Raw genomic sequence first — 45,691 nt, forward strand, 5'->3', positions numbered from 1 at the left:
TGACCACCCAGCGATCGTTTTCGACAGCGAGAGTTCGAATGGCGTTATTCAATTCCTCCAGCGATTCGGCGCGTCGTGCATGAGGCAACGCAACGTTCCATCGTCGCTCCAGTTCTTCAGAGGTTGCACGTGAATTGGCCCGTCGAACGGCCATAGCGGACGGTATCTCGGCATGCCAGCCGAAACGAGTCACGAGTCGCCTCGTGTCCTCCGACCAACCCCATGGCACACACTGAACGTCACGCGGCACATCGGCAAACGCGACGACCGGTTGAGCCGCAGGAAGCCCCGCGCGCGTCGCGTCGTTCCAGAATTCCGGGTCGATTGGCAGCGGCGTCCAGATCCAGTCGCCGTCTTCGGCAACAGATAGCCAGGCCGTGGCCAACTGGGCGTAAAACGACTTCAGTTTGGCGGATGGATCCCGTTTCGTCGGTTCCGCCAATTGATGCTCAAAGTCGAAGTTCCCGATCAGCAAGCGGGGTGGCACGCCGTCATCTCCCTTCCATCGTTTGCAGACGTTGCAGTGCACTCAGGCTGTGCGTACGGGATCGGTTTCGTGATGGCTGGCAGTGGCGGGCAACCCGGGAAATTCTTGGCCGAGTCGTGCGGCGAGTGCTTCCATCGCGAATCGCTCAGTCGCGTAGTGACCCGGCAGGATCAGGGCAATACCCAGTTCGGTCGCTTCCAAACATCCGTGAAAACGGACTTCGCCCGTCAGAAACGCCTGGCATCCTGCTCGGTGCGCGTCGTGCAAGAACTCGCCCGCTGCACCACAGGCAATTCCCAATCTCTTGATCGTTTGGGATGGATCACCCACGAATTGAAGATTTGGCTGTCGAAGCTTCTCGGCCACAATCCGGTTCAACTGTGCCAGCGTCATCGGAGTGGACAGAGTTCCCATGCGACCTGATCCGGCACCATCACCCAGCGATCTTGCAGAGAACAGATCGACTGCGGGTTCTTCGTATGGATGGCCCTCGCGCAGGGCATTCAGCACGCGATCGAGCTGCTGAGGGGCGCAAACTATCTCCAGTCGCACTTCGTCGATTTGCTCGAACTGCCCAGCCCGTCCGACCGCGGGCTGTGTCGTTTCAGAACCCTGAAACGAACCTGTTCCGCGTGTTGTAAAGCTGCACTTCTCATAATTCCCAATCACACCCGCCCCGGCGTTCCACATCGCCGACCTGAGTGCTTCGAGTTGCGGTTCGGGAACGAACGTGACGATCTTAATGTGTTCTTCCGCCTTGTGTGGGCGCAGCGGTCGAATGTCGTGCAGCTCCAGTCGTTCCGCGAGTTGCTGATTGATTCCGCAGTCCGAGTTATCCCACGCGGTGTGTGGGCTGTAGACCGAAATTTCGTGCCGGATCAAGGTCAGCAGTATTCGCCCTTCTGGGGTGTTCGCGGTAATGCTTTTGACAGGCTTAAACAGGATCGGGTGATGCGTGATAATCAATCCGGCCCGGGATTGAACCGCTTCGTCGGCCACGTCACTTGTCAGCGTCAGACAGGTCAGAATGCGTTCAATTTCACGGTTTTCGTCACCGACGATCAGTCCAACATTGTCCCAGTCTTCCGCCAAACGAAGCGGGGCGATTGTTTTCAGTCGGTCGCAGACGTCGCGAACGGTGGTCATGAAAAACATCCTCATCGTAGGTGGGCGCGGCGTGATGATCGTGGCAAGGCTGCCACTGCGACGGTTTCCCGCTTATAATGACCGCACAGGCCAATTCGGGGCGCGAGCTGGCTCTGTTTTTCGGGGAATATGGAACGCCATTCCGAAAACAGCAAGCGCATTTGCGTCGTGATCTGCCGTTTGAATTCCGATTGTCACGAAGTCATTGAGTGGAAAAGTTGTCATGCCAAGTTGTGTGCTCGCGTATTCGGGCGGACTGGATACCTCGGTTATTCTCGGGTGGTTGCAGGACGAAGGTTACGACGTTCATTGCGTTTACGTCGATCTCGGCCAGCCGGGAGAAGATCGCGAAGCCGTGCTGAAGAAGGCGTATGCTTGCGGCGCCAAGTCGGCTCGAATTGTCGACGTTCAGGAAGAGCTTTGTCGTGACTTCGCGTTCCCCGTCATGCAGTGGCAGGCTCGATACGAAGGCGTCTACCTGCTGGGGACCTCGATCGCCCGTCCGTTGATCTCCAAGATCTGTTTGCAGGTGGCCCGAGAAGTCGGGGCCGATGCCTACGCCCACGGAGCGACCGGCAAGGGCAACGATCAGTGCCGATTTCAGCTCGCGGCCGAAGCGCTTGATCCCGGCGTGAAAATCATCGCTCCGTGGCGAATCGAAAAATACCGCAACAAGTTCCCCGGCCGCACCGAAATGATTGCGTTCTGCCAAGAGAAGGGAATACCGGTCAAGGCCTCGGTCGCCAAGCCGTATAGTTCTGACGAAAACTGCCTGCATATCAGCTATGAAGCGGGTGTGCTGGAAGATCCCCAAGTCACCGGTGTCGATATTCCCGACTATGGGATGACCGTGTCGCCTCAGGAAGCCCCCGACAAGCCGGAAGAGGTGACGATCGGCTTTGAACAGGGTGTCCCTGTGACGCTGAATGGCAAGAAGGTTAGCGCTCTGACCATGGTCAAGGAACTGAACACCATCGGCGGTCGAAATGGTGTCGGTCGGCTCGACATGATCGAGAACCGCTTCGTGGGAATGAAAAGTCGCGGCGTCTACGAAGCTCCTGGCATGACGCTGTTGTACGAAGCCCATCGCTACGTCGAACAATTGACGCTCGATCGTGACCTGCTGCATCTGCGGGATCGCCTCTCGCCGGAAATTGCCGAGATGGTCTACTACGGTTTCTGGTACACGGCGAAGATGGACGCCCTGATGGCGTTTAACAAACAAACGCAATCGGTCGTGACCGGTGAAATCAAGCTGCGTCTGTACAAGGGCAACATCACCGTATGCAGCCGCACCAGCCCGAACAGCCTGTACGATGACAAAATTGCGAGTATGGAAGCCGGCGGTTCCTACAATCAGACCGATGCGGAAGGGTTCCTGCGGTTGATGGGATTGCCCGCACGCGTGCAAGGTCGAGTCCGGCCACGCACGTACTAAATGGGCAGCAAAGGCGTTGACCGCAATCAACGCATCGCTTCGTTTCAATAATGGATTGGCAACGAAGGACGCGATTCGTGCAAGACGTCTTGAAAACGGCTGGACGAATTCTTCGTCTCGGACTTCCGTTTGGTTTGCTGGTGGCCGCCATGCTGGCGTACTACTCGCAAAACTTTACGGTCGTCTCAAGGCATGGTGACTTTACGCTCGCGACATCGGAACTGATGGCGGATCAGTTTCCGGCTCATGTCGCGGGCGAAGGCCTCCCCTCGAGAGTTTTCGATGCCGTGCCGCATGTCGGCGTCGCAAGCCCCGTCGCGAAGCGTTTGCGGCTCAGGCGGCAGGCGGGGTTTGCCTATGGGAATCGCGGTCATTCGGTTTCGTTCAGCTGTGACATCCCCGAGTTTCCCGAAGACTCGGCGTTCTTGAAATCCTTGAATCAGCAACTCCGCCGTGAATACGAAGCCGCAGCGGCCGAGTTCACTGTTGCGGATTGGACGACGGTCTATGAGGGCTGGAAGGAACCGCAGTCCTATTTGATGAATTGGGAAGGCTCGATTGACCTCGACATCATTCATGCGTCATCGACAGTCGTCAGCATCCTGGAATCTCGTCATGAATACACGGGTGGGGCTCATGGGAATCTCGTCCTTGTGGGACGCTGCTTTGTCGAATCACGCGGGATGGTGCGGCAATTGCAATTGGGCGATCTCTTTGAAGGTGGCAGCCCCTGGGCTCGGCGTCTGGTTGACTTCTGTCTGAATGATCTGCGTGAGCAGGGCGCTTCAAGCGTTCCACCGGAACCTGCCGACGATCCAGAAATGGAGTCGTTTTCGACAGAGGATTTGCGTTCATTCACACTGTCTGTGGACGGACTGACATTCTATTTCTCGCCCTACCATGTGGGCTGTTACGCGGAAGGCGTGTTTACGGTCCATGTTCCATATGCCGTCATTCGCGATTTGATTCCTGACCAAAGCCCCGCACGGCATTTCATCGACACTCAGACCAAGTAACTCTTTGGCGGAGTCTGTCTTGGGCAACCAACATGGCCCGAGTTCCGCGGGCACGCGGGGCCACGTTGTGAAAGACACTTTTTCATTGATGTGGTGTGCCACTGGCTGTGTCATTGCCAGTGCGTACTGGTGTGAGGAACACTGTGAGGTGGGAATCGAACGGCAATCGGCTTTCAGAAAGAACACTTGTTGAAAGGCCAGACGATCGCCTTCCTTGTCCTGCGACGGATCATTACGGATTGGGCACGGGCGTAGCCAGAGGCACACAAAAACCAACCAAAACATCCTCCACCGAGTTGGCCGCTGGGGCGGTCTCGGGCGGGGCATGGGGGCTACTTGATCGATTTCAAGAACATTTCGATCGCGGCGTCATCCAAAATCCCCTCTTCGCATTGGAGGACTACGACGACATCGCCTGCCTTCCCGCGGAAGTTGCCGGAGGCTTGCTGGTAGCGCGAGTTTGAAGCCAGATCTTCCCCATGGCCCACTTCAAATTGCCCGGGCCAACCCCGAATCGTCATCGTCTGGATTTCTGGTTTTTCGAGATTGATCGTTCGCAACTCCGGTGCGTACTGCCGCATCAGACGTTGTCCGGCCGTCATCCCCATGGTGGGTTGCCATTGGCCGATGACGAGCGTGCCACGCCCTTCTTTCTGCTGAAATTTGGCAATTTCAAATCGCATCAGGCCGAAGTCGACGACGATACCCAGCTTCCCCTGAAAACCTTCAGGCAACGTCCAGTCGGTAATTTTGGCCGCAATTTGGTTGGCACCATCGGGGCCTTCGAGCACTTCGGGGCGAAAGATGATTCCCAGCAGAAAACAGCAACCGGCACATGCCAGCAGAACCGAACTGGATGCGACTGCGATGATTCGTGTCAGTTTCAGTCGGCGGACTCTGACGGAGCGAACGATTGGATCTTCAGGCTCTTCTAGATCTGGCATCAGACTCTTTCGGATCAGTCGAACCGTGGCCGTCCCTGAGGACGGAAAACCTGTTCGATGGAAGTTTGGTTGACAACACGTGTCGGCAATCACACGCGGAGTCGACAAGTTAACATCTCACTGCATCGTCTTCACGTGAACGCGACGAACTCGTGACTGGATACCAAGTCGGATGACGAGTGTGGTTGTTTGGATTAGGTAATTCAGGTGAGCTTCACGCGAGCCGACAGTTCTGGTCATTGATTGATTCGCCGGACTCCGATCCTACCGAGCAACGGGACTGAATCGGGATCGAAGTTCGCTTCTGTCGCGTTGTCGATCCCTTCAAAACGTCGTCTGTTAACGCGCGTTTCATCAAAAATTGTCAAGTTTTGCGGCGATTCGCCCGAAGTGCGGATTTTCGTGATCAATTCGGCTGACAACGAATCGAATGACCTCGGCATGGGGGCATGCGAGTTCTGTTAAGCCGTTGATCTCACGCAATCAGCCGCGAGAAGAATGACTGCTATGGCCGTTCAGTTTGCTGGATCGAGCTCTACGGGAAACCGTCGTCGTCGCCGACTTGCCGCGAACGGCGATGTTGCGGGTGTTGATACGCCCCAGGTTGATGGCGAGGGAACTCAATTCGAGTCACAGTTGGTGGCATCGGAAGCTGCGTGTCCTTGGGTGCCCGTCTCGGAAGCACGGATCTGGATCTACTCCGCCGCGCTAATGGTTTTCTTGGCAGTATTGGCATTTGCTACCATTCGATCCGACCTGTTCCCCGCACAACTCAGTCCCCTGACGGCGACGCTGTTTTCGGGAGAGTCACCTGCGGCCGTCACGCAGACACAATTCGTACTGCTTGGGCTTGCGGCACAACTGGCGGCATTAATTACGTGGTATCGAGCGCGATGTATGCTCGACTTCGCGGGGCGCTATCGAGTCTGGCCGTGGGCCGTCGGCCTTTGTGCCATCGCGGCGTTCTGTCAGGCGACGGGTACGCATCGAGCGATTGGTGCGATCGTGGCGCAGGCGGCATTGATTCCGTGGCGCGGGCACACGGTGGCCTGGCTATTGCCACTGTGTGTGATTTCCCTACCGCTCACTCTGTTTCTGGATCGAGATACGCGAAAGAATCCTTCGAGTGTCTGGATGCTGCGGATCTCAGAATCGCTCTGGCTACTGGAAGCATGCCTAGAACTCTATCAGCCCGAACTTCGGGGGCAGTTGTGGTACGCGAGTACCTATCTGCTGGTTCCCTTGTTCGCGAGTGCCGCCTTGTTTGTTGGCTTGTGGCAACATGCACGCCTCGTCGCCTATATCTGCCCAGACCCCCCGGTTCTGGACGAACAAAGTGCCTGGTCCTTGGGATTGTCGGTTTGTCGTTGGCTTGGCCGCCGATTCGTGCTGTGGAAGCGAACGTCGACAGGCGCGGATGCGGAAGACGACGACGAGGATAAGCCGAAGAGACGTCGGAAAAAAGCGACGACGGACGAGGCGGCCGCCACGAAGAAAAAGCGAAAGCCTGCTGCCAAACGGGCGAGCACCGCACGGACGCGCACACGGGTGAAATCGGCCGATGAAGAAGACGCTGTCGATGACGCGGGCGAAGTCGCTGAAGAACAGGACCTGACGTCGGCCGACGAAACGGAACAGGCCGCCTCGGACGAATCCACCTCGTGGGAAGAGGCCGAAGAGCAATGGGAGGAAGAGGCGGTGGAAGAGCCTCCAGAACCGCCAGCTCCGCCTTCAAAGTCCAAAGGTTCGAACCGAGTCACGCAAGTGCATCAGCCGCACTCTGCTCCTGCCCCGCACGCCCGATGGCAGGCAGAGCCCGAGGAAGAAGAGGCCCCAGTTCAAGAGGAGCCAGCGAGTTCGTCCTATTCGGATTCGAACGACGAAGAAGAGGATGATGGGCAGTCCTATCAGGGTGATACGGAATTGACCGCTGAACAGATGCGTGGTCTGAGCAAACGCCAAAAGCGAGATCTCAAGAAACAACTGCGCGATCAAGAGCGAAGTCGCAAACGGTAATGCCGCGTGTGTTCTCGATCTGCCTGTAGGCTCTGGCCGTTCACGGCGACTGGCAACGCGCGAATTTCGTTTTCAGGCATCGGTCGTTGCATGTTTTGCTGCAACGACGCGCAATACGGTATTCTTGCGTCTGCAAGCGTTCCACGTCCGGGCGTGACGGATTTCGAACGTTTGGTGGTGATCGCTCCGGTGTCTTTTCAGATTCGATTTCGACAATGTCTCGACTTCCCTACTTGCGCGTCCTCATTGATCCTGTGGCGAGTTCAGGCGCCTGGAACATGGCCGTCGATGAAGCTCTTTTGGAGTCCGCGATCACTGACAATGTCGCAACCCTGCGGTGGTACCAGTGGCGCGAGCCCACTGTTTCGTTGGGATACTTTCAGAAGTCGGCCGACCTTGTCGACAACGACTCGATCGCAGGGTTGCCAGTTGTTCGCCGACTGACCGGCGGCGGGGCGATTTTGCATGACAATGAGCTGACGTACAGTATCTGTCTGCCTGCATCACAATCGTTGTTTGCACAGCCGCACGAACTGTATGACATCGTTCATCTCGCGATCATCGGTTCGCTACGACAGTTGGATTTTCCCGTGACGTTACGAGGATCGACCTGGAAACGCCCCGACGAGCCTTTACTGTGTTTCCAGCGACAGGACGCACACGACGTGACTCTGAATGGACAGAAGATTCTGGGGAGTGCACAGCGGCGGCGGCGCGGCGCTATAATGGAGCACGGAAGTCTGATTCGGAAGTCGTCGGAGCATGCACCACAGATTCTTGGGCTGCAGGACCTAATTTCGGTGTCACTTCCTGAAAATTTGGCGACCATCCTTACGGTATCTGTTGCAGATGCGGTTGCCGAGGCTTGGTCGATTGGAAATTTAACAGAATCGGAAATCGCGTTATGTCAAAATCTTGAAAAGGTTTACTGCACAAATATGCAGGTTCGGTGATGATTTGTGGTCACTACTCCTCGTTGACAGTCAACGGGAAGAGTGGTAGCGTAGCGCCTCTTGGTTTCCATCAATTGCTGCGGCGTATCAGGGGGCCTCTCCTCGATATCTTGAATTCTTATATCTGCCAGTGGCTTGGACAAATCGCTTCATCTCGAAAATACGGATTCAGCGCGTGACCATTCGGAATCGCAAGCGAACATTTCCCCGCATTTAGTATGGATCTCTAGACCTAGGGAGTGCCTGACTTATGTTGCAGGCTGAATTGAAAATTCTTGGTGGCAAGCATCAAGGAAAACTCATCCCCCTGAACACCAAGAAGTTCCTGGTTGGTCGCGAGCAAGATTGCCATCTGCGACCAAACAGCGATCTTGTCAGTCGGCATCACTGCGTCTTCTCGATCGATGACTACACCGTTCGGTTACGAGATCTCGGCAGTACCAACGGAACAATGGTGAACGGGACACTTGTCCGGGGTGAGGTTCTGCTGAAGGCGGGCGACCACGTTACGATTGGCAAGCTGGAACTCGAAGTCGCGATTCGCCAGTCGTCCGGGAAATCAAATCCACCGTCTTCTGCGTCGAATCTTCCGACGGCCCCGGCGTCGTCTCCATCATTGTCAACGGCCGAAATTCCGACAAGTTCGGAAGATGTCGATACGAGCTACGAGCTGCCCGCATTTGCGCCGCCCCCTTCGACAATCGAAGTTGCCGTGGCGGCGCCTGCTGATACCGCGATCATCGGCGCGACTGACCCTCAGATGCAGCCACCCGGATTCGCGGGATACCCTCCTCAGGGCTATCCCCAGATGATGCCCGCCGGTTATCCGATGCCGGGCGCCTATATGCCTCCACAGTATCCTCAGTATCCACCTTCCTATGGACAGATGCCAGGCTACGGTCAACCGATGGGGTATCCCCCAATGGGTTACCCTCAGATGATGCCGATGCAGCAGGGCTATCCGAGTGCCGCAGCGGTGGCGGCTCCGGTCGCCGCACCTGTGGAGCCAGAACCAGCGCCGTCATCGTCGCAGCTTGCCGTCAGGCTTCCCAATCCGGAAGAAACTGGCGTGAAGCCTGCAGCTGCACCGGCTCCTGCCGCTCCAGGGGCCGCTCCTCCGAAAAAGGAAGAGAAGCCTTCGACGTCGGCTGCCGATATCATCAAGCAATACATGAGCCGTCGAGGTTGATGTACGTCTCTGACGCTGCAATGATAATCCTGGTAGTGTCTTGGCGCTTTCGCTTGGCCAGCTCGTGAGAGGATCTGCGTTCGCAAACCTCGTTTGTGGGTCGAATGTTCAGGTCTGCGTGGGCGCCCGGCGGCAAACGGTCAATCAGGAGTGATGATATGTCGAATCCCGATCCCTCAATTGCCGATCAGCAGCGTCGATATCGGGAGTTTCTTGATCTGATGCCGTTGACGATCGCTCTCGCCGGCCTTCCTGCCAGCGATATTGGTAAGTACTACACCGAAGAGCAGATGGAAACGCGGATCTTTGCACTCCGTCATGCCTATAAACTCGCACGCCAGTTCGCGCGCGAGCAAATCAGTCGATAAGGTCAATTGGATGACTGTTCCGCTTGAGTTGGACTGCCGGTCCATTCACAACAAATTGGTGGCTGGTGAGTCGTTTCTGTTTCTCGACTGCCGCGAAGCCAGCGAGTTTGCGACCGCGCGTATTCCTGGTACGACGTTAATTCCGATGAGCGAGTTGACGCAGCGTGTCGGTGAACTCGAGCCCTATCGCGAATCGGCAATCGTTGTCCACTGCCACCATGGCGGACGCAGTCTGCGCGTGACGAATTGGCTCAGGCAGCAAGGCTGGCCTCAGGTGACGAATATGGCTGGCGGCATCGACGAGTGGTCGCAGCAGATCGATCCATCAATCCCCCGTTATTAGTCGCTCAACGCGCGCCGTCCTGACTGGTTCGGACGCAGCGCCAACAGGCTCGGTGTTCTGCTCGTCGCGAGTTCTCCGACGAGTCCGTTCCGGCTTGGGGCGTCGCGAGTGCGGGATCGGCGAAACTCGACTTTGATCGTGATGCGACCGTCATAGCGGGCGTGGGATCGACTTCCCGTGAGGGTCAAGCGTCGGCTGATCCAGCTCGATGGCAAGTTCTTTCTGCAGCTCAGGAGAAAGAAAATGCTCGACTTCTTCCGCCGTGGCGTGCAGATGATCGCCGGGAAGGTCGAAGTGTCGAGCCATGTACGCTTCCCACAGCCGATGGGAGCGAACCAGATTTCTCGCTAAATCTCGACCGCGATCTGTCAAAGTGGCTGTGGGCGATGCGGCGGTAATCAATCTGTGTCGGAACAGATGCTTCAGGGCAAGCCAATCAAACCACGTTCCCGCTGACATCTGATCGTGGTCCACCTGAGTCGACGTCGAGTTTGTTGTCGTCAGTTCGTCGCGGCGAAACAAGCTGCCGAGTCGATCTTCGCTCGCGATTCGAATCTTCAGGCGAAGTCGATCCAGTGTGCGCCGGATCAGGCCATGTCGTGGGCTGGCCAGGATGGTCACGATGAAGAGGCACCCGGCCGCAATCGCCATCATGCCCGCGGTGCTTGCGTCGCGAACGTCTGTGTAACCAAGTCTCGAGAACAGCATGCTTGGGATGGTGATCGCGCCGGCGTGCCCCAGCAGGGCACTTAGTGCGGCGATGATAAGCGTCAGGATCAGCATCATTCCTAGGCGATCGGTCAGCAGCCGTGCGGTCGCGGCGGGGACGATCAGCATGGCGATCACCAGAATGGCGCCGACGCTTTCAAAGGCCGCCACAAGCGTCGCGGCGGTCATCGTCATGAGGCCTAACTGGATCCATTTCGCATTCACTCCGACGGCACCAGCAAGGCCGGGATCAAAGGTACTGAGTCGCAGTTCTTTGAAGAAGATCAGCACGATCAGCCCGTTCACGGCGAGGATGATTCCATTGACGGCGGCAGCCTGTGGAATGGGGATCGCATCGGAGAGCCGCATCAAGACCGATGTTTCCAGGCTACCATATAAGACGCAGCCTGGATCGACGTGAACTTTGTCCGCAAACATGCGAATCAGCAGTAGGCCGAGTGCGAACATCGAGGTAAAGACCACTCCAATCGAGGCATCGCGATCCATGCGTCCCCACCGCTGAATGAGTTCCGTGATGACAGCAGACAGGACTCCCGAAACAGCCGCCCCAAGAAACAACACGAGGTGTCTCGATCCGGCATTTGGGGTCACCCAATGATTGACTTCAAGCCGATGGAGAGCCAGATAGGCAAGCACGATTCCGGGAAGAATGGAATGGCTCAATGCGTCGCCAAGAAGGCTCTGTCGTCGAAGCAGCAGCCACGCCCCCGGAAGCGAGCACGACATGGCGGCGAGGGCGCCAATCAGGACCGTCCAGGTGTCGAGCCATCCCCAGCCACTCAGAATCGAAATCAGTTCTCGGAACATCATCAGCTCAACGTTATCCGCGGGCGTTTGGTCGATTCACGAATTGCGGCCCTGTCAAAATCCTTGGGTCCGATTGGAAAATGAGACTCAGAAGTCGCGTTATTTTCGGGGCTGTTCAGACTTCTGCGGGGCTTTGAAAATCGGGATCAATTCGATCGTGACTTTCGTTCCCACTGGGGGAATTCGCTCCGTATACGCTTCGAACATCAGGTCGTCATTCGTGGCACTGCTGGTCGCTGCGAGATCCAGCGTCGCCGTGGCAAAGTTGGCGACACAAATCAGATCACCTGATTCGGCCTGGTAATACTTTTCGCCGGTTTTCTCATCCGTCACAAAAAAGCTTCCCGCGAAAACCCAGTTGGCTTCCATCGGGCGGATCTGCGATTGCTTGAAGATGGATTTCACCGCGGCCTGAAATGATTCATCTTTGGAAAGCTTCAAGCAGGTGTCACGCTGCATGGCGGTCATGTGACCATACCACAGCAATTCGTGGTGCTTGGTGTCCCACTTCAATTCGGAATCATCGGGCAGGCGGAACGTGTCGGGAAGCTTTTCGAGCTTCTCGACAAAGTAGCGGCGTGTAGCATGTCGAATCCAGTTTTGAGCGGGAACACGATGAGCCTTCTTCTGCTCGTCCGTCCAATTGAGGAAAATCTCGATCTGTTGTCCGGTGGCTGGCTGGTACTCGGGCTGCCATCGAACGGGGCTACCCGGTTCTGCCCCCAGTGCCAAGAGCCCCGCATGCACAATCTGGGCGGGCGACTGTACCGAGAGCAATGATTCGTGTTCTTTGGTTTGCTTGAGGCACACCAGCATTTCCAGCAGGCCTTCGCGCAGCACGACCTCACTTCGAAGCAGCAGCTTCTTTCCCTTGGCGTCCAAGAGAACCGTTCCTGATTTGTTCAGAGGCTTGGGTTCATCCGGACTGGATACAGTCGATGTGGGGGGCGGATTGTCGTCTGCGCCCTGGCAATTGAGACACAGATTTGTCCAGGTTAGCAGGGCGATCAAAGCGCTTATCGAAAATCGTCGCGTCATTGGGATACTCGTGAATGAAGGACGTTTGTCATGATTCGGCCACATTTTCGGGAATCGGGAATCTGTGTCACCGTAGCAGAAATGGCCCCGATTTCGCATCGAAGAATTCACAATGCCCCTTCAATCCGCTTCTGGAAACCTGTTGCGCAACTTGAAGGGGCTTCGTTTCGCGTTTGCACCGGCAGAGGGCAAATAATTCGCCGGTTCCAACTCGCCGGTACTTTCGTCGCTTGGAAGAAGTGTCGTTCGCGTATTGTATTGTCTCTGATATGAATTGTGAGCGTTGTGTCTTATATTGCGTCGCCTTGATCGGCGTGGCAATTTCTGGATCAAGAATTTGAAGTGGTTTGATTTGGATGACGAAATTCGCGTGCTGCATTGCGTCATCCCGTTGGTTAAAGTGAAATCATGGAACTTCAGAAACGGATGGCCGGCGCTTGCGCCTTGTGACCTCAGAGAACCGTCATCAAGGGGACCCTCAGTGGCCAGCGGAAACGTTTGATTTGCTTTTTACTGACCGACCGAAAGGGTTTGATTCAGCGTCGTCCGGCGATCTTTGCCACGTCTGAAAAGGAAAATGTGTTATGCCCGCTTGGCCTGGTGGACCGTGTCCGAAATGCGGTGAAGAGATGCCGCCGAACATGATTCATTGCCGTACCTGTCGGATGTTACTGAATCCAGAGTTGGAAAAAGATAGCGTCGAAATCCCGCATTTCGTTCCTCTCCAGGAGGTCGATAGCTTGGTTGAAATTACCCCCCTTGGGCTGTTCGTTGACTGCACGAGTTGCCATCAGGAACTCAAAATCAATCGGAAGTATCTGGGGCAGCGTGTGCAATGCAAATTCTGCTCGGCCGACTTCCGGCTGGACCCACAGAGTCCGGCGGTGATCGAGGCGGACTCGTATGCGCCGTGTCCTCATTGCCAGGAAACCTTGCGGTTCGCCAAGAAGTACGTTGGTTCGAAAGTCGCCTGCCGATTTTGCCAGGGCAAGGTTCATATTCTGAGCCCTCATTAGTTCTGAGTTCTCAGTCGTTTCATCGCAAGTCTGGTATCACGTTTGAGGCGCAGGGCGATGGTGATTCGTTGGCGGTTTGCGACGAGTCATTGTCATGCGCGGCACGGATGTCGAGGCCCGTCGCGCATCGTTTCGGGAACCACGCATTCGTCCTTCGGGACGCAACCTTCGATTGCTCATGGATCGTTGCCGCCCGCGGATGCGTCCCTGTTCAAATTGGGGCTCAGCCGGTGTAATGAGCAACATTCGGGAATCGTGCCCGACAGTTGCCGACACCTTCTACGACGAGCCTTTGATGACGACATCTGAACCACTGCGAATCCTGGTCATTGGAGCCCATCCGGACGATTGCGAATTGAAAGCGGGGGGGCTAACAACGCTTTACCGCCAGGCGGGCCACCACGTCAAATTTGTCAGCGTGACGAATGGTGAGGCCGGACATCAAAGTCTTCCGCCAGCCGAACTGGTTCAGACGCGATTGGCGGAAACGAATGCCGTCGCGGCCTTGATGGGGATCGACTACGAGATCCTGTCGAATCGAGATGGCCGCTTGCTTCCCACTCTGGAAGCGAGATTCGAACTGATCGCGTTGATCCGCCGTTTTCGGCCGGACCTGATTCTGACTCATCGCCCCAACGACTATCATCCTGACCACCGTGCAACCTCGACCCTTGTCTGCGATGCGGCTTACATGGTGATCGTCCCCCATATCGTTCCCGACGTGCCTGCACTGCGAGTGAACCCGGTGATCGCCTATCTTTCGGATCACTTCCAGCGGCCCGCACCATTCCAGCCGACGATCGTTGTCGATGTCGAGCCGGTGCTTGAACGCATCGTTGACCAGATGGTTTGCCATCGCTCGCAGTTCTTCGAATGGCTTCCGTACACACTGTGCGACGAGAAGTCGTTCCCGAAGGATGCTGCGGGCGAACGAGACTATGTGAAGCAGTTCTACTGCCAGTTCAATGGGCCACTGGCTGATCGATATCGCGATCTGGTCGTGAAAACGTATGGTGAAACAGCAGGGCGTTCTATACGGTATATCGAAGCATTTGAACCATGTGAGTACGGATCGCCGATGACGGCGGAAACACGCAAGCGACTGTTTCCCATGCTTCCATGAACGTATTTGTGATCGATAAGCAAATCACGTATCGCCTGGTCGTCCTTGAATTCGCTCAAGGGTGAGGTGCCGCGACCCTGTTCTCTGTCTGCAAGATCTGAGACAGGGTTTCTCCTTTGAGGCGGACATCCTCACCAAGAAAGAATGCACCGCTGCCATTGGTCAGGTGGTTTGCTTCGATGACACAGCCTGCCGGGTATGCCGGGGTCGCCCCGCGGGTATACGTCGCGTAAATGGCAGGCGCCTTCGAGTCGGACTTGCGCCAGAAACTATTTCCTTGAATCGTCGCGGCTCGCAGTCGACCGATCGTGAGCAGTGGGAAGTCGAAGCTGCGTTGACTCATGTGATTGGATTCGATGACGGCACCAAAAACCGCCTGGCCAGGATGATTCTCGATGTTCATGGCGGTCGCGATGACCAGCGGGTGTTGGACATTCTCGAAATAGTTACCCGTGACGCGTAACGCGTGGCAGACGCCGGCCCCTTCGACATGTCCTGATTCCGGTTGATCGAGGCGAATCCCAGACGACACCACCAGCCCATAGACGCCCAGCTCAACGATATTGTTTGCAAGCTGAACATTGGCCGATTGTTCGACGTGGGCGGCACCTCCCAGATCTCCGCCGCCCAGGCGACACTGCTGAATTCGCAGGGCGTTGCATTGCTGGTAGGCCGTTACGGCAAAGCCGCCTCCGCTGCAATTGATCGTTGATTCGCGAATCGTCACGCCATAACTTTCGCGCAGCTTGACGGTCGCGTCTTGATTCCGCTGACTGCTGAACCAGCAATTGTCGACAATCGCATCAATACCGCTACGCAGTTCAAGTACTGGGGCGGCTGGATTCGACGCCGAAAGGCCAGTCAGCTCGATCGCGCGATTCTGATTCGTCGATCCCACTGCCAATAACAGGGGGGCGCTCCCATCCCCCTGCATCAACGGAGGTTTTCCTTTAAACGCACCTCCGCCGCGGCAGGGACGATGTCCGATCAGACGTTTGGCGCCGAACTTGTTTTGTCCACCGATCTGAAGAGCGCCCTCAACATGATAGAAGGCGCGTACGTCGGGGAAATGAATCTCTTCCCCAGCGTCGAGCGCGGCCTGGATGGCCGCTCGATCGTCCGTCTTGCCGTCGCCCACGGCCCCGAAATCAAGCACGCTGACGCGGCCATCCGTGAGACGCTTTTCTGCTTGTCCACGGATGGGGCGAATGGAATAGCCCGATCCCAGGCCGACAATCGCCACAACACCAATTAACGCCAACGATCCAAGAAATCGCGACATGATCACGTTTGCTCTCCGGATGAATCATGGTTCCGTCCACGATGAATCGCGTTACGCGATTTAGTCTGGCTTACCTTCCGCCATCTTTCCGAGCATCGTGTAAATGTTAATCAAGGCCCGGTTCATCATTTCTTCGCCCGCACCGATTTGAGCGGGTGATACCGGGGCATCCGCCCCGTAGCCACCTTCAGAAACGGCTTCGATGGTGGGGAAGTAGTTCATGTAACCGTTGCAGTAGCCGAAGAACAGCGTGTGTTTGACATACGCTCGATCTCGCAACCGGACGGCATGATTCGAGAAGAATTCGCCCGAACCACCAACGATCGCCAGTTCGCGATTGATCAGCACCGTGCAGATTTCCGGATGCATGCCATCTTTGTATTCCTCAGCGAAGTTCCGAATCAATTCGGGAAAGAACGCCTGACTGAAGGCTAGCATCACCGAAGGGTTGTTCAGATCAATCCGCGTGGTGAAATGGAACCGATCCACGCGTCCCTGGATTGAGGGTCGGCGCGGTGACGCGGTTTCGGTTGCTTTGGCCAGGTTTAAGACGTCGTTTCCCAACTGTTCGCCGAAGGCCTTCGGGCCTGAGACGTTGATTGCATTGACGCTCATGTCTCCGGCCGCCCCTTGAATGAAGACGCATGGAGCTCCCAGTTCCTGCTGAACATGGTTCATCATGAAGCCGGGATAGTCGGCCGAGAACTTCAGTTCCTTGTTGTCGGTCATCACCGGGTGTGCTGCGAAGTTGACGAGCACGACCAGCGGATTTCCGTTGAGATCATCGAACCGCACAACCCCCAGTTGCGGGTCGCGGGCGGGGGGCTTCCGCTTCGAATGACGGTTGCGATTGTACGGAACGTCGGCCGCCGAGACGCCCATTCGAGCCGGTTGCAGCGTTGTCGCCGCTTCGAGAATGGTTGATGAAAGCATCTCCGGCAGGTTTTTTAGATAGGCAATCGCCGCATCGAATTTGCCTTTTCCGAACCCTTCGCGATCGGTGAGTTCAAACACGGGCCCGTGATGCGTATGCGATCCCACGATGAGCAGGTGTTCGATGTTGGCTTTTTCACGAATCGTCTTGCGAATCTGTTCCATCATGGCCGTTGTCGGGGCGCGGCCGGTATCCATGCCGACGATTGCCAGTCGTACGGAGTCCGCTTCCACGACGATGGCCTTCGCCATCAATGGATCGAGCGTGCCTTGCGAGAGCATGTCGCGCCGGGCTCCATAGCCCCACATCGGCGTGGCGACTTGAGGCGTGATGTCCTTTTGAGCGAATCCCACTTTGAAGTCAGCATCGTCTGCCAGACTGATTCCACACGTGAGCGAAATCGTCAGCAGGAGCGATGCCAGCGAGCTGTACCGAGCAATCATCAGGGGCCCCTCAAGTGGATTGTTAGAGCGACAACATCCCGTCGGTCTTCGACGTGTGAATCAACTGCAATGCATCACGACGTGATCTTGGAATACCCGGAGCCTCGCGGATGTTCCGAAGTCACCGAAATCCAATGCCTGCAGAGGGATTCAACGATCCCACTCTAACTACCTTCTGAAAGCGAACAAAGTTTCCCTCCGCGGCCGCCGCGATGGAAATCGTCTGACGTGGTGACTATTTCGATGGGTCGGCGGCGAGTGACACGGAAATGATTTCGAGATCGTTTCGCGCATAGACATTCCGATGAGCGAACGCGGGGTGGCTCCAAACGACTTCGCGTCGCTGCGCAGGGCCCGTTGGTTCCAGTAGGTGGGCACGGCTGATTTCCTCGTAACCCGCTGGCGACAATCTCGCGATGATCAAATCACCCTGCTCGCTGAATAGGAAATAGCGATCATCCTGCTTCACCAGGAACGCACTTCCCCAACGTGCCGAGACCTTGCTGGTGGCCTCGAATGTCGACCACAGGCGATTGCCGGATGCCAGTTCAAGGCCACGCAGTTCCCCATAGCTGCAGACTCCGTAAATGAAATCCCCCTCAATCACCGGCGTGCTGATCACGCAATGCAGCGCCTCGGTCAGGCGTTCATTTTGTCCCTGGCGACGCCAGACCTTCGTGGCTTTCGGTTCCGTTGGATCGAGTTTGACAAGCAATGCGCCATCGTAGAAAGCGCTGATTAGCAATTTGTCTCTGCTCAAGCGCGGTGTTGCCACCGACATTCCCGCCTTCGATGTGAAAGGTTCTTCCCAAAACGTTTTGCCAGTTTCTGGATCGAGCGAACTGAGTGCGGCAGGATGCCAGACGATCAGTTGTCGACGGCCTCCTGCTTCAACAATGATCGGTGATCCGTATCCAGGACCATGCTCGGTTTCGGAATCGAGTGCGCGCCAGAGTTCTTTTCCCGTCTCTTTGTGAAATGCCACGACGGTTTGGCCCTTGCCGCCCACCAGACAAATCAGGCGATCGCCGTCCAGCAATGGATTTGCCGAGTATCCCCATACAGGAGGTTGCTCGCGGCCGTAATCCGTGCGGAAATTCTTCGACCAGATGACGGTGCCATCGTCCTCGTTCAGGCAAAACAGATGGCCTTCCGATCCCAACGTGTAGACGCGTCCGTCCTGAACCACAGGTGTCGTTCGTGGACCCGCTGGATAGCTGACTGTGTACGGGCAGTCGTATTCGTGCTTCCAGAGAATGGCTCCATTGTCATCGCTCAAGCACAGGACACGTTCGGTCGCCTGACGTTTGGTTCGATCGAAAGGGTCGCTGGGATTCGTGATTCCGGCAGGCATCTGCTTATCGGTGACAAACACATGCTTTCCGACAACGGCCGGACCAGAATACCCGCCGCCAATTTTCGTGCGCCAACGAACGGGGGGCCCACCTGCTGGAAATTCTTTGACGATCCCCGTCTCACGCCACACACCATCGCGCTGCGGTCCCAGCCATTGTGGCCATTCCTCTCCGCGAACGGTGCTGGTCAATGAGAATTGAAGCACCGCGAGAAGGACCGGCAGACGTTTGAAACTTAAGGACATTGAAAGCCTTCCTTGAAACAGTTGAATGAGTCCGTCGAACGGCGGCATTGTCGGCCTGCGGAAATCAGGACGACAGGCCGCTTGGTATTCATGAGATCAGGGTGTTTTTGAATCTGAGCCCAGCCAGTCCCCGTGATTTCGACAGGCGGCTGACTCAATCGCGAACGTGTCCTTGATCGTCGGATTTGACGACAAGTTCCTGGCATCCGCTTGTGAATCATAGACCGTGCGGTCAAAATCCAAAGACAAATTCTGAAGCGTTTCTCCCGTGAACGCCTCTTCTTCTCTTTGAGATTGGAACAAATCTGATGGCTGGTGGCGATTATCTGAAAGACCTGTTTGGTCTTGAAGGAATGACGGCGGTTGTAATCGGCGGTACGGGAACCCTGGGCGGTGCGTTCTGCGATGCCCTGGCCGGTGCGGGCGCTCATGTCCTTGTTGTCGGACGCAACGACGAGCATGGCAATGAACGCGTACGCCTGATTCGCGAACAAGGGGGATCGGCCGAGTACTTTCCTTGCAATGCCACCGAACGGACCGAACTGGATGCTCTCGTTACCCATTTGAAAGCGACGGGACGGCAGGCAAACGTGCTGATCAATGGGGCCGGAGTCAATTCTCCCACGCCATTTCTTGATATCAGTGAAGAGGAATGGGAACGCATTCTGAATGTGAATTTACGAGGTGTTCGTCTGGCGTGTCAGGTCATTGGCAAAGACATGATTGAACGCGGGACCAAAGGTTCCATCATCAACATCGCCTCTGTCAGTGCCGGCCCTCCTTTGTCGCGCGTGTTTACATACTCGTTGTCGAAGGCCGCCGTACTGAGCCTCACACAAAACTTGGCGCGGGAATGGGCGACCAAGGGGATCCGCGTCAACGCGTTGTCGCCGGGCTTCTTCCCTGCCGAACAAAACAAAAAGGTGCTGACGCCGGATCGCGTCGAAAACATCATGCGGCACACGCCGATGGCGCGGTTTGGGTCTCCTGAAGAATTGGCGGGTGCCGTCTTGTTGCTGGCCTCGCCCACCGCAGGCAGTTACCTGACGGGACATAACCTGCTGGTCGACGGTGGCTTCACCGCGATGACGATCTAAGTCAAAACAGTATCGACCCTGATCCCATCGTGGTCGAAGCCTGTTTCGTCCTGTGGAACGTGTACTGATTCGAAACCGTGATTTCCTTCGCGAGAAACTCCTGTGACAAACTCTCTACTTCGTCGGTGTTCTCGAACTGTGTTGGCGATGTTCAGCCTGATCGCCAGCGTTTTCGCGGGGGGCAACGTTCAGGCCGATGACGCCTGGATCACCTTTCCTGGCGGCTCCGGTGTGGGAATGGGATGGAAAGTCGTCTTGATCAGCGGCGATGAAGAGTATCGATCCGAAGAATGTCTGCCGCAGCTCGCGAAGATCTTATCGAAACGACACGGGTTTGCGTGCACGGTGCTCTTCCCGATCGAGCCTTCCACGGGCCTGATCAATCCCGAGGTGAACAACAATATCCCCGGCTTGGAAGCTTTGAAGACCGCTGACCTGATGATCATCGCCACGCGGTTTCGCAGTCTGCCCGACGATCAGATGAAGCTGATCGCCGACTACATCGAATCAGGTCGCCCGGTGATTGGAATGAGAACCGCCACGCACGCGTTTAAATTCCCCAAGGGCCAAACGTATTCGAAGTACTCTTGGGATAACACCGACGTCACCTCGTATGAGCAGGGATTCGGCCGTCAGGTACTGGGGGAAACCTGGATCTCGCATCATGGCAAACATGGGTCTGAAAGCACCCGGGGAATCTTCGCCAAGGGGCAAGAAAAGCATCCTATCCTGAAGGGGATCAAGGACGGTGCGATTTGGGGGCCGACCGACGTTTATGGCGTACGATTGCCACTACCCGGCGACAGCACTCCGCTGGTGTTGGGGCAGATTGTGGAAGGCATGAAGGTCGATGATCCCGCTGCCAAGGATGCACGGAACGAACCGATGATGCCCGTGGCCTGGACGAAAACGTACCAAAGCCAATCCGGAAAGCCTGCGCGCGTCTTTACGACGACGATGGGTTCCGCAACCGATTTGCAGAATGAAGGCGTTCGGCGAATGTTGGTCAATTCGACCCTTTGGTGCCTGCACGCGGACGACAAAATCAAGGACGACCTCAATGTCGCTCTGGTTGGTGAATTCACCCCCTCACCGTTCAAATTCGGCGGCTACGTCAAGGGCCGCAAGCCAGCGGACTATGCGAAGTAGGTATGGGCTCACGGCGCGAGGATGCTAAGAAGGGTTTGCTTCTCCTCATTTCTCCTCGTTGCCAAGCTCCCGCTTGGCAACGCTTACTACGCATCAGAAATCGGTGCGATGGTGCGAGGCCACGTTCCTGCTCGACAGAAAACTAAAGGGCAAGAGGCGTTACCAAGCGGGAGCTTAATAACGAGGCAATACATGTTCCCGGCCAGATCGCGTCAACCGGGGGAAGCTTCACTTCAGTTGTGAAAGATCAATCGCCGCCCTCGGGCTTTCGTTACGGTCCGCGCATCAGTCACCCTGATTTCCACCGACGGCGAGGTGGCATTTTTCTAACATTGCCTGTTGTTTCGCTTACTCATGATCAACCTGAGCAACATGGAGCATCTCCCTGTTTTTCATGGGTCAAACCAAGTTGATCAATGTTGATCATTGCCATGTTTTTGATCCCTTTGAGCTCGCTTTTGCGAGGAAACTCTCAGTTTTCGACGGATGTGCAGACAGACCGGTGGCGGCATCTTCCTCGCGCAGCGAAGAGACGTCCGTGATCCATGGAAGGCAAGTCGATCGTCGCCCTGACCCGATGCGGGCTGTTGCTCGTTCTGCATGGCGCAGGACCCGTCTATGGATCTTGTCCACCGTCGGTGAGAATGATTCGATTGATTCACCCCATAACGTCAGCGAGGCAGGATAGCAAAGTCTCCACACCTTGCAGCGGCCAAATCGCGGGTTGTTTCCAAACGTTTGGAAGGGAGTTGTCCCGGCGACGCAGTGACAGATTGATTGGACAAATCACAGATGAAACCGTCGTATTTCAACGCGGCGAATTCGCTCGGGAATCGCTCGAATAAAGAATGTTGCTCAAGGGTGGCCGTTGGAAATGCCGCTTTGGAACCCTGTTGCGTCTGATCGATCTTTAGGTTCGTTTTTTCAGGACGTGAACGATGGTATCCGTCGTGTCGGAAATGGGGGCCAGAGTCATGGTGTCGAGCTCTTCGGTGCACTTCAATTCTGGATGCAGTGCGAACAGGGTGAGTAGTTCGTTTCGTGTCAGGAGTGCTCTTTCGAAATTGTCCAGCACGATTGTGGTATTCTCAATGTTCGCGGACCGGTACTCGACGGAACATTGCGAGACACCGAATAGTGCCGATCTCAGGCACGCGATCTGGCAATCATATTGGCCCGATGCGTCGTCGCCGATGACGAATTCAAAATGAGCCTCTTTGTTCAATTCGCTTGGGCGGGTGACGACCGTATTGAACAGGATCACTGATCCGTTCAGACGCAGCAGGCGGCTTGCCTGATTCAGAGCGGCGATCCGACTTTCCACGCTGTTGAACTCGGAGAATACGTCGAACGAGAAGAGCACGACGTCGACTTTGTGCTCGAATGGGATGCTCAGAAAGTCGCTTGGAATCACCTCTATACTGGAGTCGCTCTCAAAGCGTTGTAAGAGGATCGCGGCGGCATCCGCGTTCTGCTCGACCGCCACGATATGGCAGTTCTTGAGTTTGAGATGTTGAATGACTCGGCCGGTTCCGGAACCCACTTCCAGTATGCAGGAATGGTCGGGGACCAGTGCATCCAGCGCAGGGAAGTCGAACGTGATGTGTCGCGTACGCAGCTCGTACATTTCAGCCGCGATACGGGAGCTCATCGGTCGTTCCTTCCGGAATATTCCTGGGTGGTCTGCAATTCCCTGAGATCAGCGAGATTCAACGATTTCCCCTCGTTTCTTATCGCCAGTACGGGGAATTCTTCGTCCCTCTAGACGTGTGCCTAAGCCGCCTCCTCGCTCGACGAAAACGAGATTGCAGGAGGCGTTCCCAAGCGGGAGCTTGGGAACGAGGAAAACGAGGAAAACGAGGAATAACAAGCCGGGGAGCTTGGGAACGAGAAGACGATTGGAAAACGGCGGTTTAGGGCCTCCGCCCGAGGCGCTACGATCCGATCTTCTTGGCGTAGCGGGCGAGTGCCATCAGGGGGAAGTACAACGGGTAATAGTGGTACTTCAGATAGAACACGCGTGGGAAGCCGGTGCCGGTGAACGGGATTTCGTTCCAGGTGCCATCCGGTTGTTGTGTGCTGAGTAGATACTCGATGCCACGGCGTGCGGCGGCGGAGTCGGCTTCTCCGGCGGCGATCAGGCCCAATAGGGCCCATGCCGTCTGCGATGCGGTCGGGGTGCCCGTACCGCGTAGTGATGGATCATCGTAGCTGCAGGCCGTTTCGCCCCAGCCACCACACTTCTGCTGATGCGTCTTCAGCCAATCGACGGCGCGACAGATGCGCGGGTCGGTGGGGGATATCCCATTTGCGACCAGGCCAACAATCACCTGCCAGGTGCCATAGATGTAGTTCACACCCCAGCGACCATACCAGCAGTGATCGTGCTGCTGGTCCTTCCAGATAAAGTCCAAGGCTCGCTTGTGGATGTCGGAGTCGGGCCGGACACCCAGTCCGGCAAAGCTTTCCAGGACGCGGGCGGTGATGTCCGATGTGCTGGGGTCGATCATCGCGTTGTGATCGGCGAACGGCACTTTGGTGAGCACTTCACGAGTATTATCGGCGTCGAATGCGCCCCAGCCTCCGTCCTTGCTTTGCATCGCCTTGAGCCAGCGAACTCCGCGACGCATGGCCATGACCAGCGGCGCGGCCGCTTCCATTTCGGTGATCGCTTGTTCGGCCGTGGCGGAACGTCCGCTGAAGACGACGGGGGCATCGGGATCTTTCAGCAACCGATCGTCGAACAGTTCCATCGTCCATTCGCGGCCGAGTCCCTCGGGCAAACATCGTCCGAGGGCGATCAGGATCATGCAGGTGTCGTCGACGTCTGGATAAAATTCATTGTTGAACTCAAAGAACCATCCCCCCGGTTCGAGTTCGGGATGATTGAATCTCCAGTCGCCGGGCGTCTTGACCTCTTTGGACAAGATCCACTCGATGGATTTTCGGATGGCGGGATCGTGTCGTGAGACCCCGGCGTCACGGAGTGCGATGGTCGAAATCGCGGTGTCCCAGACGGGCGACAGGCAGGGCTGCAAACGCACCTTGGCGACACCGCTCGCGTCGACATCGCGAATGACCAGTTTTTCGAGTTCGGCAAACTGAGACTGAATGACAGGTGAATCGTCTTTATAGCCCAGGCAACGCAGGCCAATCAGGGTCCAGATGATGGGTGGGAAGATTGCTCCCAACCCGTCGCTCTTTTCCAGCCGCTGGAGAATCCATTCTTCGCACAGTTTGATCGACTTCTTACGGAGCGGCTTCACGCCCAGCCATTCGCCAAACTTGATGGCACTGTCGACACGTTGAAAGAATTTGGACCAGTTGATCCAGCCGTGCGATCCTTCGTGATTCACGCCGCCAATGGTTCTTGGCAATGTTTTTTCGGGCCAGGCATACAGTTCGTCAATCTGATGTTCAGAAGGCAGCGTCGTTCGCGGCTGGCAGGCCCAGAGCAGGCTGAGCGGAACAATGATCGTCCGCGACCAGGCCGACATTTCATAGATGTTGAACGGTGCCCACGTTGGCAGCAGAATCATTTCGGGCGGGACAGCGGGACAAAGGTCGTAAGGGATCAGTCCCAGCATCGCCAGGTAGTACCGCGTGAAGCTGTTGACCTCTTCGATGCCCCCAGCTTTCACGATCGCCTCACGGGCGCGTACCATGTAGCTTGAGGTGGGATCGTGTCCGGTGATTTTGAGAGCCAGATAGGCTTTGACCGAACCGCTGATCTCGAGCGGTCCACCGGGGAACATCGACCAACCGCCGTGGGGGCCCTGCTGGTCCAGCATGTACGCGGCGGCTTCTTTGGCGCGTTGCGACTGGCCCTGACCGAGAAAGGCCAGCAAGAGGATGTATTCGGATTCCAGGATCGTGTCGCCCTGGAGTTCGGCGCACCAGTACCCGTCCGGTTGCTGGAGACTGAGCAGGCGATCCCGCGTGCGTTCGATCGCGGGCTGAAGATCGTTTTCGATCGATCGTGCGGATTTGGCACTGCCGGTGACCGCGTCCAGGCGATCATTCCCAAAACTCAATTGCCCAGAACTCATCGCCGGCCCTTTCTGCTCATCCCTGAGTATTGTCGCGACCGTGTCCGATCGTGCCGAATGGTACGCGGAACGATCGGAATGTGACAACAGAGAACGGCTGCAGATCGCCTGAAAATTCGACTGAAATCAGACTTTGAGCTTTGTCGAAGCGCTCCTCGCGGGGGCCCAAAAATTCGCATGTCGACCGACAGAAAGCGGGGACGTCACGTGAACGTATTTTCATGAATGCGGTTTACGATCTGGCCGCCAGGCTTTCCGCTCTCAAACGGACCGCGAGATGGCACCCCGCACACACGACGATCAGCAGAAATCCGAACATGACAAAAAACGAGCTTCCTGCATTGACCGGACTCGCAAGGAATTCTGCAGAAAGGATCATGACGACAAAAGAGCAAACGGACGCACAAATTCCCAGTGCCAATGCCCCCCAGCGTACATACAACGCGGCCACCGCAGCCGCATGCGGAACAAGCAGTAAGTGCATCACACAGACGAACGCGATACCAGCGTTTTCGAATACGTTTGCAGTCACGTCCAACCCCTCGGGTATGACCGCCACTCCACAGGCAAGAAGGAGTGGGCCGGGTAGCCAGACCGTCAGTGAACCGATGAGTTTGAAGTACAACACCTCACCCAGCAATTCCGGCAGTAGGGCCAGGGACGTCAGCGTTTGCCCGCGAACTTCGTCGTGCAGGCAGCGTGAGACGAGCAATCCTGCATCGAATGTGATGGCGTAAATCATGAAGACCGCGTAGAGGATGACGTAGCCCTGATTCCAGCGATTGGAACCGTCTTGCCCGACCGTCATGATCAGGGCGAAAATACCGGAAAAGAATGTCAGGTAGAGTGCGGATCGAAACAGAATCGCTGGCCAGCCACCCGCAGAAAAATGAAAGTCCTTCCACGAAAATGGATTGCCGCGTATACGTCCCGGGGACATGACTCGCCAGAACCACCGTTTTCGCAAGGTCCGACTGGAAGTCGGAACCCGCGGCGAGAGGTTCTTGACGACGTGGATCAATCCCAGCCATGACAGTACAACGCTCCCGGCACCGACCAGCCCGTTGGAAATGACTTGTCGACTGAACAGTTCTCCCTGAAAGCCGGATGCCAGAATCACCTCGAATCGCGACAGAATCGACACGTCTGTGATCCAGGTGAGCACGTCACGCCATGTCGAAGGGCCTAGCCGACCGCTGCGAAGGATCTCGCCACTACAGAGCGGCAGCAGGAAATAAACGGCCAGCAGAATCGTCATCCGTGTCGCCGCCGCGCGGCTGGTCTGGCACAAAGTCGAACACAGCACGCCGAGTCCCGCCACCATGGCGAGATACGCGAACATCGCGAGATAAACGGCTTGGATCTGGGGCGTCAAGATTCCACCCAGCGTGACGGCGAGCAACGTGAACGGATATTGCGCCGCAATCAGCAGACTGCCATGAACGAGCCGGCCTCCCGATTTTCCCAGCAAGATACCCAGTGGGCTGATTCCTGCCATCAGCATGAGTCCCAGTGTTTCCTCTTCCTTCTCTTCCGTGATCGATGACGAGAAATAGCTGACCCCGAACAGAGTCATGAACGTCAGGTTGAGGAAGGTCATGCTTTGGAAGAAGTGCAGACCAGGTGCCCCGAACATCCCACTCGCTTCATTCACAAAACAAAGCGTGATGTAGATGGTGACGAGCAGGCCAAAACGAACCAAATGAGGGCTCAACGACCGGGCATCAATGCGTAGCGATCTCTCGAGCAGTGCCCAGATCCCGGGAAGCATTGGCGGCAATCCTTACGGCAAGCCCTGGAAGGTTCGTGGCTCTTCAGTCGCCACGTCTAAAGTAGCTTAGCGAGCGTCCATTGCAGATGCGAACAAGCGGGCTGATCTGAATTGGCCAGTGACGTCTGTCATTTCTGGTCTCAAACTCGCTGGTATCACCAATCGAAATCAGCTCTCTGCCTTCGAAGCCGAGAATGTTCTCAAAGCCATCGTCAAATACCTCGGAGGTTCGTTGACGCGTGGAACGGCGAAGTTTGATCTTCCATGGATGCTTCAAAGTCTATCGGTGCGACGAGCATCATTTGCGACGACGATTTGAACGCGATCCAAGAAGCGGATATGGGAAATTATGATCCTCTGATCGGTTTGCATCACAAGTACGTTGCTCGATCAGTGTGGGACGCGGCGCTTTACTCTCGCCAGCCCGCGTGTGTTGAGAATCCGCCGCCTTCTGGATTGTCGAATGCATGGCCCAGGCTCTGGCGAAATTGGTGCCAGCGTTCACGAGTGCGGTGGGCTTCTTCGGCTTGCAACAGATCGGCGATCCAGTGATCGGTGTGTTGCAGCTTCGCGGCCAGAATCTCGGCGGCGTTGGCTCCCATGCGGCAAGCAGCCAGATTGTTGGATTCCAGCAAGCGGTCATAGTCCGCTCGTTCCAGCCGCGCGACAGTCACTTCAGAGACTGCGCGGGCCGTGACCGAATGTGGTTGCGAGTGAAAAAACGAACTTTCGCCGAACACGCTACCTACGTTCAATTCGTCGAGAATGACTTCTGTCGAAAAGGGCACTTCGAGAGCAATTTCAACAGTGCCTTCAACCAGAAAATAAATGGCCCGTTCGTCGGCGCCGGTTTCGAAGACCGAAGCACTGCTGCCGTAGGTACGAAGTTCGGCGTGTGACATCATCGATCGGACTTCCTCGGCCGACAACCCCCGAAATAGATTCACCTTCTGCAGATTCTGAAGGATGTCTTCGTTCATCGAATGCCCCTCGCAGCAAACCCAGATTTCTGATGTCAAACGACACACCGGCATGATACGCGTCACGGACGACGGGATGTGAGTTTCTCTGAATCGACTTTCTGAAAGCGGCGAAATTCTCACACGAACGTACTGGAGTGGCCCCGTCCGCCCCCAATTAGACCAGCAAATCTCGTTGACACTCACTGGTAATCGAGATAAATCCGACACACTCGCAGGGCTTCACCGAAAAAGGTGCGTCGGAGCACCAATCCGATGTCGATCCGCGTGGACACAGAATGACTCACGTCGTGTGGGCCATCATGAACAATCGTCGCTTAGAAGAAGAAAGACGGATGAAACTGAACGCTCACAGTCTCAAACGCCTCGCCTCAAACGGACCGACCCTCTCTAAAACTGTCAACGTGCCCTCCATCGGTCAGACAACGGCCATGTTGATGGATCGGTGCCGCTAAAACAGGTCTAACTCCCCCTTTTCACACAATCCGTCTACGAAGGAAAGCTCTCTCGGCGTGACCGAGGGACGCAATGCCTGTCGAAACAGTGACGTCTCTCTGATTGTCTTTAGGAGACGATCGGGAGCGACGCGTGCTCTGACGGTTCGTCGTGCTCTCGATTGGGGCGGAGTACTGCGCGACGTATGTGTTGCGCGCGATCAATCTCACTCTGGCTTGCCGCCGTTCGGACGAACGCCGGCAGCTTCACCTTTTATTTTTGATGATTTCAAAAAAATGAATATACGCAAATGGCTTGGAATTGAGCTGATCGAAGTCAGCGTTGCCGAAAAACTGATTGCGGCAACCGGTGGAGGATTGGCGATCTTCTGCTTGTTCTATCTGACGTCATGGGCGATTGCGATTCCCGACTCGAGCGCCATCGTGACCTCAATGGGGGCGAGTGCTGTACTGCTGTTCGCCGTACCACATGGACAGCTCTCACAACCCTGGCCCGCGATTGTCGGGCAAGTGATTTCTGCCATCATCGGCGTCACTTGCGCCAAACTCATCCCGTGGCCCACCATAGCGGCCGCGTTCGCCGTCGGGCTCTCCATCGGAGCCATGCATCTACTGAAATGCATTCATCCACCCGGAAGTGCAACCGCCCTGGCCGCGGTGATGGGCGGTGATGCGATCCGTAACCTGGGATTCGCATTCGTGTTTTGCCCCGTGCTGGTCAATTCGGTGATGCTCGTTCTGCTCGCGATTCTTTTCAGTCTTCCGTTCAAACGTCGACGCTATCCGGCGTCGCTGAACCCTTCTCAATATCCGTCGAAGGGAGCGACTCAACCCGCACATCAAGAGATTCTCGAGGCCATCCGTTCGCTGGATTCATTTGTCGACATCAGCGAAGAAGATTTGATGTACCTCTCGACAGTCCTTTCTCGCCACGATTGTGCGGGTTCACGAAAGCCGAAAACAGCAGTGTTCGGTGTCGTCAAATCGGGTTGATCGAAGATCGATTTTCGTGACACTAACGCTCTTTCCTCGCAAGTTGTCATGCGTCGTTCGCAGGCCTCTTGGCCTGATCGCGACGATGACTCGGGATGGTCCGAGGGGTCTGCATGGTAGGTATCTCTGTTCACCTCATGCGCTTCGTAACCGATCAATGCGTATGTGGTTTGTGTTAAGCCCGTGAACTTTTCTTCGCATCCGAGCTTCACTGAAACTCGGTCTTTACCTCCTCAGTATCGGTTCGCGTGATTCGATTCCTTTGAGTCGAGTTCTGACGTCTGGAACAGGTGCCCAAGCGGCAATCGTGCGAGTGCCTGTCCAGGCGGAATGACGTTTTGCGGATCAATGTTTGAGGATTTGAAATGACGAAGCGAGCCCGAGTTCCCCGCGCATTCACACTGATCGAGTTGCTGGTCGTGATTGCCATCATTGCCGTACTGATCGCGCTGCTACTGCCCGCAGTGCAGCAGGCCCGAGAAGCGGCGCGACGGACTCAATGTAAGAACAATCTGAAACAAATCGGATTGGCGATGTTCAACTACGAGAGCACTCATTCGCGATTTCCGCTTCCGACGATGTATTCACTCGGGAATGGATCCGCGGGATTTGGTGGGACTTTGACGACCAGCGTCTGGTCACTTTCGATCCTGCCCTATCTTGATCAAGGCAATGCGTACAACCTGTACAATACGAATCTATCGGCATTTGATCCCGCTAACGTCGCGGCGGGGCAGACCGTGATCAATGGTTATCTCTGTCCTTCCACACCACGCGACGCCAATACGGTCTCATATACGAATTCGGTCGTCGTTCCGGGGGGACTGAGCACTCAGCCTTGGACTCTGACCAACGCGGGTGCGATCGACTATATCTGCACAATGCAGGTGACCAAGGCGTTCGTCGACTTTGCATACAACACGTCCGGTTCGCCCACGGTTGATGGTTGGGGTGTGGGTGGAACCGTCGTTGCCGGATCGGCCGTGAATGTTCCGAACGGTTCACGCATTTCGGACATCACCGACGGCGCTTCAAACACCCTGCTGGTCGGCGAGATGGCCGGGCGCAATAAGCTCTATCGCAAGGGAAGAGTCGTTGCCGCCGCATCGACCTCGTATCCGGCGGTTGCGGCCGACGACGCCGGATGGCAGCAGATCTTCGGTGGGGGAGCGTGGGTCGACCCCAGCAATGGTCAATGGAAGTTGTCAGGGCGTCTGTATGACGGTACCGGCTCACTCGGTCCCTGCACGATCAATTGCTCGAACGCCCACCTGAAGCCAGGCGATGCGGCTCAGTATTCCGCGGGGCTTTACGCGTTCCATGTCGGCGGCGCGCATGTCGTGCTTTGCGATGGATCGGTTCGCTTTCTGAGTGAGAACATCAGCAATATCACGCTGATCGGCCTTGTGTCCGCACGACGCGGTGAAGTCCTGGGCGAATTCTGATGATCTGGCATTTTGAAAAGCCAAACAGACGTGAGCATGACGCTCGCGTCTGTTTTCTCGTCCAACCCACGACCGGTTCTGACAGCGTTCGGTCGCATGTGCGACACCCGCCTGAACGCTGTTTCTGCCGAGTGACGCTTCCTGCCTTTTCTGAATGGTTCCCACTCATGTTTTTGATTTCGACGTTTCGTCATTGTGGGCGAGCGATGCTTGTCGCGTCGCTTGTCAGTCTGGGTTGTTCGTCAAAACTGCCTGGCGAGCCGCGGTTGAAGACGACCCCTGTCACAGGAATTGTGTATGTCGACGGCGAGCCTGCGATTGCGCTGACCGTCGAGTGTCATCCGGAATCGAGCGACTGCCCCATCAAACATCCAGTCATCGCGAGCACCGATGCGAAGGGGAAGTTCGATCTGGGGATGTATGTGGCGGGCGACGGCCTGCCTGAAGGCACATACCGTCTGGTATTCATCTGGCAAGGGATCGGGCTTAACCAGCGGGATCGACTCAAGGGTTACTACGCGAACCCTTCAAAATCGAAAACCAAAATCACGGTGATTGCGGGCAATCACGAAGATCTGGGGGTTATTAACTTGTCGACCAAGGGCCCCAGTTGAGTGAGATTTAAGGCCGTGCCTTGTTGTTGTGAGTCGCAACGGCCCCGTCGTCACCGATTCCGACTTTGCGAAATCGCGCCTGCCCGGGCGGACTATTCCGCTCCGCCCGGGCGTTGCGCGGATTTTGCTGTGGGCTCGGGTCTGGCGAGCGGCCCGCCGCTACTGCGTTTGACAGACTGAACGAACTCGGGATCGAGGCTGTCCAGGAATTTCTGCGCCTTCTGTGCATAGACAAGACTCTTTTCGTCGCGGCTCTTTTCCGTGTGCTTTCGGCAACTGAGTGCAAACGCGACGATTTTCTCTTTCGCGGCGCGTGACTCCCAGGGGTCTTGGCCGTATCCCGAGATGAGCGTGTCGAGCGAATCCCAATCTTTCCAGCGGGCCAGGTCGATCACAACCAACTCCGCCAGTTCGGGGCGTTTCAGGCAACGTCGCATGGCAGAGCGGAGCGTCTCTTCTGGGAATTGGGTACGACGATAGTCCCAGAGAAAGACTAGCGTCACGCGCAGGGCATTCACGTCTTCTGTGCGGGGATCGCTTTCGGAAATGTCGGCAGGCAGTGAATCGAGTTTCTTATCGAGCAGCAGCTTCAGGCCACGTTCACCACGCAGCATCAAATAGCCGCCCATCATGCCGTCGATCCAGAACCGATTCTTGCCCGGATCGATCGGAGCGAGAATCTTTCGTTCCATATAGTCCGCGTCTTCTTCGTTCCCGCAGAGGCCGAGCAACATGCTGTAGAAAGCGCGGCGTGGATCCTGTGAGGGATCTGGATCTTCAATCCATTTCCGGACGTCCTGTCGGGAGATCGACGGAGCCAGTTCCGCGACGTCTTCGAATTTTGCCCGTGCAAACTCACCGAACGCGTCGTTGGAGATGAGCGAGTTCTTGCTGTTGATGTACTTGAGGAAGTACTTCAGACGTTCCGGTGCTGGCAGCGATTCTGGCGCAGGAGCCTTTTTCACATATTCGACTTCCGTTCCGAGCTCGTCAACGCGAACGGGAAGGCTCCATTCGCGTTCGCCACCGACTTTCTGGCCCATGATCAGAAACAGGTCTCCGGCGTCTGCTGTGACGCCAAAGGGAACGACAACTTTGTCACCCTTCTTGATGGACTGGCCGGTGCGCAATGCGGTTGCGACCAGGAACGTGGTTTCTTCCTGCGACAATTCCTGACCGCGTTTGGTTTCGACGTACTTGACGACGCACGCGTCACTGGCGGCTGCGAGCTTTTCGCTGAGTGTTTCGTCTGTCGGCGGACAATAGGGGCACGCATAGACAACGCTAAAAGTCGCGACCATCGCCGTCACGACGAGCAGTGCGTATCCGATGTTCCAGAATTGCCTGATCCCTGGCATTTCGAGCTCCTTGCTAAGTCGGTCCTACTTCAGCAGAAAGAACCGCTTGGCTTCGTTCACAATCTTGGGATATTTCTTTCCTCGTTCCCAAGCTCCCGCTTGGGAACGCTCCCTTAGTCCAGGAGTATGCGGGAAGGTCTCAAGGTCCCTTTCCCGCTCGAGTCGTATCGAAGATCCCGAGAGGCGTTTCCAATCGGGAGCTTTTGAAGTTGCGCTCTTTGCATGTTTTCCCCGCGTTCCGAAGCACCCGCTTGGCAACGCTTCGTACTCATCAGAAGTATGTACGTCGGTCTGAAGCTACTTTCCTGCTCGACAGAAAATTAAATCGCAAGCGGCGTTACCAAGCGGGAGCTTGGTAACGAGGGGGATGAGCGGAACTTCAGAAAACCTTGCGAAGTCGTTGCTACTTCAGAAGAAAGAACCGCTTGGCTTCGTTCACAGTCTTAGGGTCTTTGCGTTCGAGTTCCTCAAGGCACTTCTGGGCTTTCACGACATGGGCGGGCAGTTCGGCGGGGGGCTTGGCATCCGCGGTGGGAATTGCCCCTGCTCCGCCGGACGTCGTGGAGTCAACCTTCTTTTCGCCCGTGTCTTTCGCGCTGGAAAGCATATATCGGACGATGGCACGCTTTACTGAGGGGATGTTTGCTTCGTCGTCGTACAGGGCCATTAACTGGTCCTGTACGGACCAATCCTTCATGCGTGACAGGTCGGCAATCACCAGATCCACCAATTCCTGGCGAGCCAGTAGAATCCGCATCGATTCTCGCAGCCGCTCGGCGGAGATGCGACCATCGCCATACTGCCACATGAAGCGGACCGCTTGCATCGCAGCATAGGTTTCACTGAACGGCGCCTTCTTGTTTTTGAGCTTTTCGTTTTCCAGAACGGTCAGGCCTTTGTCGCCGGTCAGCAGCAGGTAGCCACCCATGACGCCGTCGATTTGCAGGCGGAAATCTTCGGTCGGTTCCAGGATTCGTGCTTCCATCAGCTTGGCATCGTCATCGTTTCCGCACAGACCCAGCATCATGCCGTACAGTCCCAGTCGCCCAGGGGCGACATCCTTGGAATTGATCCAGATACGAAGCTGATCACGGGGCAGGTCGGCGGATAGCTTGACGACATCGGCGTAAGCGGCATTCGCAAATTCGCCGAACGCATCGTCCGCGATCATCTTGTCGCTGGTTTCCAGGTACTTCAGAAAGTACTTCAGTCGTTCCGTCGCGACACCGCCCGGTTTGGGGGCGCTTCGAATGTATTCATAGGCGGTTTTGCTGACTTCCAGCGGGCTGCTCCACTCAATGGCCGATTCAACCTTGGTTCCGAACAGCATGAATTGATCGCCGACTTTGGCCGCTCGGTAGCGGATCAGATTGATCTTGCCACCTTTTGCCAGTTTCCCCCCTTCGGGTTGCTGAACCACGTCCACGATCTCGAAATCGGTGGAACCCGAGTCCGAAATTTTCGCGGGTTGGCCCCCTGCCCAACTGACCAGGACGACGGCATCCGCCTGCGAAACCTGTTCGGACAGGGTGAGTGACGGTGCCGAGCAAAATGGGCAACTGATCGCGGGCTGGGAGACGAGCATCGCGACTGCAAAGACTGCCAGGCCGCCAACCCACAACGATAATCGAGAGACCTTCATCAGTGAACCTCCACCAATCTGCTAAGCCAGAATCCGCGGTGCCAAGTGTGAACGAATTGTACCACACTCGCGGGAATGATGAGAACGTGAACATCGGTCGAAGGGGCCAGTTGCCGATTTTCCGAGTTTGGCACCCCCCACGTGTCTGTGCTTCCCCCCACAACCGGCCCCGTTGCGAGATGCTCGCTGCGTTCAACGTGCTCCAGCGTAAGTCTGGGAAGACGGCGCAAAGACGTTGCCGCGGTAAAGCGAAGCCAAATGGTCGGCGATGGGGCCTTCAGTGTGGGTTGCGACCCCTCTTTCGTTTGAAGGGTTCCACCTGAATTTCGCCGTCGGGCGTGACGTGACAACGGATCGCACCGTGCGTTGCGGTCGTCAAAATCTGTGATGAGGGGCCATACTGCACGGCGAGACGGGCCGAAACGGCGGACTCGGGTGTGCTGACAATCACATATTCCGGACGAGCCCACCGCGCCAGATCCGGTGGGTTTGCTTTCAGGCTGCCGTGATGCGGCGATAGCAAGATGTCAACATCAATAGGCGGCGTTTTCAGCAATTCGTCTAACCCTTCCAGTTCCAGGTCGCCCGTCAGCAAGATTCGACGCCCGGCATATTCCAGGCAGACGACCAGACTGTTGGGATTGTCGCGCAACGAGACAAACTGTTTGGACGGATGAAGCACCCGGAGGATCAACCCCTGATCGAGTACGAGCGATTGTCCTGCCGAGATCAATTGAGGCTGAACTCCCAGACTGGCAGGCTGTTCAATTGCTGCCGCTACGACTGGTTGGTTCCAGTCGAGAAAGCTGCGATGCACGAACAGGCGATGCGGTGACACAATCCGACTGAGTTCCGGCAGTGCGTTGCAGTGATCGCCATCGGCGTGTGAGATCACCACCGCGTCCAGGCGAGACCGGCCCGTCTCCCACAGCGTCTGTGAGATCGTTCTGGCGATCGACGCGCCACCCGTCATTCCACCGGCATCGTACAAGACGGTCCTCCCATTCGGGCATTCCATCAAGACTCCCAAACCGTGGCCGACCGAAATGAACGTGCAGGTCAAGCCGGGATGAGGCGGCCGGGAAACTCCCCAGGCCAGACCGCATACCAGCCAGGCCAAGCCGGCTCGGAAAGAGACCGCACGCCCCCACTCGCGGCGTGACGCCACGAAGAGCGGTAACACCGTGCAGACATAGAACCCGATTGTCCACCAGGTGGGCGGAGCTGGCACATACAGGTGTCCCGCTTCAAAGCTGGCACCGAGCCGAACCGACCACAGGAATCCTCGCAGGCAAAGGTCGAACAGATCTCCCAGCCAGCCAAACAGACTTGCCCCAATCAAACCCAGAAGCAGAAAGGAGTAACCGGTCCAGAACATGAACGTCACCGGGATCAGCAGCAGCACGGTGAGCAGCGATCCGATTGGCGAAACCAGATGAAACTCGCTGGCGATCAAGGGGGACGTGATCAACCAGACCGCCAATCCCACAATGTTCGCTTCGACAATCGCGCGACCGAGCGGCGCGATGTAACGACGCACGGGGGAATCCAGCGGCGCGTCGGCGGTCAGGTCTCGCGCCTGTTGCTGTGCGAGCGTCATCCAGTTGGTCGCGTGTAGAATGGCGAACACGGCCAAGAATGACAGTTGAGCCCCCGTGTTGAACAGATCGCACGGGTTCCACAGCAGCACAGCCAAGCCCGCCAGTGCCAAGGCGTTCGCAAAGGTTCCCGACCGACCAATCAATTGCCCGAACGCAACAATCACGGCGACCACGGTCGCCCGCACGATGGGAGGATTGGCGTCGGTAACAAGGGCATACACCGGAAGTGCAATCAGCACGAGCAATGTCGACGTCTGGGCCGAACGTCCCAGCCACCGACAGAGTGTCCAGAGCCAACCCCACAACAGACCCACGTTCATTCCCGAGATCGCCAGCACATGTAGCATGCCGCTTTCGCGGAAAGCGCGGCGCGTTTCATCATCAATCTGAACGCGACTGCCGAGGAGCATCGCCTGAGCAACAGGAGCCGTCTCCGCGCCAAGTCGACCGGCAATCAGTTGCTCCGCCCGCTGCCGAATGGCTCCTCGTGCGATCAGCAACCAGTCCCATACGGTTCGTCTTTGATCGAGCACCGTCACGCAATTGACGTGGTTGGAACGGATCACTGTCCAGACCCCCATCTGCCGCAGGAATTCCCGTTGATTGAAGTCACCCGGGTTCGCGGGCTCGACCGGACGACTCAGCTCGCCAATCACCTCAATCAAATCACCAACCATGACGCCCGCAAGAGCTCCATCGATTGTGACGCGGACCATCCCCGATACAGGCATCGATTCGGCCGCACCCGAGATCAGACTTCTGCTGTTGAGAAGCAGAATCGTTCGTTCCGGATTCTGCCAGTCGGCCCGTTCACCGTCTGCCCGTTTGGCGATCCATGGTGTTTGTGCAACGCGCCCCTCCACTCGCACAAGTTGGCGTTCATCGGTTGCCGAATTCACGATGTCGTCAGCCGCCAGACAGCTCCATCGCCAGTGATGCCACGCCCCTGCGAGTCCACTCCAGCCCAATAGAATCAGTCCAACCTGCATGGCAGGCCTAACATTGTGGATCAACGCAGAAGATCGCTTCGACGGGATGTGAGGAGTCGTCTCTCTGGCTTCCGTCGCACGCACCGACGGCCATGGCCAGATGAGCGTCACGATCCAGAAGATGGTGAAAACTGTTGTGAGGATCAGCCAGGTATCGAGCGACAGGTTCCAGATTCGATCGATCAGAATTCCCGTCGATCCTGCCCCGACCAGCACGATGGCGGGAGCACGTCGAGGCCGTTCAGTCTGCACCGTGTCGGAGGTCGGCTCATACATCGACGACATCTTTGTGCGTGTAGCTCACCTCGAACTCGTCGCGATCGCGCGTCGAATTCAAGGTGAATTTGATGGAACCTTGATCCCTGTGCCATGGATTTCTGCGAAATGCAGGTATCGGAAGAACCGAGGTCGCTCGACGTGAGCGGGCCCGGGCGAGATACTTGCAGCGTTGTGATACTGCCACGTTTGGCATCAACAGAAAAGTCATTTTCTGCATCCCACAGACATCGCGGAGCGATCGAGTGCGCGTGCTGAGCTATAACATCCACAAAGGAATTGGCGGTCGTGATCGCCGTTATCGACTCGCGCGGATCATGGAAGTCATCGCCGCAGAATCGCCCGATGTGATCTGCCTGCAGGAAGTGGATCGAGACGTCCGCCGCAGCCGGTTCGACAATCAGCCAGAACTGTTGGCGGAGTACTTTGGATTCGGGCATCGTTTGTATCAGCAGAACGTTCGCGTGAAGACGGGCGGTTATGGAAATCTGCTGCTTTCACGCTGGCCTTTCCGCACGCATCACCAGATCCAGCTCACGCTGCAGACGAAGAAACCACGCGGGGCTCAGATGGCGGTGATTGATTCGCCCGCTGGCCCATTTCAGATCGTGAATTGGCATCTGGGGCTGGGTGAGCGGGAGCGTCATTGGCAGGTGCGTCGATTGCTGGAACACCATCTGTTCTGCGAAGGCCACGATTTCCCGCAACTGATCATCGGCGATTCGAACGATTGGCGGAACACACTGACCAACGGTCCGTTCGCCGTGCATGGCTTCCATCACCTGACGGCCCCCATGTCCCGCTTCCGCTCGTTCCCGGCCTATTTGCCGCTCGGGTCACTGGATAAGGCCTTTTGGCGCGGCCCGTTTTCAAAATTGAGTGCCCACATTGGAAAGCGCCGCCCCGCCCGCGACGCATCTGATCATTTGCCCCTGATCGTGGATTTTGAACTGAAACACACTTAACCATTTTCCGCGTAATGTGTTACGAACATGCTTGCCTGTTTCAGCCATCAAAATCCGTGCATTCGACACAAGTCTTCGGCAAGACGGGCTGTTCGAAGGATGCGACGGTTGCGAAAGTCGGAGCAACGTGTATGATCTTTTTCCCTCGAAGCGGCACCTCGCCGACTTCGAAGTGCTGGCTGGGTAGCTCAGTTGGTAGAGCACAGGACTGAAAATCCTGGTGTCGCCGGTTCGATCCCGGCCCCAGCCACTGGTTTGCAGCTCATATGGAGTTGAACAAGTGGATAGCGTCAAGGATGGCGTGCCAGACGCTCATGTTATGGCAGTTCAAAGTGACGTCGAATACGGTCGAGACATTCTTGATCGATTCTACATCGACAAAAACGGCGTTCTCGTCGACGAGGGTCGCCCACTTTCCGCGACACGCGAGCAACACGAGATATTGTTGCAAATCCTCAGCAGGCTCATCCCAGAACACTCGGCCAAGTCCTGATGAAATCACGTCGGTTTGTAGTCAATCAAATGATTGCTATACTGGGGAAATGAACGTGAAACTGCATGACCGCTTTCAAAAACGAGTCCATGAGGCACTCGAAGCGAACCAAATGTCGCAGGGCGATTTAGCCAAGCGCCTAGGTGTCTCCCGCCAGAACGTTTCCCAGTACCTTTGTGGAAATCGCGTCCCTGGTTTGGACATGGTTGAACGCTTCGCAGAGGCCCTTGGTTTTGCTGAACCAAATGAGCTATTGCAAGAAACAGAGTCGCATGCAACGTTTTGATTGACTGTCAATCAAAACGTTGCTAACCTCGCCCGCGTCGATGGACGCGCGGTTGATTAGCACTTGACGCCCGACCCTCGACAGGTCGGGCGTTTTTTTGTTTCCCTGCTTGGGATTCGCCTGGCCACTTTTGCGATCCGGGGCGCTCGACGATTCACCGAGCGCCCCGGCTTTAAAAGGGGGTGAACCGATGCAGGTGGTCGAATCGTCGAAGCTGGAATCGTTCATTGAAGCCAGCCCTCAACTGGGCGCTCTGACGCGATTCGTTACGGCCGCGAGACGCGGTCGATTCATTGGTTGCGGCAGCGGCGACGAAGCTGCCCACGCTTTGGGTCAGATCATCCTGGCCCACGTGACTTGTCTCGACGGTCAAATGATCGACGGGCTGATCGAATTCATCAGCGCCGCGAAGTATCAGCGGGAGACGGCCCGGGATCTCTTGTTCCGCGGTGCCCGCTAACCCGCGATTTCTGTTTCAGGCCCTCTTCGGATTGAGGCCTGCAGTTTCTCTTCATGAAGGATCGCCATCGTGCTGCCGCTCGGTTGCATCTGTGTGTTTGCATCGTTGCTGACTGCCGTCGTTCACGCGTGCGTCATTGTCGGCGGTAACGCCGATCGTCGGCACATCACGCAAGACGAGTTCGAAAGCCAACGGGTATTGGGCAACGCTCAGCCGTGCACCACTAGGTCAGATCGCAAACGGGAGGTGGTTCTTGAAACAACGACCGCTCCGAATGTGCGACTCGAATACGTGACGAAAGACAACGGCACGCCTCATCCATCACAGCAAGTATTGCCGGAATGATCTGGCCGCAATTTTGACCACGTGACGTTTCTGTAATCGACAAGGATCTGCGTTCAACGCAATAGAGGGGTTTCACGGATGATCAGGATTCAGCGCATCGGATCGAGCTGTTTATTGTTCACCGTCTGGCTGCCCCGCCAGGCCACCTTGGGTTGTCGCACTGGGAGCAGTGTTGGCAGCGCCTCAACGAAGGGGATCTTCACAGATGTCAGCAGCGTACCTGTACCCAACGGAATCAGAATCGCGACCGTCGCTCTCACTTTTCACGCCGCCCGCAGTGGTGGAATGGGTAAAACAGGAGCCGAAAATGGCGGCAGTTTTGGAGCCGCAGACCAGGATTACAGATCCTGGTCTTACTCGAATGTCGCCAATCGAGCTGTTGCAGCAGCTCCGCGAACGGGAGCAAGAGGACATTCCGCGAGTGACCGAAGAGGAGCGGAACTACTTTCATTCGACCGGCACGCTGGCCGAATTCTACTTCAAGATCCTCGACCCTTGGCGGCGGCGTGTCTGTGCTCGCGGCCAGGTGGCTGCGGGCACGTTGACGAACGAGCGCCAGTCGGTGCGATGCTTCGAAGAGTTCGACCGCGAACATCGGCCCGTGCAGTGGCCGCCCGACATGGCCTGGCATGGCCGGCCCATGGGGTTCATCGGCGCAAGCTACATTCGCGAGTGGATTGCGTACCGTCTCGAACACGGAAGCAAGCGCGGGGCATTGTCTTCGGGGTCGATGCCGAAGCGTTGGAATCACCTGCGGTTCATTCTGAACCAGGCCTTCCGTCTGAAGATCATCAGCGACCAGGTTGCGGTCTCGGTGAAAGAGATCGTGCAGGAGCATCACGACAAGAAGGGCCTCGATCCGCTCGACGAGCTGGATCTGATTCCGACGTCGTACACCGACGATCAATTGCACGCGGTCTATCGAGAGCTGGAAGGCGACTTGGAGCTGCAGACGGCTTGGGTGCTCGGCGCTCAGTCTGGGCCACGCTCCGCCGATTTGTTCACGCTTCGGTGGCAACGCAACATCAGGCTCGATGGTACGCCGCCGGAACTGCTGTTCATTGCGGAAAAGACCAAGCGGCGGATTTGGGTTCCACTAGGTCCGATCGTGGTCGATCACCTGCAGCGTCTCGCGAAGCAACAAGCACACCTGGCCGAACCGCAAGGTTTCGTATTCGCCAGACATACCGATCCTCACCGCAAAGATCCCGAAGACGGCGAACGATCGCGGGCACGGATGCGGCGAATCAAACGAGCGTTGATCGACGCCGGAATTCCCGAAACGGCCGACACCGCACGGCCCATACAGATGTTGCGTGCAACGGCGAACAGCCGCCTCAATGGCATCGAGACGAAAGCAGGCGACCGGGCCACCCACGGCAAAGAATCGACCGTGCAAGGCGAGTCGTACAACGACTACCGCGACATGTTGATACGTGCTGTTTTGAAGCTCGATCAGCAGTGGCAGCAGGCAGGGATTTTCGCCCGCCGCTAATGACCACGATCACCAGGCCGCAAGGAGAGACCTATGCGGCCTGACTCTGACACCGATCGTCTTCTCTCCGGTGTGAACCACATTTGGCTTGTTCTGGCGGGCGCGTGCGTATTCGCGTCCGTCGTTTCTCGGTGCCTTGGTATTTGAAAGGGAGTGCCCGTGCTGACTCTGTCCCGCAAAAAGAACGAAGTTGTATTTATGACTGTCCCGCCATCGACAGTGCCACAAACGATCGGCATTGCCGTTGTTCACACGACACAGACGAAGGCCCGCCTTGGGTTCATTTGTGACGCGAGCGTCGCCATCAGCCGGCCTGGCAAAGAGAACTCCGAACAGTGACTAGGAGCTGATGGACTAATGCAAAAACGGTTGAAAGTAGTCCCGTCATCACCCCACGCCCTGTACGGAGCCTCTTCTGATGCCAAAGTCGAAAGCCTCGACAGAACCGCCATGCATTTTGTCCGTTGGATACCAGGACATTCTGCTGCCAAGTGTAGAGATCGCGAGCAAGGTTCTGAGCCTATTGTCGAAGGGCGTGGCCTGCCGTGATCGCGCGTACGAAGGAAAGATCGTCCTCAGCTCCGACGCTCTTCGGCTGGAAATGTCTGTCGTGAGACCCAAGACACGAATCGTGAATGAGGACGATCCACTTTGCCTTGAACACAAGGCGGGAACCTGATCATGCGTAACATGTCATTTGCGCTCACGACGCCTCAGTTCTATCAGCGTCTGAAGACCGTCACGCGACGGTTGGGCTGGATGGATCTGGAACCAGGCAACCGCCTGTGTGGCGTCGAGAAGTCCCAAGGTCTGCGGCCAGGCCAGCCCATCGTTCGGCTTGCGATCATTCACATCAAGTCGGTGACTCGTGTTCGCCTGAATTCGATCACTCAAGATGATGTGATTCGCGAGGGATTTCCCAACATGGCTCCGCGCGAATTCGTGCGGATGTTCGTTGACAGTCATGAGACCGCGACCAATCGCAGCACTGTCACACGAATCGAATTTGATTACGTCCCTGGCGGTCGGTTTACCGTGCCAGGCTTTTGCCGTCTCTGCGGTTTCACCGACCGCAATTTGCCGAATGCCGAATATCGCGGCCCGCTGTGGGTAGACCGTGCGGGTTTTCTTACGAGCAAGCCGACCTCGCTCTGTTCGGCCTGCCACTACTACCAACGATTTGGCCAAGCCAAGTAAAGAACTGTTGAACTGGAACGGACTCCATGACACGTACTACAGCGAACACGAGATCGAAACATCAGCTCCCGTTCGGGGCAGACTACCCGTCACGAGGGAAGCTTGAGCTGTTCCATGTAATCAAACTCCTCTCGCATCCTTACGTCGCTCAGACGCTTGGCCCCAGCGGCTGCAATCTGATTCGCGTCATCGCCACGATCGAAGACGAACAGGGCGGCACGACGGCGGTTCTCGCCATCGACAACCAGATTCTGCCACGCCTGGGCATGTCGGGAAAGACACTCGTCGAGGCGCGTCGCAGATGCATCGAATCCGGATGGTTGCACTACGAGCCAAGCGAGGGAAAAGGGATTCCCTCGCGAATGTGGGTAACCGTGCCGAGTTGGGTCGACATCAAATTGCGGCATACGATCCACTGGAGTTTCTCCAGTGGATGCTCCAGTGAATCCTCCAGCGGGACATCCAGTGAATCCTCCAGCGGATGCTCCAGCCAATACTCCCGTTCTTATATTCCTAATCCTCCTCCTATTCCGAATACCCCCTCCCCCACCCAACGTGACGAACGTGTGAGTGAGGGGGTGAATGAGGAAATGGAATTTGCCAAGGAACTGAAAGACCTTGGAATCGCGAAGTCGGTCGAGACAGCCAGGGCTGGCCTGAGCACATGCACGCTCCAGCAGCTTCGGATGCACCTAGACCACTTCCGCTCGAAACCCGGTGCGTGGGGGCCTGTGATCGTCTATTGGCGACTCAACAGCCCCAGTTTGCCCCTGCTAGCGCCCGACGAGGGATGGCCGGAGCCGTTACCGGGTTTCATTGCCGCTCAACGCCAGAAGGCGGAAGCGGATCGTCAGCGCGCGCATGAACTTAAGCAGGCGAAGCAAGATGCTCTCGCCGAGCAGAAAAGCCAGTTGCTCTTCGAATGGGAAAGAGACTACGGGCCGAAATTGGATGCGATGCCAATCGAGGACGTACTCAAGCTCTGCCCCAACGATTTCATCCGCAGCTACTGTCGAAAGAAAGGCCGCAAGGAACCGATCGTCCGTCACGAACTTTTGAGAATTCTGGCCAGCCAGGCCGGTTGAAAGGAGATCATCATCTGTGAATTCAAACCAGGCGACGTCGTTCCAGTGCGACGTTTGCCGAGGGCCTTCGTCATTCCAGGTCATCAGATCGAGACCTACGCGAAGATTCTGCCGGGATCGAGCTCGGTCGCCCTGGTCGACATCATCCGGGCGCTGTGCATTTCCCATGAGGAGCTGCGACGACGTGAGGCCGCATGGTTCACTGCGTTTCAGCAGACGATGGCGGCCGTTCAAACCAGTTCCAGCGACGCGACCTCGGGCGCACTGCTTCTGGAAGTGATGGACAAACTTATTCTCGCCGAGATCGAATGTGGCGAACGAAAGGAACGACTCTGATGCATCAATGCGAAAAGTGTGGCTCGGTTGTTGGTGATCCGAAATCGCCTGTCGAATTTCATCCGTATCAAACAAGTCTCAGTGAAATGAAGCTGGCAGACGCCATCCTGAACACATTGTTCTTCTGGACCACAACCGAAAAGAAAATGCGATTTCAAGGGGCACTCGTGCGATGTCTTCGACAAGTGAATCACAACGTCAAGCGGGCGGAGGGGGTCTCCAAATGACGCCCCCGAAGTCGCTACGGATTACCTCAACGCACTTTACCTACCAATTCGGAGATACTCGGTTTCCTTTTGACCGGCTTGACGGGCGCAGGCCGGGGAACAACCGACACCTGAATTTCGTAGTCCAACGCCTCTGCGATGCGGTACAACGTGTTGATGGTGACATTCGATTCGTCATCACTGTTTTCCAACCGAGACAGAGACGCTTTCTGAATGCCCGTTCGCAACGCCATTTCGTCGAGCGTGAGCCCCTGTGATTTTCGCACAGCCTTCAGTAGCACCATGACTCCGCGCAAATGTGCTGACAGGGCTTGTGATGCGGCCTTGACGCGACGGCCTTCAGCCAGGATCTCGGGCTTTTCTTTTTCCGCGATCTCTCGCATCTGTTCTGCGATCTCTCGCTGTTCCGCCGTCAGTACGAACTTCCTTGGTTTTCCAGTCGCCTTGGTCATAATCGTTCCTCCAGGAAAATAGGTCACTCGATTTCGAACGCCGTGACGGGGACGCAGTACTCATCTTCAAAATCGAAGACACAGCAGAGCGTCCGTCCCGATTCCGTTTCACCAATCACCATGGGCCGACCCGAACTGCGGCTGATGAGGACGCGGTCTGAATTCTGCACGACGAATTCGAACTCGCCCGTGGTCACGCCGTGTTGAGCGATGTGCTCTTCATTTTCGTCATTCCACAGAAAGTGTTCGAAGTCCGGCATGCTGTTGTCTCCCGTGTTGCCATTGTTGTCATATATTACAACTCGTTGTCATTTATGTCAACAACCGTTCGAGAGGCTATCCGATTCGGGCCGTGACGGTGACGCGGCCGTTGACCGTGGTTGTGTGTGTCTTGCCTGATTTGGTGAATCGCAGGACGCACGTGCCGTCGACGCCTGTCGGCAACGATGAGGACTGAGCGGCGGTCATGTCGAAGTAGATCGGCAGTGACCAGTCGGTGATCGCGGTGGCGGTGACCACCACGACTTTGCCAGCGACGTCGATTGCCAGTTCTGGCGTCCAGCCGACCAGGCTCGCATTGGGGCACGGGATGGGAATGCCCGTACCCGTGGCGGCCTCGTAGGTGTCGCCCTGGACGAGTGGCACACTCAAACTTCCGGAATCGTCCACCAGGCGAACCGATGTCACGTCGACACCAGTCAGGGCGTTTCGCAAGGCGATCACGCCGCCGGTGGAAATTCCGGTCAGGGTGCCTTCGCCAGCGCTCGTGGAGTCAATTGCGTCAATGATTGCGGCCTGAGCGTCTGCGACATCGGTCGGCGTGGCTGGTGTGACGTAGGACGCCATGAACGACAGCCACGCCACCAGGACGGAACCGGCCTGGGTTGATCCGGTGATGACCGTCGACCAAACCGCTGTGGCAATCGCACTGGCCGCTGGGATCGACAAGCTACCGATCGCCGAAAGCACGGAGTTGATACCGTTCGTGGTCGCGAGCCCTGTCTGAAGCTTCGTCACGGCGTCCGCCTTCAGCGATGCAGCATTAATCGCATCGGTGGC

Annotated in this window: 41 protein-coding genes and 1 tRNA gene (1 of these 42 cut by a window edge); 24 read left to right on the forward strand and 18 right to left on the reverse strand. The window is 56.5% G+C overall.

Annotation, left to right across the window (positions count from 1 at the left end; all coding sequences use genetic code 11):
* Positions 1–487, reverse strand: the start of a protein-coding gene (locus OSO_RS0141165; protein ID WP_157606279.1) for a hypothetical protein. The gene continues 635 nt to the left of window position 1, outside the view; the window shows 487 of its 1,122 coding nt (coding positions 1–487); it begins with the start codon at positions 485–487; its stop codon lies beyond the left edge, outside the window.
* A gap of 42 nt (positions 488–529) precedes the next feature.
* Positions 530–1,633 carry a Nif3-like dinuclear metal center hexameric protein gene (locus tag OSO_RS0141170; protein ID WP_010588508.1) on the reverse strand — a complete coding sequence of 368 codons (1,104 nt, stop codon included), beginning with the start codon at positions 1,631–1,633 and terminating at the stop codon, positions 530–532.
* Positions 1,634–1,856: 223 nt separating this feature from the next.
* Here OSO_RS0141170 and OSO_RS0141180 point away from each other — a divergent pair, with 223 nt between their 5' ends.
* Positions 1,857–3,071 (forward strand): argininosuccinate synthase, encoded by a 1,215-nt coding sequence (locus tag OSO_RS0141180; RefSeq protein WP_010588509.1) that lies wholly within the window; start codon positions 1,857–1,859, stop codon positions 3,069–3,071.
* 77 nt (positions 3,072–3,148) lie between these two features.
* Positions 3,149–4,087, forward strand: coding sequence for a PdaC/RsiV family protein (locus OSO_RS0141185; protein ID WP_010588510.1), 939 nt, complete (start codon positions 3,149–3,151; stop codon positions 4,085–4,087).
* A 332-nt stretch (positions 4,088–4,419) separates the two neighbouring features.
* Here OSO_RS0141185 and OSO_RS0141190 read toward each other — a convergent pair whose 3' ends face one another.
* Positions 4,420–5,031: a hypothetical protein gene (locus OSO_RS0141190; protein ID WP_029248001.1), complete on the reverse strand. Its 612-nt coding sequence runs from the start codon at positions 5,029–5,031 to the stop codon at positions 4,420–4,422.
* A gap of 507 nt (positions 5,032–5,538) precedes the next feature.
* Between OSO_RS0141190 and OSO_RS0141200 the strand changes: the two genes are divergently transcribed.
* From OSO_RS0141200 to OSO_RS0141220, 5 genes are all read left to right on the forward strand, one after another.
* Entirely contained in the window at positions 5,539–7,047 is a 1,509-nt protein-coding gene (locus OSO_RS0141200; RefSeq protein WP_010588513.1) for a hypothetical protein, read from the forward strand.
* A 215-nt stretch (positions 7,048–7,262) separates the two neighbouring features.
* A complete protein-coding gene (locus OSO_RS47180; RefSeq protein WP_157606281.1) occupies positions 7,263–8,000 on the forward strand; it encodes a lipoate--protein ligase family protein in 738 nt (245 codons plus the stop codon).
* Between the two features lie 250 nt (positions 8,001–8,250).
* Complete coding sequence (locus tag OSO_RS49310; RefSeq protein WP_010588515.1) at positions 8,251–9,189, forward strand: FHA domain-containing protein; 939 nt, start codon at positions 8,251–8,253, stop codon at positions 9,187–9,189.
* Positions 9,190–9,347: 158 nt separating this feature from the next.
* Positions 9,348–9,557, forward strand: coding sequence for a hypothetical protein (locus OSO_RS0141215; protein WP_010588516.1), 210 nt, complete (start codon positions 9,348–9,350; stop codon positions 9,555–9,557).
* Between the two features lie 10 nt (positions 9,558–9,567).
* The gene (locus OSO_RS0141220; RefSeq protein WP_010588517.1) at positions 9,568–9,900 is read left to right on the forward strand and encodes a rhodanese-like domain-containing protein; all 333 of its coding nucleotides are present in this window, start codon (positions 9,568–9,570) and stop codon (positions 9,898–9,900) included.
* A 150-nt stretch (positions 9,901–10,050) separates the two neighbouring features.
* Here the strand turns inward: OSO_RS0141220 and OSO_RS0141230 are convergent, their stop codons facing one another.
* Both OSO_RS0141230 and OSO_RS49315 read right to left on the reverse strand, forming a co-directional pair.
* Positions 10,051–11,439 (reverse strand): metal ABC transporter permease, encoded by a 1,389-nt coding sequence (locus OSO_RS0141230; RefSeq protein WP_010588518.1) that lies wholly within the window; start codon positions 11,437–11,439, stop codon positions 10,051–10,053.
* Positions 11,440–11,535: 96 nt separating this feature from the next.
* Positions 11,536–12,474, reverse strand: coding sequence for a YdjY domain-containing protein (locus OSO_RS49315; protein WP_010588519.1), 939 nt, complete (start codon positions 12,472–12,474; stop codon positions 11,536–11,538).
* Positions 12,475–13,058: 584 nt separating this feature from the next.
* Between OSO_RS49315 and OSO_RS0141245 the strand changes: the two genes are divergently transcribed.
* Both OSO_RS0141245 and OSO_RS0141250 read left to right on the forward strand, forming a co-directional pair.
* Positions 13,059–13,490, forward strand: a complete 432-nt coding sequence (locus OSO_RS0141245; RefSeq protein ID WP_010588521.1) for a zinc ribbon domain-containing protein — start codon at positions 13,059–13,061, stop codon at positions 13,488–13,490.
* Positions 13,491–13,785: 295 nt separating this feature from the next.
* Positions 13,786–14,613 (forward strand): PIG-L deacetylase family protein, encoded by an 828-nt coding sequence (locus OSO_RS0141250; RefSeq protein ID WP_040594128.1) that lies wholly within the window; start codon positions 13,786–13,788, stop codon positions 14,611–14,613.
* 55 nt (positions 14,614–14,668) lie between these two features.
* On the opposite strand, the gene OSO_RS0141255 is transcribed toward OSO_RS0141250, so the two are convergent.
* The 3 genes from OSO_RS0141255 to OSO_RS0141265 form a co-directional block, all read right to left on the reverse strand.
* The gene (locus tag OSO_RS0141255) at positions 14,669–15,895 is read right to left on the reverse strand and encodes a glycosyl hydrolase family 28-related protein (protein ID WP_010588523.1); all 1,227 of its coding nucleotides are present in this window, start codon (positions 15,893–15,895) and stop codon (positions 14,669–14,671) included.
* Between the two features lie 60 nt (positions 15,896–15,955).
* Positions 15,956–17,272: a neutral/alkaline non-lysosomal ceramidase N-terminal domain-containing protein gene (locus tag OSO_RS0141260; RefSeq protein ID WP_010588524.1), complete on the reverse strand. Its 1,317-nt coding sequence runs from the start codon at positions 17,270–17,272 to the stop codon at positions 15,956–15,958.
* Between the two features lie 235 nt (positions 17,273–17,507).
* Positions 17,508–18,872, reverse strand: coding sequence for a PQQ-binding-like beta-propeller repeat protein (locus OSO_RS0141265; protein ID WP_010588525.1), 1,365 nt, complete (start codon positions 18,870–18,872; stop codon positions 17,508–17,510).
* 308 nt (positions 18,873–19,180) lie between these two features.
* Here OSO_RS0141265 and OSO_RS0141275 point away from each other — a divergent pair, with 308 nt between their 5' ends.
* Both OSO_RS0141275 and OSO_RS0141280 read left to right on the forward strand, forming a co-directional pair.
* Positions 19,181–19,969: an SDR family oxidoreductase gene (locus OSO_RS0141275; RefSeq protein ID WP_010588527.1), complete on the forward strand. Its 789-nt coding sequence runs from the start codon at positions 19,181–19,183 to the stop codon at positions 19,967–19,969.
* Between the two features lie 147 nt (positions 19,970–20,116).
* On the forward strand, positions 20,117–21,118 hold the full coding sequence (locus OSO_RS0141280; protein WP_010588528.1) for a ThuA domain-containing protein: 1,002 nt from the start codon (positions 20,117–20,119) through the stop codon (positions 21,116–21,118).
* 910 nt (positions 21,119–22,028) lie between these two features.
* Here the strand turns inward: OSO_RS0141280 and OSO_RS0141290 are convergent.
* The 4 genes from OSO_RS0141290 to OSO_RS0141315 form a co-directional block, all read right to left on the reverse strand.
* Positions 22,029–22,769, reverse strand: coding sequence for a class I SAM-dependent methyltransferase (locus OSO_RS0141290; protein WP_010588530.1), 741 nt, complete (start codon positions 22,767–22,769; stop codon positions 22,029–22,031).
* Positions 22,770–23,052: 283 nt separating this feature from the next.
* Entirely contained in the window at positions 23,053–25,167 is a 2,115-nt protein-coding gene (locus OSO_RS0141295) for a terpene cyclase/mutase family protein (protein WP_010588531.1), read from the reverse strand.
* A 232-nt stretch (positions 25,168–25,399) separates the two neighbouring features.
* On the reverse strand, positions 25,400–26,938 hold the full coding sequence (locus tag OSO_RS0141305; RefSeq protein ID WP_010588533.1) for an ABC transporter permease: 1,539 nt from the start codon (positions 26,936–26,938) through the stop codon (positions 25,400–25,402).
* Between the two features lie 410 nt (positions 26,939–27,348).
* Entirely contained in the window at positions 27,349–27,918 is a 570-nt protein-coding gene (locus OSO_RS0141315; protein WP_010588535.1) for a Crp/Fnr family transcriptional regulator, read from the reverse strand.
* A 731-nt stretch (positions 27,919–28,649) separates the two neighbouring features.
* On the opposite strand from OSO_RS0141315, the gene OSO_RS47195 reads away from it, so the two are divergent.
* From OSO_RS47195 to OSO_RS0141335, 3 genes are all read left to right on the forward strand, one after another.
* Positions 28,650–29,366, forward strand: coding sequence for an HPP family protein (locus tag OSO_RS47195; RefSeq protein ID WP_157606283.1), 717 nt, complete (start codon positions 28,650–28,652; stop codon positions 29,364–29,366).
* Between the two features lie 365 nt (positions 29,367–29,731).
* On the forward strand, positions 29,732–30,811 hold the full coding sequence (locus OSO_RS0141330) for a DUF1559 domain-containing protein (protein ID WP_010588537.1): 1,080 nt from the start codon (positions 29,732–29,734) through the stop codon (positions 30,809–30,811).
* 167 nt (positions 30,812–30,978) lie between these two features.
* Positions 30,979–31,425, forward strand: coding sequence for a hypothetical protein (locus tag OSO_RS0141335; RefSeq protein WP_157606285.1), 447 nt, complete (start codon positions 30,979–30,981; stop codon positions 31,423–31,425).
* Between the two features lie 92 nt (positions 31,426–31,517).
* Here the strand turns inward: OSO_RS0141335 and OSO_RS0141340 are convergent, their stop codons facing one another.
* The 3 genes from OSO_RS0141340 to OSO_RS0141350 form a co-directional block, all read right to left on the reverse strand.
* Complete coding sequence (locus tag OSO_RS0141340) at positions 31,518–32,783, reverse strand: hypothetical protein (protein ID WP_010588539.1); 1,266 nt, start codon at positions 32,781–32,783, stop codon at positions 31,518–31,520.
* A gap of 403 nt (positions 32,784–33,186) precedes the next feature.
* Positions 33,187–34,425, reverse strand: coding sequence for a hypothetical protein (locus OSO_RS0141345; protein WP_010588540.1), 1,239 nt, complete (start codon positions 34,423–34,425; stop codon positions 33,187–33,189).
* Positions 34,426–34,702: 277 nt separating this feature from the next.
* Positions 34,703–37,291, reverse strand: a complete 2,589-nt coding sequence (locus tag OSO_RS0141350; RefSeq protein WP_010588541.1) for a ComEC/Rec2 family competence protein — start codon at positions 37,289–37,291, stop codon at positions 34,703–34,705.
* Between the two features lie 245 nt (positions 37,292–37,536).
* Here OSO_RS0141350 and OSO_RS0141360 point away from each other — a divergent pair, with 245 nt between their 5' ends.
* The 10 genes from OSO_RS0141360 to OSO_RS0141430 all read left to right on the forward strand — a co-directional run bounded on the left by OSO_RS0141360 (position 37,537) and on the right by OSO_RS0141430 (position 44,180).
* Complete coding sequence (locus OSO_RS0141360; RefSeq protein ID WP_010588543.1) at positions 37,537–38,256, forward strand: endonuclease/exonuclease/phosphatase family protein; 720 nt, start codon at positions 37,537–37,539, stop codon at positions 38,254–38,256.
* A 177-nt stretch (positions 38,257–38,433) separates the two neighbouring features.
* Positions 38,434–38,506: transfer RNA gene (locus OSO_RS0141370), tRNA-Phe, on the forward strand.
* Between the two features lie 298 nt (positions 38,507–38,804).
* Positions 38,805–39,035, forward strand: a complete 231-nt coding sequence (locus OSO_RS51275) for a helix-turn-helix domain-containing protein (protein ID WP_157606287.1) — start codon at positions 38,805–38,807, stop codon at positions 39,033–39,035.
* Positions 39,036–39,225: 190 nt separating this feature from the next.
* A complete protein-coding gene (locus tag OSO_RS0141385) occupies positions 39,226–39,495 on the forward strand; it encodes a hypothetical protein (RefSeq protein WP_010588545.1) in 270 nt (89 codons plus the stop codon).
* Between the two features lie 652 nt (positions 39,496–40,147).
* The gene (locus OSO_RS0141400; RefSeq protein ID WP_010588547.1) at positions 40,148–41,335 is read left to right on the forward strand and encodes a site-specific integrase; all 1,188 of its coding nucleotides are present in this window, start codon (positions 40,148–40,150) and stop codon (positions 41,333–41,335) included.
* A 418-nt stretch (positions 41,336–41,753) separates the two neighbouring features.
* Positions 41,754–42,014: a hypothetical protein gene (locus OSO_RS0141410; RefSeq protein ID WP_010588548.1), complete on the forward strand. Its 261-nt coding sequence runs from the start codon at positions 41,754–41,756 to the stop codon at positions 42,012–42,014.
* 2 nt (positions 42,015–42,016) lie between these two features.
* A complete protein-coding gene (locus OSO_RS47205; protein WP_010588549.1) occupies positions 42,017–42,532 on the forward strand; it encodes an ASCH domain-containing protein in 516 nt (171 codons plus the stop codon).
* 26 nt (positions 42,533–42,558) lie between these two features.
* On the forward strand, positions 42,559–43,617 hold the full coding sequence (locus tag OSO_RS0141420; protein WP_010588550.1) for a hypothetical protein: 1,059 nt from the start codon (positions 42,559–42,561) through the stop codon (positions 43,615–43,617).
* 45 nt (positions 43,618–43,662) lie between these two features.
* Entirely contained in the window at positions 43,663–43,953 is a 291-nt protein-coding gene (locus OSO_RS0141425) for a hypothetical protein (protein ID WP_010588551.1), read from the forward strand.
* Entirely contained in the window at positions 43,953–44,180 is a 228-nt protein-coding gene (locus OSO_RS0141430; RefSeq protein WP_010588552.1) for a hypothetical protein, read from the forward strand. The genes OSO_RS0141425 and OSO_RS0141430 overlap by 1 nt, the downstream gene beginning before the upstream one ends.
* A 26-nt stretch (positions 44,181–44,206) precedes the next feature.
* Here the strand turns inward: OSO_RS0141430 and OSO_RS47210 are convergent, their stop codons facing one another.
* The 3 genes from OSO_RS47210 to OSO_RS0141445 form a co-directional block, all read right to left on the reverse strand.
* Positions 44,207–44,632, reverse strand: a complete 426-nt coding sequence (locus OSO_RS47210) for a type II toxin-antitoxin system RelB family anti-toxin (protein WP_010588553.1) — start codon at positions 44,630–44,632, stop codon at positions 44,207–44,209.
* 23 nt (positions 44,633–44,655) lie between these two features.
* The gene (locus OSO_RS0141440; protein ID WP_010588554.1) at positions 44,656–44,892 is read right to left on the reverse strand and encodes a hypothetical protein; all 237 of its coding nucleotides are present in this window, start codon (positions 44,890–44,892) and stop codon (positions 44,656–44,658) included.
* Positions 44,893–44,968: 76 nt separating this feature from the next.
* On the reverse strand, positions 44,969–45,691 hold a 723-nt coding region (locus OSO_RS0141445; protein ID WP_010588555.1), incomplete at its 5' end, for a hypothetical protein.

The organism is Schlesneria paludicola DSM 18645 (assembly GCF_000255655.1).
GTDB lineage: Bacteria > Planctomycetota > Planctomycetia > Planctomycetales > Planctomycetaceae > Schlesneria > Schlesneria paludicola.

Excerpts from the sequence above, each read along its gene's own strand:
- OSO_RS0141170 (WP_010588508.1), bottom strand. The coding sequence starts at position 1,633 with ATGACCACCGTTCGCGACGTCTGCGACCGACTGAAAACAATCGCCCCG.
- OSO_RS0141180 (WP_010588509.1), top strand. The coding sequence starts at position 1,857 with ATGCCAAGTTGTGTGCTCGCGTATTCGGGCGGACTGGATACCTCGGTT.
- OSO_RS0141190 (WP_029248001.1), bottom strand. The coding sequence starts at position 5,031 with ATGCCAGATCTAGAAGAGCCTGAAGATCCAATCGTTCGCTCCGTCAGA.
- OSO_RS0141200 (WP_010588513.1), top strand. The coding sequence starts at position 5,539 with ATGGCCGTTCAGTTTGCTGGATCGAGCTCTACGGGAAACCGTCGTCGT.
- OSO_RS47180 (WP_157606281.1), top strand. The coding sequence starts at position 7,263 with ATGTCTCGACTTCCCTACTTGCGCGTCCTCATTGATCCTGTGGCGAGT.
- OSO_RS49310 (WP_010588515.1), top strand. The coding sequence starts at position 8,251 with ATGTTGCAGGCTGAATTGAAAATTCTTGGTGGCAAGCATCAAGGAAAA.
- OSO_RS0141215 (WP_010588516.1), top strand. The coding sequence starts at position 9,348 with ATGTCGAATCCCGATCCCTCAATTGCCGATCAGCAGCGTCGATATCGG.
- OSO_RS0141220 (WP_010588517.1), top strand. The coding sequence starts at position 9,568 with ATGACTGTTCCGCTTGAGTTGGACTGCCGGTCCATTCACAACAAATTG.
- OSO_RS0141230 (WP_010588518.1), bottom strand. The coding sequence starts at position 11,439 with ATGATGTTCCGAGAACTGATTTCGATTCTGAGTGGCTGGGGATGGCTC.
- OSO_RS49315 (WP_010588519.1), bottom strand. The coding sequence starts at position 12,474 with ATGACGCGACGATTTTCGATAAGCGCTTTGATCGCCCTGCTAACCTGG.
- OSO_RS0141245 (WP_010588521.1), top strand. The coding sequence starts at position 13,059 with ATGCCCGCTTGGCCTGGTGGACCGTGTCCGAAATGCGGTGAAGAGATG.
- OSO_RS0141250 (WP_040594128.1), top strand. The coding sequence starts at position 13,786 with ATGACGACATCTGAACCACTGCGAATCCTGGTCATTGGAGCCCATCCG.
- OSO_RS0141255 (WP_010588523.1), bottom strand. The coding sequence starts at position 15,895 with ATGTCGCGATTTCTTGGATCGTTGGCGTTAATTGGTGTTGTGGCGATT.
- OSO_RS0141260 (WP_010588524.1), bottom strand. The coding sequence starts at position 17,272 with ATGATTGCTCGGTACAGCTCGCTGGCATCGCTCCTGCTGACGATTTCG.
- OSO_RS0141265 (WP_010588525.1), bottom strand. The coding sequence starts at position 18,872 with ATGTCCTTAAGTTTCAAACGTCTGCCGGTCCTTCTCGCGGTGCTTCAA.
- OSO_RS0141275 (WP_010588527.1), top strand. The coding sequence starts at position 19,181 with ATGGCTGGTGGCGATTATCTGAAAGACCTGTTTGGTCTTGAAGGAATG.
- OSO_RS0141280 (WP_010588528.1), top strand. The coding sequence starts at position 20,117 with ATGTTCAGCCTGATCGCCAGCGTTTTCGCGGGGGGCAACGTTCAGGCC.
- OSO_RS0141290 (WP_010588530.1), bottom strand. The coding sequence starts at position 22,769 with ATGAGCTCCCGTATCGCGGCTGAAATGTACGAGCTGCGTACGCGACAC.
- OSO_RS0141295 (WP_010588531.1), bottom strand. The coding sequence starts at position 25,167 with ATGAGTTCTGGGCAATTGAGTTTTGGGAATGATCGCCTGGACGCGGTC.
- OSO_RS0141305 (WP_010588533.1), bottom strand. The coding sequence starts at position 26,938 with ATGCTTCCCGGGATCTGGGCACTGCTCGAGAGATCGCTACGCATTGAT.
- OSO_RS0141315 (WP_010588535.1), bottom strand. The coding sequence starts at position 27,918 with ATGAACGAAGACATCCTTCAGAATCTGCAGAAGGTGAATCTATTTCGG.
- OSO_RS47195 (WP_157606283.1), top strand. The coding sequence starts at position 28,650 with ATGAATATACGCAAATGGCTTGGAATTGAGCTGATCGAAGTCAGCGTT.
- OSO_RS0141330 (WP_010588537.1), top strand. The coding sequence starts at position 29,732 with ATGACGAAGCGAGCCCGAGTTCCCCGCGCATTCACACTGATCGAGTTG.
- OSO_RS0141335 (WP_157606285.1), top strand. The coding sequence starts at position 30,979 with ATGTTTTTGATTTCGACGTTTCGTCATTGTGGGCGAGCGATGCTTGTC.
- OSO_RS0141340 (WP_010588539.1), bottom strand. The coding sequence starts at position 32,783 with ATGCCAGGGATCAGGCAATTCTGGAACATCGGATACGCACTGCTCGTC.
- OSO_RS0141345 (WP_010588540.1), bottom strand. The coding sequence starts at position 34,425 with ATGAAGGTCTCTCGATTATCGTTGTGGGTTGGCGGCCTGGCAGTCTTT.
- OSO_RS0141350 (WP_010588541.1), bottom strand. The coding sequence starts at position 37,291 with ATGTATGAGCCGACCTCCGACACGGTGCAGACTGAACGGCCTCGACGT.
- OSO_RS0141385 (WP_010588545.1), top strand. The coding sequence starts at position 39,226 with ATGCAGGTGGTCGAATCGTCGAAGCTGGAATCGTTCATTGAAGCCAGC.
- OSO_RS0141400 (WP_010588547.1), top strand. The coding sequence starts at position 40,148 with ATGGCGGCAGTTTTGGAGCCGCAGACCAGGATTACAGATCCTGGTCTT.
- OSO_RS0141410 (WP_010588548.1), top strand. The coding sequence starts at position 41,754 with ATGCCAAAGTCGAAAGCCTCGACAGAACCGCCATGCATTTTGTCCGTT.
- OSO_RS47205 (WP_010588549.1), top strand. The coding sequence starts at position 42,017 with ATGCGTAACATGTCATTTGCGCTCACGACGCCTCAGTTCTATCAGCGT.
- OSO_RS0141420 (WP_010588550.1), top strand. The coding sequence starts at position 42,559 with ATGACACGTACTACAGCGAACACGAGATCGAAACATCAGCTCCCGTTC.
- OSO_RS0141430 (WP_010588552.1), top strand. The coding sequence starts at position 43,953 with ATGCATCAATGCGAAAAGTGTGGCTCGGTTGTTGGTGATCCGAAATCG.
- OSO_RS47210 (WP_010588553.1), bottom strand. The coding sequence starts at position 44,632 with ATGACCAAGGCGACTGGAAAACCAAGGAAGTTCGTACTGACGGCGGAA.
- OSO_RS0141440 (WP_010588554.1), bottom strand. The coding sequence starts at position 44,892 with ATGCCGGACTTCGAACACTTTCTGTGGAATGACGAAAATGAAGAGCAC.